This is a genomic window from Cytobacillus kochii (assembly GCF_020171845.1).
In the GTDB taxonomy this organism is placed as follows: Bacteria; Bacillota; Bacilli; order Bacillales; family Cytobacillaceae; genus Cytobacillus; species Cytobacillus kochii.
The window spans coordinates 402,870-460,540 of record NZ_JAIVAM010000002.1 but is presented as its reverse complement, the minus strand read 5'-3'; the positions used below and the strand labels follow the sequence as shown (position 1 = coordinate 460,540).

General features: G+C 33.8%; 42 protein-coding genes (1 of these 42 only partly in view). 13 read left to right on the top strand and 29 right to left on the bottom strand.

Annotated elements, in window-relative coordinates; genetic code table 11:
• The 3 genes in view from LCM23_RS03125 to LCM23_RS03115 are tightly spaced (at most 9 nt apart) and all read right to left on the bottom strand, a layout consistent with a single transcriptional unit that may run on beyond the window.
• Nucleotides 1–490: the 5' portion of a LutC/YkgG family protein gene (locus tag LCM23_RS03125; RefSeq protein WP_224935608.1), read on the bottom strand. 221 nt of this gene lie to the left of the window's left edge; 490 of the gene's 711 nt are visible here — the first part of the coding sequence; the start codon lies at nucleotides 488–490; the stop codon falls past the left edge of the window.
• The gene (locus LCM23_RS03120) at nucleotides 480–1,916 is read right to left on the bottom strand and encodes a LutB/LldF family L-lactate oxidation iron-sulfur protein (RefSeq protein ID WP_095370056.1); all 1,437 of its coding nucleotides are present in this window, start codon (nucleotides 1,914–1,916) and stop codon (nucleotides 480–482) included. The genes LCM23_RS03125 and LCM23_RS03120 overlap by 11 nt, the downstream gene beginning before the upstream one ends.
• Before the next feature lie 9 nt (nucleotides 1,917–1,925).
• Nucleotides 1,926–2,651 (bottom strand): (Fe-S)-binding protein, encoded by a 726-nt coding sequence (locus LCM23_RS03115; RefSeq protein WP_224935606.1) that lies wholly within the window; start codon nucleotides 2,649–2,651, stop codon nucleotides 1,926–1,928.
• Nucleotides 2,652–2,985: 334 nt separating this feature from the next.
• Between LCM23_RS03115 and LCM23_RS03110 the strand changes: the two genes are divergently transcribed.
• The 4 genes from LCM23_RS03110 (at nucleotide 2,986) to LCM23_RS03095 (ending at nucleotide 6,258) form a co-directional block, all read left to right on the top strand.
• Entirely contained in the window at nucleotides 2,986–3,453 is a 468-nt protein-coding gene (locus LCM23_RS03110; protein WP_224935604.1) for an RNA polymerase sigma factor, read from the top strand.
• Between the two features lie 2 nt (nucleotides 3,454–3,455).
• Nucleotides 3,456–4,646, top strand: coding sequence for a hypothetical protein (locus LCM23_RS03105; protein WP_224935601.1), 1,191 nt, complete (start codon nucleotides 3,456–3,458; stop codon nucleotides 4,644–4,646).
• A gap of 3 nt (nucleotides 4,647–4,649) precedes the next feature.
• The gene (locus LCM23_RS03100) at nucleotides 4,650–5,999 is read left to right on the top strand and encodes an MFS transporter (RefSeq protein ID WP_224935599.1); all 1,350 of its coding nucleotides are present in this window, start codon (nucleotides 4,650–4,652) and stop codon (nucleotides 5,997–5,999) included.
• Nucleotides 6,000–6,099: 100 nt separating this feature from the next.
• A complete protein-coding gene (locus LCM23_RS03095) occupies nucleotides 6,100–6,258 on the top strand; it encodes a hypothetical protein (RefSeq protein ID WP_224935597.1) in 159 nt (52 codons plus the stop codon).
• Between the two features lie 86 nt (nucleotides 6,259–6,344).
• On the opposite strand, the gene LCM23_RS03090 is transcribed toward LCM23_RS03095, so the two are convergent.
• The 6 genes from LCM23_RS03090 to LCM23_RS03065 form a co-directional block, all read right to left on the bottom strand.
• A complete protein-coding gene (locus tag LCM23_RS03090) occupies nucleotides 6,345–7,637 on the bottom strand; it encodes a globin-coupled sensor protein (RefSeq protein ID WP_224935595.1) in 1,293 nt (430 codons plus the stop codon).
• A gap of 279 nt (nucleotides 7,638–7,916) precedes the next feature.
• Nucleotides 7,917–8,618 (bottom strand): ABC transporter ATP-binding protein, encoded by a 702-nt coding sequence (locus tag LCM23_RS03085; protein WP_224935592.1) that lies wholly within the window; start codon nucleotides 8,616–8,618, stop codon nucleotides 7,917–7,919.
• Complete coding sequence (locus tag LCM23_RS03080; protein ID WP_224935590.1) at nucleotides 8,611–9,366, bottom strand: ABC transporter ATP-binding protein; 756 nt, start codon at nucleotides 9,364–9,366, stop codon at nucleotides 8,611–8,613. The genes LCM23_RS03085 and LCM23_RS03080 overlap by 8 nt, the downstream gene beginning before the upstream one ends.
• Nucleotides 9,366–10,355 (bottom strand): branched-chain amino acid ABC transporter permease, encoded by a 990-nt coding sequence (locus LCM23_RS03075; protein ID WP_224935588.1) that lies wholly within the window; start codon nucleotides 10,353–10,355, stop codon nucleotides 9,366–9,368. The genes LCM23_RS03080 and LCM23_RS03075 overlap by 1 nt, the downstream gene beginning before the upstream one ends.
• A complete protein-coding gene (locus LCM23_RS03070; RefSeq protein ID WP_224935586.1) occupies nucleotides 10,352–11,212 on the bottom strand; it encodes a branched-chain amino acid ABC transporter permease in 861 nt (286 codons plus the stop codon). The genes LCM23_RS03075 and LCM23_RS03070 overlap by 4 nt, the downstream gene beginning before the upstream one ends.
• A 112-nt stretch (nucleotides 11,213–11,324) precedes the next feature.
• Complete coding sequence (locus tag LCM23_RS03065) at nucleotides 11,325–12,548, bottom strand: ABC transporter substrate-binding protein (RefSeq protein WP_224935584.1); 1,224 nt, start codon at nucleotides 12,546–12,548, stop codon at nucleotides 11,325–11,327.
• Between the two features lie 799 nt (nucleotides 12,549–13,347).
• Between LCM23_RS03065 and LCM23_RS03060 the strand changes: the two genes are divergently transcribed.
• The gene (locus LCM23_RS03060; protein ID WP_404826572.1) at nucleotides 13,348–14,445 is read left to right on the top strand and encodes a CotS family spore coat protein; all 1,098 of its coding nucleotides are present in this window, start codon (nucleotides 13,348–13,350) and stop codon (nucleotides 14,443–14,445) included.
• Nucleotides 14,442–15,800, top strand: coding sequence for a glycosyltransferase family 4 protein (locus tag LCM23_RS03055; RefSeq protein ID WP_224935580.1), 1,359 nt, complete (start codon nucleotides 14,442–14,444; stop codon nucleotides 15,798–15,800). The genes LCM23_RS03060 and LCM23_RS03055 overlap by 4 nt, the downstream gene beginning before the upstream one ends.
• A 427-nt stretch (nucleotides 15,801–16,227) precedes the next feature.
• Here the strand turns inward: LCM23_RS03055 and LCM23_RS03050 are convergent, their stop codons facing one another.
• Genes LCM23_RS03050 through LCM23_RS03040 form a run of 3 tightly spaced genes read right to left on the bottom strand, consistent with a single transcriptional unit; the run spans nucleotide 16,228 to nucleotide 19,648 of the window.
• Nucleotides 16,228–17,418: a glycosyltransferase family 4 protein gene (locus LCM23_RS03050; protein WP_224935578.1), complete on the bottom strand. Its 1,191-nt coding sequence runs from the start codon at nucleotides 17,416–17,418 to the stop codon at nucleotides 16,228–16,230.
• Nucleotides 17,418–18,371 (bottom strand): NAD-dependent epimerase/dehydratase family protein, encoded by a 954-nt coding sequence (locus LCM23_RS03045; protein ID WP_224935576.1) that lies wholly within the window; start codon nucleotides 18,369–18,371, stop codon nucleotides 17,418–17,420. The genes LCM23_RS03050 and LCM23_RS03045 overlap by 1 nt, the downstream gene beginning before the upstream one ends.
• Nucleotides 18,368–19,648, bottom strand: a complete 1,281-nt coding sequence (locus LCM23_RS03040) for a UDP-glucose dehydrogenase family protein (protein ID WP_224935574.1) — start codon at nucleotides 19,646–19,648, stop codon at nucleotides 18,368–18,370. Before LCM23_RS03040 ends, LCM23_RS03045 begins: the two co-directional genes overlap by 4 nt.
• 208 nt (nucleotides 19,649–19,856) lie before the next feature.
• Here LCM23_RS03040 and LCM23_RS03035 point away from each other — a divergent pair, with 208 nt between their 5' ends.
• Complete coding sequence (locus LCM23_RS03035) at nucleotides 19,857–20,684, top strand: UTP--glucose-1-phosphate uridylyltransferase (protein WP_224935572.1); 828 nt, start codon at nucleotides 19,857–19,859, stop codon at nucleotides 20,682–20,684.
• A gap of 328 nt (nucleotides 20,685–21,012) precedes the next feature.
• Here the strand turns inward: LCM23_RS03035 and LCM23_RS03030 are convergent, their stop codons facing one another.
• Entirely contained in the window at nucleotides 21,013–22,098 is a 1,086-nt protein-coding gene (locus LCM23_RS03030; protein ID WP_224935570.1) for a CotH kinase family protein, read from the bottom strand.
• Nucleotides 22,099–22,255: 157 nt separating this feature from the next.
• On the opposite strand from LCM23_RS03030, the gene LCM23_RS03025 reads away from it, so the two are divergent.
• Both LCM23_RS03025 and LCM23_RS03020 read left to right on the top strand, forming a co-directional pair.
• Nucleotides 22,256–22,495, top strand: a complete 240-nt coding sequence (locus LCM23_RS03025; protein WP_224935568.1) for a hypothetical protein — start codon at nucleotides 22,256–22,258, stop codon at nucleotides 22,493–22,495.
• A gap of 390 nt (nucleotides 22,496–22,885) precedes the next feature.
• Entirely contained in the window at nucleotides 22,886–23,119 is a 234-nt protein-coding gene (locus tag LCM23_RS03020) for a hypothetical protein (protein WP_102415817.1), read from the top strand.
• 371 nt (nucleotides 23,120–23,490) lie between these two features.
• Here the strand turns inward: LCM23_RS03020 and LCM23_RS03015 are convergent, their stop codons facing one another.
• From LCM23_RS03015 to LCM23_RS02985, 7 genes are all read right to left on the bottom strand, one after another.
• A complete protein-coding gene (locus LCM23_RS03015) occupies nucleotides 23,491–25,029 on the bottom strand; it encodes an LA2681 family HEPN domain-containing protein (RefSeq protein WP_102415819.1) in 1,539 nt (512 codons plus the stop codon).
• A 141-nt stretch (nucleotides 25,030–25,170) separates the two neighbouring features.
• Nucleotides 25,171–29,292 carry an NACHT domain-containing protein gene (locus LCM23_RS03010; RefSeq protein ID WP_224935565.1) on the bottom strand — a complete coding sequence of 1,374 codons (4,122 nt, stop codon included), beginning with the start codon at nucleotides 29,290–29,292 and terminating at the stop codon, nucleotides 25,171–25,173.
• Between the two features lie 176 nt (nucleotides 29,293–29,468).
• The gene (locus tag LCM23_RS03005; protein ID WP_102415821.1) at nucleotides 29,469–30,989 is read right to left on the bottom strand and encodes a TnsD family Tn7-like transposition protein; all 1,521 of its coding nucleotides are present in this window, start codon (nucleotides 30,987–30,989) and stop codon (nucleotides 29,469–29,471) included.
• Nucleotides 30,986–32,467, bottom strand: a complete 1,482-nt coding sequence (locus tag LCM23_RS03000) for an AAA family ATPase (protein WP_224935563.1) — start codon at nucleotides 32,465–32,467, stop codon at nucleotides 30,986–30,988. The genes LCM23_RS03005 and LCM23_RS03000 overlap by 4 nt, the downstream gene beginning before the upstream one ends.
• Nucleotides 32,460–34,607 (bottom strand): Mu transposase C-terminal domain-containing protein, encoded by a 2,148-nt coding sequence (locus LCM23_RS02995; protein WP_224935561.1) that lies wholly within the window; start codon nucleotides 34,605–34,607, stop codon nucleotides 32,460–32,462. Before LCM23_RS02995 ends, LCM23_RS03000 begins: the two co-directional genes overlap by 8 nt.
• Before the next feature lie 11 nt (nucleotides 34,608–34,618).
• On the bottom strand, nucleotides 34,619–35,416 hold the full coding sequence (locus LCM23_RS02990) for a TnsA endonuclease N-terminal domain-containing protein (protein WP_102415825.1): 798 nt from the start codon (nucleotides 35,414–35,416) through the stop codon (nucleotides 34,619–34,621).
• Nucleotides 35,417–35,535: 119 nt separating this feature from the next.
• Complete coding sequence (locus tag LCM23_RS02985; protein WP_102415826.1) at nucleotides 35,536–36,105, bottom strand: site-specific integrase; 570 nt, start codon at nucleotides 36,103–36,105, stop codon at nucleotides 35,536–35,538.
• Between the two features lie 172 nt (nucleotides 36,106–36,277).
• Here LCM23_RS02985 and LCM23_RS02980 point away from each other — a divergent pair, with 172 nt between their 5' ends.
• Both LCM23_RS02980 and LCM23_RS02975 read left to right on the top strand, forming a co-directional pair.
• Nucleotides 36,278–37,807, top strand: a complete 1,530-nt coding sequence (locus tag LCM23_RS02980) for a TerB N-terminal domain-containing protein (protein WP_214613763.1) — start codon at nucleotides 36,278–36,280, stop codon at nucleotides 37,805–37,807.
• Nucleotides 37,808–38,324: 517 nt separating this feature from the next.
• Nucleotides 38,325–40,571, top strand: coding sequence for a dynamin family protein (locus tag LCM23_RS02975; RefSeq protein ID WP_214613764.1), 2,247 nt, complete (start codon nucleotides 38,325–38,327; stop codon nucleotides 40,569–40,571).
• 151 nt (nucleotides 40,572–40,722) lie between these two features.
• Here the strand turns inward: LCM23_RS02975 and LCM23_RS02970 are convergent, their stop codons facing one another.
• The 4 genes from LCM23_RS02970 to LCM23_RS02955 all read right to left on the bottom strand — a co-directional run bounded on the left by LCM23_RS02970 (nucleotide 40,723) and on the right by LCM23_RS02955 (nucleotide 44,319).
• Nucleotides 40,723–41,574 carry a hypothetical protein gene (locus LCM23_RS02970; protein ID WP_224935558.1) on the bottom strand — a complete coding sequence of 284 codons (852 nt, stop codon included), beginning with the start codon at nucleotides 41,572–41,574 and terminating at the stop codon, nucleotides 40,723–40,725.
• 371 nt (nucleotides 41,575–41,945) lie between these two features.
• Nucleotides 41,946–42,404, bottom strand: a complete 459-nt coding sequence (locus LCM23_RS02965) for a hypothetical protein (protein WP_102415830.1) — start codon at nucleotides 42,402–42,404, stop codon at nucleotides 41,946–41,948.
• Nucleotides 42,405–42,462: 58 nt separating this feature from the next.
• Entirely contained in the window at nucleotides 42,463–42,846 is a 384-nt protein-coding gene (locus LCM23_RS02960) for a hypothetical protein (RefSeq protein ID WP_224935556.1), read from the bottom strand.
• 405 nt (nucleotides 42,847–43,251) lie between these two features.
• Nucleotides 43,252–44,319: a four helix bundle protein gene (locus tag LCM23_RS02955; RefSeq protein ID WP_224935554.1), complete on the bottom strand. Its 1,068-nt coding sequence runs from the start codon at nucleotides 44,317–44,319 to the stop codon at nucleotides 43,252–43,254.
• 239 nt (nucleotides 44,320–44,558) lie between these two features.
• On the opposite strand from LCM23_RS02955, the gene LCM23_RS02950 reads away from it, so the two are divergent.
• Together LCM23_RS02950 and LCM23_RS02945 are read left to right on the top strand one after the other, a co-directional pair.
• Nucleotides 44,559–45,533, top strand: a complete 975-nt coding sequence (locus LCM23_RS02950) for a ParM/StbA family protein (protein WP_224935552.1) — start codon at nucleotides 44,559–44,561, stop codon at nucleotides 45,531–45,533.
• Complete coding sequence (locus LCM23_RS02945; RefSeq protein ID WP_224935550.1) at nucleotides 45,526–45,804, top strand: hypothetical protein; 279 nt, start codon at nucleotides 45,526–45,528, stop codon at nucleotides 45,802–45,804. The genes LCM23_RS02950 and LCM23_RS02945 overlap by 8 nt, the downstream gene beginning before the upstream one ends.
• A gap of 70 nt (nucleotides 45,805–45,874) precedes the next feature.
• Here LCM23_RS02945 and LCM23_RS02940 read toward each other — a convergent pair whose 3' ends face one another.
• From LCM23_RS02940 to LCM23_RS02920, 5 genes are all read right to left on the bottom strand, one after another.
• Nucleotides 45,875–48,871, bottom strand: coding sequence for a type I restriction endonuclease subunit R (locus LCM23_RS02940; protein WP_224935548.1), 2,997 nt, complete (start codon nucleotides 48,869–48,871; stop codon nucleotides 45,875–45,877).
• 18 nt (nucleotides 48,872–48,889) lie between these two features.
• Nucleotides 48,890–50,722, bottom strand: coding sequence for a DUF262 domain-containing protein (locus tag LCM23_RS02935; RefSeq protein ID WP_224935546.1), 1,833 nt, complete (start codon nucleotides 50,720–50,722; stop codon nucleotides 48,890–48,892).
• A 4-nt stretch (nucleotides 50,723–50,726) separates the two neighbouring features.
• A complete protein-coding gene (locus tag LCM23_RS02930) occupies nucleotides 50,727–52,091 on the bottom strand; it encodes a restriction endonuclease subunit S (RefSeq protein WP_224935544.1) in 1,365 nt (454 codons plus the stop codon).
• A complete protein-coding gene (locus LCM23_RS02925; RefSeq protein ID WP_224935542.1) occupies nucleotides 52,091–54,100 on the bottom strand; it encodes a type I restriction-modification system subunit M in 2,010 nt (669 codons plus the stop codon). Before LCM23_RS02925 ends, LCM23_RS02930 begins: the two co-directional genes overlap by 1 nt.
• 294 nt (nucleotides 54,101–54,394) lie before the next feature.
• Nucleotides 54,395–57,490 carry a DEAD/DEAH box helicase family protein gene (locus LCM23_RS02920; protein ID WP_224935540.1) on the bottom strand — a complete coding sequence of 1,032 codons (3,096 nt, stop codon included), beginning with the start codon at nucleotides 57,488–57,490 and terminating at the stop codon, nucleotides 54,395–54,397.
• Between the last annotated feature and the right edge of the window lie 181 nt (nucleotides 57,491–57,671).

Sequence of the window (57,671 nt, the reverse complement as noted above, 5' to 3'; positions counted from 1 at the left end):
AGAAGCTGACTGTCCTGCCTTTGTGTTTATCACTAAATAATACGACAGTCCCCGATTCTGCAAGGGTAATCTCACTAATCGTTAATCCGATGTTTGCTTTTTCAGCTATTGCGATATTTTCTACTTCAACTTCATGATTCCATTCATAGTACGCTACCCCTTGCTTATGCAATTCTTCAAGCTTGGCTGTAACTCCCCATGCTTTTAATCTACTATCACGCCAAGTTACGATGGATTCACCGCCGTAATCTGACACTCGGTCCTCTAATGTTTGCGGTAAGTTTGATAGATTTGTTTCAATCAAGTCCGTGTGAATTAATTTGCATTGGTTTTTTAAGACCGAAATTAAATCGGACTGCGATGCCCCCTTTAACACCCGCTTTTGCGGGGCATATTTCCACTCGGGTTTTTCTATCCTCTTCCTTACTTCTTCTTTTCCTAATCGTGCTGCAATTTTCTTAAGAAATATTTCTCTATTTTCAATCGCCATGATTCTTTTCCTCCTTGCCCCTTTGTTTAAACCAGTCACGGAATCTTTCCTTTTGCGGAGCAGGAAAATCACGGATTTCCGTCCACGCCTTTAATGGACCGACACCTTTTGTGAGCTTTGTCCCATCAGAAAATGGCCCAACAGCCTTTGAGGCAAATTTCCCACCCATTTTATATAAAGCAGGAGAAGCTGCTCCGAGACCAAAAGCTTTCATCGCTAACTTTTCAGATATGGGGGCTTTTCCTTCTTTTTCAACAATGACTTGCCTATGTTTATGAAGAAGGTCATGCAATGGTATTTTCACCGGACAAACCTCAGTACACGCCCCGCATAATGTGGAAGCATAAGGAAGCTCTTTATATTCTTCATAACCACCGAGTAATGGAGACAATACTGCACCAACTGGACCTGAGTAGATAGAACCGTATGAATGTCCGCCTACATGACGGTAAACGGGACAGACATTTACACAAGCGGCACAGCGTATACATTGTAGAATCGATTGGAATTCTCCACCTAAAATATTTGAACGACCATTATCAACAATAACTAAATGAAACTCTTCTGGGCCATCCACTGCTCCCTCTTCTTTTGGGCCACTTAAAACGGTAACATAGCTGGGTAATTTCTGTCCGACTGCACTACGAGAAAGCATTCCTACTAATACTTCTAATTCTGTAAACGAGGGCACAAGTCTCTCCATTCCCATTACAGTGATTTGTGTATCGGGCAAAGAAGTTGATAAGTCGGCATTTCCTTCATTCGTTACGAGACAAATTGAACCTGTTTCAGCGACGGCAAAATTACACCCAGTTATACCTATATCTGCTGTTAAATATTCATTTCTTAGCATTTTCCTAGCATGTTGTGTTAATTCTTCCGGTCTATCTGTTCCCTGGTAACCTAGTTTCCTTGTAAACACATCTCTTACTTGCTCTTTATTTTTGTGTAGTGCTGGAGCAACAATATGTGATGGAAGGTCATGATCATCAATTTGCAAAATATATTCACCTAAATCTGTTTCAATGACCTCACACCCAACCGATTCTAAATGATGGTTGAGATCGATTTCTTCTGTCACCATTGACTTCGACTTTACTACTTTCTTGGCATTTTTCTTCTTAATTACACCTTTAATGTAATCATTAGCCTCTTCTGGTGTTTGCGCGAAAAAAACATGTCCGCCTAACTTTTCTACATTTTCACTTAGTTGAAACAGATAATAATCTAGATTTTCTAATACATGTTGTCTAATTTCTTCCCCATGTGCTCGCCATTCTTCCCAATCACCCAATTCATTTGCTGCATCCTGTCTACGCACTTCTAAGCGATCTTGCGCCCCTGAAACCGCCCCTCTCATAAAGCGATTTTCTAAACCAGACGCTACTCGATCAGTAAATTGCTCATTTCCAATCCTCATTGGCATATCAATCACCTATCTTTCTGTTCTACTATTTAATACTTCAGCAATATGCATCACTTTCACTGGTTCACCCACTCTATCCATTCGACCACCAATATTCATTAAACAGCCACCGTCAGCGCCAATTAAAAGCTCTGCTCCTGTTTCATTAATATGGGCAACTTTTTCATCTACCATTTGTTCTGAGATGGCCCCCATCTTTACAGAAAATGTTCCACCAAATCCACAGCATTGACTTTTATTTGGCAATTCAGTAAACTCTAATCCCTTTACATGTGATAATAATTTCATCGGCGCTTCTTTTACACCTAACAATCGTGTCATATGACAGGAAGTGTGATAAGTAGCTTTCGCCTGATAGCTTGCGCCTACATCCTCAACTTTTAACACATCAACGATAAACTCTGTTAATTCATACGTTTTTTTAGCTAATTTTTTTGCTTGCGGCCCCCAATGTGGATCGTCTTTAAATATATGCTCATATTCATGAAACATATAGGCACATGAACCAGATGGACAAACTACATATTCAGAATGACTAAAGGTTTCTATCATCCTTTTCATTGCATCCCTTGATTCTTTTACGTAACCACTATTGTAAGATGGTTGACCACAACATACTTGATTTTCAGGGAAATCCACCTCACAGCCAAGCCTTTCTAATAATTCTACAGTTGCTACCCCCGCTTTACTGTTAAACATATCGACTAGACAGGTAGCAAAAAGTGAAACCTTCATCTCAAAAACCCCCTTATCGCGCTAAGAAATAATCAGATAACTACTATCTATCGTACCATTGTTTGTATATTTATTAAATTCTAAATATTAATACGTTCTATTCATAAGACGAATAAAAGATGTATGCTTTAAGGGAAGGAAAAGTTTCCAGACAAGCAGTCATTGTAAAGGTGAAGAGAATTGATGTATATCATTCATTATTTAGGAATGTACAAAATGAAGGGTTCAAAATTGCACTTTTCTCAAATTTTTTTATTTTCCACCAACATTTGCAGCATCTATTTCGTTATCTATATGAAGCTAAGAAGAAAAACTACTTTTCCATGGAATAAAGGTGATTGTATTGCAATCTATTTATTTATCATTGCGCGATGATTTATATAAATTTGCTTCGTCTATTGCTTATGATGAGCATGAAGCACAGGATTTGATCCAACAAGCTTTAGAAAAGGCCATGCATTTAGATGATTTGTCTTCTTGGCCAAAATATAAGCAAAAAGCTTGGTTTTACCGTGTCATGAAAAATCAATTGATTGATCAGCGGAGAAAATTCAAACGAGAAATGAATATTGATCAAAATGAAGAAGTGATTTTACCTACCTTTATGAAAACCTCAATTGAAATGGTAGAGTTACTTAGTCAATTATCAGCTATTGAAAGTGATATCATTTTCAAAAAATACTGGATTGGTTTAAAAAGTGATGAAATTGCTATAAAGCTTGGTTTATCAGCTTCAACTGTTAGGTATCATTTAGCAAAAGCAATGAAAAAACTACGAAAGATCTTAGAGGAGGAACAATAATAATGGGAAAGAAATATAGTAATGTCGGGGTTTTAAATCTTATTCAAGCGACTGAAGAAAGCATTCAAGAAATAGAAAAGATTAATAATGTAGGGTTACTCGTCTATTCACAAAAGAATGCATACCTCGTGCCAAAATTAAATATAAAAAATATTGGCCAAACCATTATGGTAGAGAAGAATGTGAAAATGGCTAACGGTGTCTACAAGGTGGATTCTGCTTATTTAAAAATTGTAGATGACAATGAAACGGTGCTTATCAATGGAGCAGTCATTGTGAATGTAGATGTTACACTGGAAGAACTTCAGCAAAAAAACATCACATTTATTGTCAACGGTATCATCTACTCTCCTTTTCACTTGAACGGCGCTATTCAATCCAAATTATTAACAACAAATGGTACATTAGTCAGTTATGAAGGGCCAGAACCTAAATTAGAAAATGGAAACCTTCATTTAACAACAGGATATTTAGAAGGGCTAGGTGAAGGCACAAATCTATTAGTAAATGGAGTAATAACAATTGATGAGCATGTTGATTTAACATTATTAAAGGAAAAGATCGCGAGGTTAGATATTAACGGGACGATTCGTTATTATGATTTTCAACAACCTTTAATCTCAGGAAAATTAAGTATTAACGGTAACCAAAACATGATCCCAAAAGGGTATCAAGTACTCTCAACTCAAACCCATTTAAATAAACATAATATTAAGAGATATAAACAACAATCGATTTATACAACCAAACCTATATTTATTGATTCAACTGTAACTAGAGAAGGATTGAATGAAGCATTCTCTTCTATTCATTCTTTATCTTATATCTTGTGCCCAGAAGGTACAGAAGATATTTTATTTGAAAAATTAGCCAATCTCGAAAATGAAGTTTTTGTTTATGTTAAAAACTATATAGCAGTAAAAGAGGAGACATGGTTTTCGACTAACTTTAAACAGTTAGATCCACAAACAACGATAATCATCCAAGATCAACTAACAATAAATGACACGTTAACTCATGCAGATATGGACCATATCTCAGAAATTATTTTAGCAGGGGATATTTTAGTTGTAGATGAAACAACAAAAGTGATATTAAAGAAAAAGATCAGTCAATCTTTTAAAGGTGAAATACATGTTTTACAAGATCATGATGAGCAAAAAGTAACTAATATTGGCGAACTTGTTTTATAACCCATGGATCATTATACTTTTGAAATAGCGAAAATCAAAATAGAAGAATTGCTGAGTACAGTGGAAACTCGCACTCAGCAGTTCCCTTCATCATGGCAACCACAAGAAGTTGCGCGTTCCATTTGGGAAATCAAAGGATACAGTAGGTTATTTATCTCTTATTGCCTATCAATGATTGGTCAATGGTTTGACATGGTAGCGATTATGGTCCTATTCGGATATGTATGGCAAACGAGTTCTTTTCTACTTGCTTTCATACCCATTGCTTATGCTTTACCACAAGTTTTATTTTCGCAATTTTCCGGCATCTTTGTACAAAAGCGCAATAAAATTATCCTTATGGGATGTGCTGACTTAGTAACGGTTTTCTTTACAATTTTGCTATTCTTTGCAAACACTCCATGGTTAGCACTCATTTTATTGGCACTCCGATCTTTTGTTGGTACTGTTCACTTTCCCGCTCAACAAGGTTTAGTTCATGAGCTCATTCCAGCTCATCTAAAACTAAAGGCTGTTTCCTGGAATGGAGGTGTGAATCAAGCAGCAAAAATCATTGCACCATTAATAGGTGGCGCATTACTCACCTTATTACCTGCAAAACATTTACTACTATTTAACGCATTCGCTTTTATGATTTCTGCTTGTTTATTATTTTCTTTAAGAAAAATCATACAAACAAAAGCAAAGTTTTCACAATCATCGCGTGAAAATGTTGACAATACTTTTTTAAATCAATGGAAAGCCAGTTGGAAAAGTTTATATCGTGCTCCAACTTTAATGATTGTCTTGTCACTAAATATAGTAGGAATGTTCATTATCCAATTAGTTGACGCACAATTCCCTGCGCTATTTCAACTAGTTGCACCAACAAAACCTGCATATATGACACTATTGATTGCAAGCATTGGGTGCGGTTCAGTCTTAACAATCTATATCATTAGTAAAAAAGAAAGGTTTGTGCGCTTAGAGAGATGGCTTAGTTTTGCCCTTCTTAGTCTTGGCTTAGGGTTTACTGGCCTTAGCTTTTTAGAAAAAGACTTTTCCCTTAGCTATATTCTCCTTCTTGGTGTCCTGTGCGGGATAGGAACTGGCATATCTATTATTATTACTAACTATTGTATACAAACAATTCCACAGGAAGACGAAGTGAGTTCCATTGCAGGTATTTATCAATCATTAACAAGTTCAACGATTTTCATCTCCCCTCTTGGGGGAGCCTATCTTATTCACCTTTTCGGGATTCAAAATATATTCTTAGTAAGTGGCTTATCTCTAATTATATTAACTTTTTTACCTTTTCTCATGAATAAAAAGACAGCTATTTACACATTTGTTAAAAGTAATAAAAGCTAGGTACAACCATGTGTACCTAGCTTTTACTTAAATAAATTTTGTTTGATTTTTACACAAATGGGTAAATAAGTAGGGACAGAAATAAATAGGAGTGTTGATCATGTTAACAACAGCGGAACAATTTCTTTTTCTTCGTGATTTATACTATTTAAAAAAACTCCTACAAAAAACACCCAAACATCAAAGAAAAACAAAGGACCAAATAGCTGAGCAGATTCTATTAATAGAAAGTGTTGTACAGTTTAAGATAAAAAGCTAGACTGGATTGAACAACACTTCTGTCCTCATTTTAATAAAGGATTTAGCATACCTTTTCATTTACCCATGTAATATTCTTTCTAATCGTCACATATCTTGTGCAATTGAGGTTAAATTCTCTGCTGTAAACGCGACCTCTTCAAACCCTTTTCCTAAAAGATGGACTACGTTAACAATTCCATCGATTTCTTCCATAATCTTATGATTCTGATGCATCGTATCTTTCATTGTACCAACAATATATTCAAAATGTTCTTCTGTCGCTTTCATATGAGATTGACCGTTTTGGACTGTATTACTTACTTCTTGAAGTGATTCACTTAATTTATCAATTTGTCCATTTGTATTAGCGATTAACTGTGAGACATTTTCTACAGACGATCTTGTTTGATCCGAAAGTTTTCTCACTTCCTCTGCCACTACCGAAAACCCACGTCCATGTTCCCCTGCTCTAGCGGCCTCAATAGCAGCATTGAGGGATAATAAATTCGTCTGACTCGATATATCCGTTACAATTGTAGTGATTTCATGCATTTCATCCATCACATACAATAAACTTTTAACATCTTGTTTAATTTCTGCAACAGAGTCGACAATCGTCAACATTAACTCACCTTGTTCATTGATAAATTGCTTGCCGTTTTCCGCATACTCCTTTGCTTTTAGAGAAAAATCTTGCCCCTTTTCAGCATGCTCGACTACTTCTTCTGCTTGAGCGATTAATTCTTGGAAAGATGCGTTAGTTTCCTCAGAAATGGCTGCAAGGGTTTCTGTTTCTGTTGCTACATTTCCCCTTATTTCTTGTTTCTTTTCTTCTTCTCTTGCTTTTAATGTCTCTATTTCTGTATCATAAGCCTCTAAAACCAGTTGTTGTTCAAAGCTAAAAATTTTCGTTACGGCAGCAATTAGGTGACAGCAATCACGCGAAGTAAGCTCCATCTTTTCTACAAGCTGGATAATCGATAATAATAATCCTTGGAAGGCAGACATATACCATTTCGTTTGTAAGCCTATTTTCACATGCACGTGAGCAATCCGTAACCGTTTCGCCACATACTCTTCATTTATTATACCGGCAAACATTTCTTCAATATGTACCCTCAATGTTCCTTTTAAACGCTCTACCGTACTATAATCTTCAATAATTTCAATAAGTGATTGCTCTTTGTAAATATTATCATAGAATTGATTAACTAATTGTTCACTGTTCTTTTGAATGATTGGCTGCATCTTGTTTATGAGACATAAATCAGTTTCACTTAACTGAATTAATTCCATTTGTTGTGTGAACTTAGATGCGTCACCAAGGTCCAATACACCCTTTCCTTCTTCAACCTCTTCATTTAACTTTTTACTTGTTCTTTTTTTAAACAAACTCATGAATGCTTCCCCCGAATGATTTAATAGGTAAATTATACTATTAATATCGGTTGTTTTTGAAATAATTCCATATTCTTTCATAAATATAGATACCCATCAAATTCATCTTTCTATTCAAAGGTCCTTTTAAAATGAGAGAACATTTTCGACTGTAAAAAGTTCAAATAATGTAGGCGGTAATTTGAAACAATATAAAAATAATCACGAAGCAGTTCAAAAAACATCAACTGTTCGTGATTGATTTGATACACTTAATCGATTTCATGATACATCGTTACTTTATACACCTAAATGGACTTTTAATAATTCATCATTATGCAATAGCTCAGCAGGAAACCCTTGCCAAACGACTTCTCCCTTGTTTAAAATAATCACTTCATCTGCCACACAACAGGCTAAATCAATATTTTGTTCTACGATTAGCATCGATAACCCTGTTTTCTTGACATCTAAAATGATATTTTTGATTTGTTCAATAATAACAGGTGCAAGTCCTTCAGATGGTTCGTCCATTAATAAGAAGTCTGGATTAAGTAAGAGCGCACGGCCAATGGCTAGCATTTGTTGTTGGCCACCTGATAATTCATTGCCCATATTCTCTTCACGTTCTTTTAATATCGGAAATAATTGATAAACTTCTTCAATTGTCCATTGTTTTTCACTAGATATACTTTTTCTTTCAGCTATTAATAAATTTTCTTTCACCGTTAAAGAGGGAAAAACCCGTCTCCCTTGAGGGACAAGACCAACACCAGCTTTAGAAATATGGTTTGGTGTTCTACCAACAAGCTCTTTGTCCTTAAACTGGATGGTACCTTCTTTAGGAACAACTAGCCCAGCGATAGAATGAATCGTTGTGGTTTTGCCAGCACCATTTCTACCAAGAAGTGCAACACACTGACCCTTATTCACCTTTAAATTAACACCGTGTAATATATGGCTATGACCATAATAAGAATGTACTTCCTTTAGCTCAATCATGACTCAACGCTCCTCCACCAAAGTAAATTTCTTGGATCATTTGATTTCCTCGAATTTCTTCAGGGCTAGCCGTCATCATCGCTGTCCCATGGTGGAGGACAGTAATTTTATTAGCCAAACTAAACACAACTTCCATATCATGTTCAATAATAACCAAAGTAATATGATCAGGTATTTTTTTGATTAGCTTAACAAATCTACTTGTTTCTGTTGGCGACATACCTGAGGTCGGTTCATCCAAGAGAATAATTTCCGGATTTGTGCTCAAGGACAAGATAATCTCTAATAAACGTTGTTCACCATAGGAAAGTTCTTTGACCAATACAGTACGTCGCTCTGTCATTTCCCATTCTTCTAGTAACCTATGACATTCTTCTGCTAAATCATTATAATTCTGCATAGGCTTTATCATATTGAGGCGATATTTCTTTTTCCCCATAATCGCTAAACGCACATTTTCTTCAACTGTTAATTCCTCAAAAAGATTATTCTTCTGAAAAGTTCTCCCCATCCCCTTCTCGGTTCTTTTAAAGGATGGAATATGATCAATACGTTTGCCTGCTAAATAAACTTTTCCTGAAGATAATGGCAATGTACCATAAATACAATTAAATAAAGTTGTTTTACCAGCTCCATTGGGGCCGATAATCACATGACGTTCTCCCTTATTTACTTCAATATTGACACCTTTTAAGATATGCAATGCTTTAAATGATTTATTTAAGTCTTCAATTTTCAATAATGTCATCAGCTTGCTTGCTCCTTTCCTTTAACTTGTTTATCTACAGGAGCATTCCGAGATGATTTAAATAACTTTAAGCCAAATGTCGAAACAAACTGGATGAGATGCAATATCCCTCCTCTTTTTAGAAGAACAATTGCTATGAATAATAATCCTAAGATGAGCGGCCAGCGATCCGTCATCGTACTAATATAGTTTTGCAGGAAAACAAATGCCCCAGCACCTAATGCCGGACCAAAAATCGTACCCATACCACCAATAAAAACCATGATCATTACTTCTGCCCCCATATGCACACTGAAGAGTGCTGGAGAAACAAATTGAGTTTTATAAATGTATAAACCTCCAGCTAAACCTGCCATACTACCGGCAATTAAATAAGCAAACATTTTATAAGTCTTCGGGTTATAGCCTAGAGCAATCATTCTGCCTTCATTCTCCATCATCCCTTTTAGCACTTTGCCTGCAGGGGCATTAACAAAAAGTTTCAAGAGAAAATAAGTAAGAACAAAGAAAAATCCCATCATGTAAAAAAGACCGATATTAGAAGTAATCTCCCCAAAACCAAAATTAGCTGTCACACTTGCACTATAACCATCATTTCCACCCCAGAACTTCATTCTTGAAGTAATTAAAAATAAGACTTGAGTAAAAGCTAATGTAATCATTAAGAAGAATACTCCTTTATTACGAATAGCAATATAACCTGTAACGAGTGAGAAACAGAGTGAAATTAGTATAGCTGCACCTAATAGTAAATAGATATTTGCTGTATATTCACTCAAAATAGCAACGGTGTAGGCACCTAAACCGAATTGTGCACAATGGCCTAATGATGGCATTCCTCCAAAACCCATAATCAGACCCAAACTCATGGCAAAAATGGCGAAAACAAGAATTTCTGTTGATAAATACACCATAAATGGAGAAATGATGTGAGGCAGAATTAAGACAGTCATGAGCAAAAGAATAGTTGATAATAATGCTTTTTTCATGATTCCACCCTTCCGAATAAACCTGTTGGTTTAACCATTAGAATTGCGACCATTAATATGAAGATAAAGGCCATCGCAAACGTAGGCATATAAATTCTTCCGAAAATATCGACAAACCCAACAATCATTGAAGCAATAAAAGCACCTTTCCAACTGCCTAAACCACCAATGATGACGACAATCATTGAATTAACAAGAATCTCCCATTCCATCATCGGGTACATTCCAAGTATAGGTCCACTTAGCACACCCCCGAAAGCAGCCAAAGCAGCACCAAAGATAAACACCCCTGAAAAAATAATTTTCACATTAAATCCAAGTGCTGATACCATTTCCATATCATCTACACCTGCTCGAACAATCATTCCTACTCTTGTCTTTGCCTCAAAATACCAAAGAACGAAAGCAAACAGAATACCCATAGCAATGACAAACAGACGATAAGCAGGAAATGTCATTCCCACAAAATCTAGTGAATAGTCAAAGAGTGCTGGAACTGGAATAGAGAGAAAGTTACCTCCCCAAATCCATAATGCCAAATCACCGAGTACAAAAACGAGACCAACAGTTAGCAACACCTGATCGGTTTCACTTCCATGCACTCTCGATATAAGCAATTTTTCAATAATAAGAGCAAAAATGGAAATTACAATAACTGCTAAAACCATTGATAACCAAAAATTCATTCCGCTCCTAGAAAACGAATAAGCAACATATCCTGCGAGTATAAAAAAAGATCCATGGGCAAGGTTCATAATCTTCATTAAACCAAAGATAATGGAGAGACCTGCAGCCATTAAAAATAACAACATGGCATACGCCAATCCTGAAACGGTGTTAGCAATAAAAAATTCCACTTGTTCGACTCCCTTCAGAATAAATACCTTAGAAGAAATAACTTCCTCTGTATATTTTTTGAAAAGGCATGGATGGAGTATCATGCCTTTCCCTTGCAACTCTTTTACAATCTTATTTTGCTTTCTCGTATCCAGGATCTTCTGCCGGCATTTGCACTTTTTCATACGTACGAACGAGTTCAAAGACGATTTCTCCATCTTTCTCGGCACCTTTTAAAATATAGTGATTTTGGATTGGGTGATTCGTTTTTGGATCCAACTCAATTGGTCCACGAGGGCTATCAAATGACAAACCAGCTTTTAGAGTTTCAATAATATCCCCAACTTCTGTACTACCAGCTTTTTGAATTGATTCTGACATAACCTTGGCCGTATCATAGCCGTTAATAACATAGTTGTCGGGCACTTTATCATACTTCTCGGTATAATCTTCAACGAACTTTTTGTTTAACTCATTTTCTAAACCCACATGATAATGAGACAGTGTATAACCATTAACTACTGCATCACCAACTGCTTCAACTGTTGAAGGGGCATTCAAAACAGAACCACCATCGACAAGAGCGTAATTCTTAGCTAATCCAAATTCCTTAAATTGTTGCACAAATCTCGGACCGTCCGCACCTGGTATAAACATAAATACAGCATCAGCATCATGCTGTTTGATTTGATTAATATAAGAAGAAAAATCACTTGTACCTGAAGGTGCCCAAAGAATATCTAATACTTCTCCCCCGTGTTCTTTAAAATTAGCAGAAAAGTCAGTCGCCTGTTCGTGCCCAGCCACATAATCAGAAGCGATAACGACTGCTTTTTTACCAATATTCTCAGCCATATCAACACCTAATGTGCCTGCATAATTGAGAGAGGAAAAACCAATTCGCCAAACATAATCACTTTTGTCTCCCCATGATAAGCTATTACCTGAACCGACTACATTAATGATTGGTACACGTTTATCCTTTTCAGCAGCTTCTGTGAGAGCATATGAAATACTACCAATTGTACCTCCTCCAAGGTAACCCACTTCCTGGTTCAGGGTTAACTGTTGATAATTCTTCAAGGCTTTTTGAGGATCTCCAGCATCATCCTCGAAAAAAAGTTCTACTGGTCTATCACCAATTTTGTAATCATTCTCTTCGAAGAAAAGCTCTACCCCCTCTTTCACCCCTTCACCCATAAAAGCAAAATTGCCTGTTAAAGCAAGTGTAAAGCCTAATTTAATTGGTTCACCTTCACCATCTCCTGACGCTTGTCCACCACCACTCCCACAAGCTACTAGAAACATACTTAGCACTAACATAATAGCCAGTAACGCCCTTTTGTTTTTCTTCATTTACCCTTCCCCCTTATTTTCAATTTTCAGACCATTTAAACCAAATCAACTATAGAGCTTTTGTTTCTAATAGAAAACACTGTTGTCTCAGTGTTTTCTTGTCATTTATTATAGTGGATAAGAAATTGTATGAAAAGACTAATTTTTTTATAAATTAAATATATTCAGAATAAAGTTTTATTAGTAAATCTTTATACTCATTAATTTTTAATAAATATCTGTTTTTCCATCACTTTTTATTATTTAACAAAAGAGAATGACAGTATATTTTTTATAAATTTCATATTAAGCCATCTTACATAACTATCAATATACTGATAGATATGTAAAAATAATGACAAATATAAAAAAACAAAAGGACATCAATGTTTTAAATAAAAAACACTGATGCTCTTTTGTTACATAATTTTAAAAGTAAGATGTGCTATCATCCCCCGTCTGACATATCCCTGACAACTCTTAATTTACTAAAGCATTTAACGTTAATGAATGGTGTTTTATCACATCTCACACAAAGAAATTCTGTTCTTAGTGCCACTTATCATCAAATTTCTCCATATTACTTATTACATAATCCCTCTTTTACTTCACTCGTTACACTTTTTTAAAGATTTATTCTAATTGAACAAGTTAAATGGAAAGGAATTCAAACTTTAAAATAAATGCCTTCTTGATTCACCTTTTATTACATGGGCTTATACACATTATTTTTCATTTTCATATGGACAAATGTCCAACCTATTTTTACCAAAGTGAATAGGATGTAAAGACAAATTACCCAAGGAAAGGAATGACTAGTTTGGAGCAGCTTATTACACCATGGGATTTAGATGAGACATTAGCTGATTTATATGTGCCACCATTTATTGAAGAAATGGCTCAACAAGTGATTAAACAATACAATTTTAATGTGAGTAGCATGGAAGTTATTACAACAAAGGCAGATAAGGGTGGACTAATATGGAAGATCAATACGAGCATAGGACCCAAAAGTTTAAAAATACTCCATCGGAAACCCTCCAGGAGTTTATTTAGCATTGGTGCACAGGAATATTTAGTTAATGAAAAAAAGGCTAGAATACCACCGATTGTAAAGACAAAATCGGGTAGCAATATAGTGGAAATGGGAGGGAAAATCTGGTTTGTTGCCGATTGGATTGAACCTCTATATCAAGTATCTGCCGATATTGAAGGAGCAAAGCTATTGAGTAACGCTATTGGAGAGTTCCATCAACTTTCCAAAGGATATGTTCCTCCTAAAGGAGCAGAGAATGCTTCAAGACTTTTACGATGGCCTAATGCATATAAAAAAGTAGTGAGAAAAATATCTTGGTTTAAAAATGTAGCCAACTTATATTCAGAAATGCTCACGAGTAAGACGATTTTAAGTACAGTTGATATGTTTGAGGAGCAAGCAAAAAAAGCATTGACTATGCTGGAGCAATCCTCTTATCAACAGTTGGTCGCAAAGGGAAATAAAGAATGGGGATTAGTCCATCAGGATTATGGATGGTCGAATGGACAAATGGGACCTGGAGGTATGTGGATCATCGACCTTGATGGTGTAGCCTATGATTTGCCTATTCGTGATTTACGCAAACTCATATCTGGTTCTATGGATGATCTAGGAAGATGGGATATTGATTGGATTGTAGGCATGCTAGAAGCGTACAATGAAGCTAACCCTATCACTGACGAGTTGTTTGAGATTCTCTTGATCGATTTCTCATTACCAAATTTATATTATAAAAATGTAAAAGATATGTTATTCGAACCAACCATAGCATTAAATAGTGATTTGGATGCTATTGTCCAGCGAATCGTTGAAATAGATAAGACCAAATGGCCAATTCTTGAGCAATTACGTAAAGAATGGAGAGGGGGAAAAAGGAAATGAAAGTGCTAATAGTCTGTACGGAAAAACTCCCAGTTCCACCAGTAAAAGGAGGAGCAATACAAACATTCATCGCTGGAGCTATTCCAAACTTAAGTAAAAACCATTCTATTACAATAATCGGAAGGAACGATGACACATTACCGGATAAAGAAATAAAAGGTGGTGTTCATTATGTAAGGGTTCCAGGAGGATTATTGGAGACTTACAGGGAAGGTGTCGTAGATTATCTTAAAAACAATACTTTTGACTTAATTCACATTTTTAACCGCCCCCGTTTAGTATTACCAATACGGGAAGTGGCACCAAACTCACGACTCATATTAAGCATGCACAATGATATGTTCAAGAGGGAAAAAATAGATACTGAAGAAGCCCAGAAAGCAATTGATCAATTAGATAAGATTATTACCATTAGTAATTATATTGGTAATGAAATAGTAAAGCTTTACCCCGATGCCCAACCTAAAATTCAAACGATTTATTCAGGAGTGGATTTAGAGCGATTTGTTCCAACGTATTCTGTCAAGGGTCAAAGGATTAGAGCTTCCATGCGTCAAAAACACAAACTAGAATCGAAAAAGGTAATTTTATTTGCTGGACGACTTTCAGTGAACAAGGGAGCAGATATACTTTTACGATCCATGCTAGATTTGGCTAAAAAGCATCCTAATGCGGCCTTGGTTTTAATGGGAAGTAAAGGCTTTAGTGATAATAGAATGACTGATTACATTGCTTATATTAAAGCGATTGCAGAACGCCTTCCTATACCTGTTATAACTACTGGCTTTGTTCATCCTGATGAAATTCAAGACTGGTTTGCTACTGCAGATATATTCGTCTGTCCTTCTCAATGGGAAGAGCCGTTAGCACGGGTACATTATGAAGCAATGGCGGCTGGGTTACCTATTGTGACAACTGCTCGTGGAGGAAACCCTGAAATAATCGAGATTGGAAAAAATGGGTTTATCGTTGAACAAGCAGATGATCCTCGAGAATTTGTAGCTCATTTATCCAAATTACTTTCTAGTCCTTCTCTTTGTAGAGAAATGGGTCAATATGGTCGTAGCTTTGTAGAAAAAAATCATAATTGGAATCGAGTCATCGACGATATTTCCCAAGTTTGGAGCGGGATTGATTATAAAATTAAAAATAACGTTGACATTAGTAGTACTTCAAACATGAATGGCGAGAAAGAAGAACAACTGTTAACCAAAAAAGCTGTAGCTGAGAAGATTTCGCCTATAGAGAAAAAACCTATCCGACCAAAACAAAAGCAGCCAATTAAGAGGATTACTACTGCTTCAATACCATGGATTAATAAAGAAATATTAGCTAATAAAGCAAGCAACTATTGAATCTTAGACTGAATCAACGATGGGGTGCAGAAAATGACGAAGCCGTTGAAATTTTACAATCATAAAATTTCAACGGCTTTATTTAAATAGAGATAAGGAAAACTTCTGATATGGTAAAGTGACTGTAACAAGATAAAATTAGGAATAAGGCTCACTGTTTAAAGATTAAACACAATGAAAAGTCAGTTTGCCTTTAGATTTAGAAATGATATTCTTTAAAAGTTATTGCTTATGTACAAGAAGGCTTGTTAGTATATCACCGACGAATGATGCTTAAAATCACCTGATCACCTACACACCAATAGTTTTTATCGGTCGCAAAATCTTGCTTTTTAACTGTCATTATTCACATCATGTTTACTTACAATAAAAAAGGTGAGCAAAAGGTTAGCTAGCAACCTTACTCACCCTCATTTTTGTTAATCGATTAGAATCGAAAGAGTGGCGACCGAAACATTTTACGATAATTATCTTTGTTTTGTTTTGGAATCAACTCAGAATAAACGTTGGTTAACCGGCTAGCAACATGATGAAATTGGAAATTTGATTCCACTAATTCTCTTGCATTTCGGGTAATGCTATTAATAGTATCCGGGTTCTTTAAATAGAAATTAATTCCTTTTGCAAATTCACTAGCTTGATCATACTTTTCAATCAAATAACCCGTTTCTTTATGAGAAACTACCTCTGCATTTCCTCCCCTATTTGTTGATATTATAGGGATACCAGCAGCAAAAGCTTCATAGTGAACCCGAGCTAAGGGTTCTTGCCATTGGGAAGAACAACAGAAAATATCACTCATTAAAAAGATGTTAGAAATTTCACTTGCAGGAATAAAATTCGTGAAAATAACTTTGTCACCTAACGGTTCGGCTAGTTTCTTCAAATAACGAATATAGTTATTTATTCCATCATCACTAAACCACTTTCCCCCAGCAATCACAAGTACAGTATGAGGGTATCTTTTAGCAATAGCTTTAAAGGCGGATATTAGAAGATGAGGTCCTTTATTTTTAGTGAGCCTTCCAACAAATAATATGACCTTTTTATCTCCAATATTGTACTTTTGTCGATATTCTTCTCTAATTTGTTTTCCTTGCTCTGACCAGACAGGAGGATATTCTACTAAATCTACTCCTGAGTAAACTACTTTTGTTTTTGATTCTGCTTCTGGAAACCTCTCCACCACAGTTTGTTTTATATATTCACTAACCGTAACAATCCTATCAACAGAGTTTACAATTTCCTTTCCATTCTCCAGTGATACCTTTTTTTCAGAAAGCATATCATTATGAAGTCCTAAAACAAACTGACTTGAAGAGGAAGCTTTTTTATAGAGAGGAATATTTAATGGACGGTTAAAAACATGAATAACGTCAAACCTTTTTTCAGTAAGTATTTTAGCAATATCAATTTCATAACTTTCAGATGGTAACCGAATGTATTGCACTTCGTTACGCACTTCATAATTAGGTAGAGATGGATCGGTGACAGAGAAAATAGTTAAGTTATTTTCTTTACTAAGAAAAGGAACTACACCGTCAATCATCATTTGAATTGCACCTCCCTTTATAGCAGGAGAAGGGAGTTTTTCTGTACAAATTAAAGCAAGCCTCATTACTCTTCCTCCTTATAAATAATCTTTAAATCATTTATTTCTCGGAGAAGCCCTTCTTTTAACGGCACAGCTGGCTTATATTGCAGAATCTTCAATGCCTTTGAAATATCTGCCCAAGTATGTCGCGGTTCCCCGCGCGGTTCTCCAATAAATTCTACGTTTGCTTTCTTCCCTGTTAACTCTTCTAATATTTCAATGACATCCAAGATAGATTTCCGTTCTTTACCACCAATATTAATTGTCTCTCCAAGGGTACCCTCTGCATAAAGAGCAGCAAAAGTTCCTTCTACACAATCTTCTACAAACGTAAAATCACGTGTTTGTTTGCCATCACCGTATATTGGAATAGGTTTATTCGTTAAAATGCATTCGATAAATCGATGAAATGCCATATCAGATCGTTGTCTAGGTCCATAAACAGTAAAGTACCGAAGAATAGTTATTGGAAGACCATCATTTTCACTGTATACCTTACATAAATACTCTCCTGTTAGCTTCGTTACACCATAAGGAGAAAGTGGTGAAAGTGGGCAATCTTCTGAAACCATACCAACCTTTTCTCCATATACAGAAGAGGTGGAAGCGTAAATAAACTTCTTTAAAGAAACATTCTTACAAGCCTCTAATAGCCGTTGGGTGACAAGAATATTATTTTCCTCATACAACTTGAAGTTGTTACCCCAGCTTGAACGAACACCAGGCACAGCAGCTAAATGATATATCACATCATCTTTGGCAAGAATTTCTCTCCAATCAATGCCTAGTAAATTCTTATTTATAAATTGAAAACGTGGATGAATCAACAGATTTTCTATATTTCTTAGTTTAGTTGACTTCTTGGATGGGTCTATAAAACCATCAATGCCAATAACCACATTCTCTTCTTCCTTTAATAACCTCTCACATAAATGAGAACCGATAAACCCAGCGGCTCCTGTTACGATAATCCTCATTGTCTAGCCACCCCAATATATTGAAGTTGATGTTTTCTTATGATTTTAGGGTCAATGATATTCCGTCCATCCACTAAAATATTTCCCTTCATTAACTCATTTACCTTTTTCCAGTCTACGGTTTTAAACTGGTTCCATTCTGTTGCAATAATTAATGCATCTGCTCCTTTAATAGCTTCATACATATCTTGATGAATGGTAATGGCAGGTTCAAAAGAATTGACAATAGGATCATAGGCGTGGACCTCTGTCCCTCTTTCCAATAATTTCTCAATTAATAATAATGACCTTGATTCACGTATATCATCTGTGTCGGGCTTAAAAGCTAAGCCCCAAACGGTTATTTTTTTCCCATCCAAGTTTGTTAATTTATTTGTTAATTTATCAATATACAAATCAATTTGAGAGTCATTCACATTTTGAACGGCCCTTAACATCTCAGGATTGACATTTCTTCGTTTGGCAGCGTATTCTAATGCCCGAATATCCTTTGGAAAACAAGACCCACCATAACCTAATCCTGCATTCAAAAAATAGGGACCAATTCTATTGTCTGTTCCTAGCGCTTTTGCAATATGCGTTACTTCCACATTATAGGCGTCACAAATACGGGCGATTTCATTAATGAATGAGATTTTTGTTGCCAACAAGGCATTATTGGCATATTTAATCATCTCTGCTCCTGTTAATGAAGTAATAATATAAGGTGCTTGTAACTTCTCATACAGAGTTTGAATTATTTTAATAGATTGAGTGCTTTTTCCACCCACAACAATTTTATCCGGGTTCATCATATCAAATACAGCATTTCCTTCTCTAAGAAACTCTGGATTGGATACAACGTCGAACATACGCGAGTCGATCCCTTTTTCTATTAATGTTTGATGAATCCATTCATTGGTACCTGGTAGTACCGTACTTTTAATAATGATTGTTTTATGAGAGGTTATCGTCTGCACCAAGGTGTCAATGACTTCGTTAATCGCTGTTAGATTTTGACTCCCATCTTCTTTTGTAGGAGTACCAACTGTGATGTAAAGAATTGGGCATTCCTTTATCATACGCTGGATATCCGTTGAAAAATGAAGAAGACCTCTTTTTTTATTTCGAACAATTAGTTCCTTTAATCCTGGTTCATAAATAGGGATTTCTCCCTCAATTAATTTATCTATTATCAATTTATTCTTATCAACACAGTAAAGCTCATGACCTAAATCCGCCAACACAGCACCAGTAGTTAAACCAACATACCCTGTACCAATGACACATATTTTCACCATTATCATCCTTACTTGCTCATGTTAAAAACATTCAATTTATCATTATCTTATTTAGCTTCAAACAAAACGTGAAAGGGGGATTAATATTTAAGGTAAAAGTGGTAAAAAAACAAAAACTATATGGTTATGTACCTTTTCTTATTGGACAAATTACCAAGTAAAATATATTAGATTAATATATAGAAAGTGAAGAGGAGAGGTTATGATGAAGACAGTAAAAAAAGCAATCATTCCTGCTGCAGGTTTCGGTACAAGAAATTTGCCAATAACAAAGGTGCTTCCAAAAGAAATGTTCCCGATCGCAGGTAAACCAGCCATACAATATATTATTGAAGAAGCCATTGAATCAGGAATTGAAGAAATCTTAATAGTGGTATCCCGTAATAAAAATATGATTTTAGACTATTTTGACCGATCTCTAGAATATGAAGCCTTTTTAGAAAAGACCGGAAAACAACATTTATTGAATAAAATTGTCGGACCTGCTATTTCTATTCAATATGTACGCCAACCCTTTGCAGATGGACTAGGTACAGCAATACTCTTAGGTAAAAGATTTGCAAGTAAAGATCCCTTTGCTGTTCTTCTTCCTGATGATATATTTCTACAAAGGGGCCAGCCCGCTTTACGAGAGCTTTTAGACGTATACGAAAATTATCAATCTACAGTAATTGCTCTGGAAAAATTGAATGAAGAGTTATTAAAAAACTACGGCGTAGTGAAAGCGATTGATTTACAAGATAATACCTATAAAATATCTGATATTGTAGAAAAGCCTCGCTCCACTCCCCCATCTAATTTAGCCGTAAGTGGGAGATACATTTTTGAACCATCTATTTTTTCATATTTAGAAAAAGGAAGTAAAGGAGTTGGAGGTGAAGTTCAACTAACCGATGCAATACAAAAATTATTAAAGTTAGAAAAGTGCTACGGTGTGGAAGTATCTGCAAAACGCTATGACATTGGTACAGATAAAGGATATTTCAACCTTATTCAAAAATTGATGAGTAATTCTAAAAAAGAGGATGAATAGTCCTTGTTTGCCTTGCTTGATTTATCCTGCAATTAAATATCCATTCATTCCTTATTGGTGTACTACAAAACGAATGAACTTAACAAAATATAGAGAGATTCCGCAGCCCGATCTCGACCTTGTTTTGCTTTTGCAAACTAGTCCAATAATTTACCTCTTATCTCAGACAGAGGTTTTGTCTAGGGCTGCGTTCAAATTCTGCATAACCGAGACATGCTCGACTTTGTCTCCATGGGAACTTTCATACCCTGTTTATAAACTACCTTTGCACACTAATATGACTCCCATCTAAAATACTGAGAGTCTAGGCATGAAATATTATTTCCCTTTATTCCAGATCATTAAGATGATCTCTAAGATACTGATTGCGATTTAAAATAAATTGCAGGATATATTCTTGTTCTTTATCAAATAAATCAATAGCATCCTTTTTATATGGATCTAATGCTATATGGGGACGCAATAAATTATGAAGGTTGATAATTCTTGGTTCAAATTCCGAAACTGTGAAATAATTCTCTAATATCTCTTCTAGAAGAATGCGGTATTGAACACGAAATTCCTTTACATCAAGAAGTCTTGCCGTGAGTGTATTAAAACCTTCGATAGGAACTCGATTAAACTTCATAACCCCTCCATTCCAATCCCTTCCAAATGTTGCATCAAAATCCCATGGGATCATTTCATACAATCCTGATTCTCCATTTCGATAAAGGGCATAATTTTGAATGAAAGCATCGTAGTTTTGTGTGCAAATCACACCACACAGCCAAATTAAATATTTTTTGACATCCAAGTACTTTACAATTTCTTTGCCAAACTCATTACGTGGTATCGTATTGATTTTTATTATTAGCTTTTCTAAATCAGAATCGTCCTCAGCATTCCCTATTTTTCTCACATACCCTGAAATTAATGAAGATTTGGGCTCACCTTTGGTGGTTAACAAAGAAAAATTAGTTTGATGATTCGTTGCATAATAAATAGGCCCATATGAAAGTTGTCTTTTTTGTAAAAAGTGATCATCAACAGATTCAAGCTGTAAGTAAGTTCCTGAGGGCCTTCCATTTATCTCAATTAAAACATACCTGCAATCAGGTGAATTGATTCCAATCTGCTTAAAAAAATCAAAAGATAGCTTATTTCGAATGAAAGAAGGATCGCAATACTCTGCATTAATGTGAATTTCACGTCCAAGAAACTCCTCATTATATGTTCCAAAATCAACTTTGTAAGATTTTTTTCTTAATTTACGTGTATGATTTCCTCTATAAGTAATACCGATATCAAATGAATGATTGTTTATAACTAATTTAGAAGGAATTAATTCATCATGCCAAATATTTTTTTCTAAAAATTCTATCAGTTCTGGTTGCGTAGAAATACTTAATGTAGGTACAGTATTCTTCTGCATCTTATATCATCGCCTCCCTCACTTTACCCATTATCATATGAAAAAAATAATGCAAATGATCATTAATTAATTGGAAGTTTAGAACCAATGAAAAATTTTTTCATAAAATAAACTACCTTAAATATTAAGGATTATTATTAAAAGGTGGTTTTTATAGATGGGAAAAGAAGACGTAAAAAAGCTTCTAAATGAAGCAAAAGACGCTGGGAATGAGGAATTTCTAAGTAGAAACCCAGGATCAAAAGCTAATGATAACCGCTCTGGCTCTGGCTCTGGTTCTGGCTCTGGTTCTGGTTCTGGTTCTGGTTCTGGCTCTGGTTCTGGTTCTGGCTCTGGTTCTGGCTCTGGTTCTGGCTCTGGTTCTGGCTCTGGTTCTGGCTCTGGTTCTCGTATATGAACATTAGACATTTTAAATCATAATTACTCATGACATGCAGGTAAGAATTGCACAGTTTGATGAAGTATTAAAATTGTAATAAGTTAATATACGGTCGCTACACACTAAAAAAGCAAGAAGTTGATGTGGTCATTCTGACGTAGTTAAAACGCGATTAATCACATCAATTCCTTGCCAATCACTCTGTTATATTGTGACATTAAAATAAACATCTCTCAAATCACCCCACTCCAACCCCCATTCCACCGTTCGAGTTAAAATAAAGATTTCCGACCGAACCCCCATTTTGAAGGATTTTTGGTTCAAAAACACTCCATTTTCCCCTCTTTTCCGCCTGTTTTTTCATCTTTTTTTCTGTTTTAAAATAAAGTTCTCCGAGAATGTTGCGTAATGGAAACACGAGAAAACCGATACAAGACAAGGGATGAGCATGAAAAAGACCCGGAAATCGGAAATGTTTATTTTCACGAAATCGGGGTCTTAATCGGAAATGTTTATTTTGATTCGGAAGTTTACTTTTTAATTAGACATAGTAGATTTGAAGAGTTAGAGAGAAAGGAAAATGAAGCTACTTCTATTACATTCCATAATTTTAATATGAAACTAGGACTGTATAAGGGCTAAATTTCTGCAAGTTCTCCATCAATATATAAGGTATCAATGTCTATAACTTGCTTCTTACTCTCCTTACCTAGGTAATCCCATTTTTCATTTTTATCCCTTTCATACCTGATGTAACTCTCAGCAAATGTCCATTTATCGTTATTAAGATGGAAGTACATCAATCTATCATAAAAATTTCCACCAACCACATGCTTAATATAAGAACCCTAGACTATATAGAAATCACCTATTCTTCATAAATTACATAACACTTTTGATTTGTTCTATCTGCTAGTATTTCCCCAAGTCTTTTCTTAATTTTAATCACTCCGCAAATCTCTATGGCAATCTTTTATCTATACAGTTTTTAATTCCTATCAAGGACAATTAACTTAATTCTTCCATTCATCATCATAAGTATGAAGATAAAGTGGTACGAATATTCCTTCACTCTTATCCCCATAATAGATCCTGTTGTATTCAATATTAAAACCGTTTGCCATATAGAAAATAGCATTCCTAACAAGTCGCAGTGTTTCATAAGTAACATTTAATAAATTTGAATAACTTACTGTATACTCATATTTTTTATCATCTGCCAACTCTTCATCAAGAGGTATATCATATAAATCCAGAACTCTAACGAATCTATGTTCAATACAATTACGTAGCAGACGAATCACTTTCATGTTACCAGCTTTACGATCTAAATCCTTACTCAACCAATAAAGAGCGTTAAAAGGACTTGCTAAAGCTACCTCCAACTCTATTTCTTTATACCACTTGTGGAAATCTATCCTATATGTAGGAATCTGTTGGTTATGGAATTTACAGCAAAATAAACCTATCTTATCTAATACACTAAATGCTGTCTTTAGAGATACTTTTAGTAATTCTGTCCGGTAACCTAATGCAGGATAATCTAATGTATTAATAAGAACATTATAACGTTGTGATTCATGAACATTAGCTTCCTCTCTTAGAGTATCTATCTGATAAAGAAAATATCTGGCCATATTATATTCTTGTTTAATGGTGTTAAACCATGAATAATATTCCATATTATTCTCTTTTCTAAAATAACCTAACCCCATATCTATCATCTGAACATCATCTACATTGCCATAGTTATAGATTATATTAAGATAATTAAGTGTCAAATTTCTACTTGCTGACCAAGCCTTATAATCATCATCAACATCCTGCTGTACTGACCAAGAATCGACATCCGATAAACTTGTATCAACAACTTCTTCCATATATCTTTTCCACTTTTTAAATTGTCCTAATGTGTCAATTGGCATACCATCAGGTGTTACATTATTACATACATCATCCAATTCAGATATTCCCATTTCAATCAAATATCGCATTACCGAGCGATTAGTAACTTTCTCTGATAGCGATAAATGTTTAATAGCTAAATTTGCTCTAGCCATTGGAAAACGATCAACTAGATTTTCAACCTTTTTTAGCTCTTCAATAGATTCAACTGTTCTACCCATTTCATTATAAACATTTGCTAAATTAACATAAATTTGCGAAGCATATACCGGACTTAATTTATCATTCTCTTTCGATAAACTAATTGCCTCTCGGTAATCCTTTATTCTTAATGCGAAGTTTTGAAAAGCAAAATCATCATAACCTTCAGATTGCCTTATTAACTTAGAAACTTCCTGTAATTGTTCAAATTCCGTATAAGAGATATGTTGCAAAATAGCTCTATAATTAGCTTTAGTATACAAATAAACAATTTTTTGAATTGTATCAAGTTGTTCAACATCAATTAGCTCAAATTTTTCTTCTATTGTAGTAACATACATTAAAACATCCTCGGCATTACTTGATTTACTCTCAATTAGGGATGTATCCAACTCATCAACTATACTTCCTATATCCATTAATTCACCCATAAAATCTCTTTCCATTTATGCCACCCTTATAAACTTGATTCTAAAGACACTCAATAAAATAAACATTAATTGAACAAGACGAAAAAACATTGAATCTAGTTCTGAAATTGGAAATGTTTATTTTGATTACATAGAAAAAAAAACAAAAAAGAAAAGCTAGTATACGAACAAGTTGACATCATTTAGCAAACTTTTAAACAAGTTTAGACACATGTCTTTGTCTCCTAATACTTCATATACTTTCATCAACTCGTAATAGCTATCATGTCCCCCACCTTCATTATTAAGATAATTGACCATTTGTTGCTTTGAATTTGCATTATCTAAAGCAGCAGTTATCCCAAAATATAAGTATTCACTGTTATTCTTTAAGTAGGTCATATCGGGGTATCTATTTTCACGCATATGTTTAATTAATATATCAATGTTGCCAAATAAATCTACACACTTTTCAATCAAACATTCATACTGTTCAAGAGCATCCAGACAATACTTAGAATCAAGATTCTTGAAAAACTGCTCTAGTTTTTCTTTTGAATTCAATCCTTTGATAATTTTAGACAGGTCTACTTTTTCTGATTTAGTTATGCTCGCTCCCGTATAATATTCAGATTCCTTTTTTTCATCTACATCTACGTTTTTTGAAAATCGTTCACATAATCTTATATAACTCTGAAACTCAGATGAATATAACTCTCTGTCCCAACCAGCATAGTCAAGTGCATCTATCTCTTGTTGAATTTTCTCTAAAACCAACTCATGTTCTTTATTACTGTATAAATCTGATAGACCTATAGCAAGGTATACTTCTATTTTTCCATAATAATAAGACCAATTTGTTCTTTGATGATAATTATCGAAATAGGGATTAAAATTCATAATAGATTTTTCAACTTCTGTTAAAGGGATTCCCAAATCCACCATTGTACATGCAACGTCACGATGTAATTTATTATCTAATTCCACAAACCTTATCGACTTTTCATAACAATAGAATGCTATTTCAAAGTTAGTCCTAATCAATACCTCAATTAACATTTCTAATACTCTATTGTCTACATGGTTATTGTTTAATGTAAGTGCAATATCTATTAGTTTATCAACATAAATATACGCTTGTTCTTTTGTAATCCAATGATTTTTGAGGAGAATTTCAAATGATCCGACCAGTATTTCATCAGCTATTGTATCTTTTCTGGAATTCATCCTCATTATTCCATTATCGACACCACTTATTAAAAATTGATAACTTACGTTTTCAACAAAATCGGCCAATAAAAAGGAAATAATAAACATGGATTCACTTGTACTAGAATAATCTATATCCTTATAATTCACTTCCGACGTTAGCCTTAGTAACTCATCGGCACTAAATAATTCCCTATATTTCTCACCATCAGCTTTCTTTATTTGGAAGTACACCATTTGCATATTTTCTATTTCTTTATGGTTTAGGTAATTAATACTACCTTTTACTGTTTTTATATTCTCCCCAGTAAACACAAACGCATAACCAAGTAGTAAACGAACATAGAATCCTACAGTTGATTTTTTTAGAATAGTAGAAGTAGAGAATAATTTTACTATTTTAGCTAAAGAGCACGTTCCATCTAATAATAAGACATACATTTCATAAAACTTATTATATGTCATTATGCTACTGTATAATTTAATTTGCATTCTTTTATTATTTTTATCTGGCAATGACAAAAATGCAATTACATTATGGTGGTTTTTCCAAAATACAGAAGTTTCTATTCTCCCTAATTTAGTTATATATTTTTCTATACATTCTGTTTCCTCATCAGTTAAAATTTCACCAGAATATTTTTTAAACCCATATATTAAGGCTTGATGTAACCCTTCAGATGGATTTAAAGAACTAATTCTCTTTAAAATTTCACTTTTTAATACTGGAAATTGGTGAATTGAGGCTAAACAATCAAGTTCGCAAATTGAAATTAGATAGGCTCCCAACTGGTATTCGTTAAAGTCTTTTATAAATGATACAAATTCATTAGGACGTTCCATAGTTAAAATATATGTTAATGATTTCATAACAGTTAACTTAGTTGGTGTATAATCTTCCATAAATTCCTCTGCTGACAAATCAAGTTTATGTTCAGTAACCATTTCTTTATATTCAGATACGTTTTTTTGTCTAATAACTATATCAATATAAAACTTGTTTCTCCAAAATTCATTTGTAGCTTTTTCTTCTGTGTAGTTATTAATATATTTTACATCTACAAGTAATTCCATTATTTGTTCATATTTCACAAGGAAAAGTTTTACAGTTTCTTTTTTATTATGTTTATAGAGCTCTACTAAACTTCTAAAAAATATTTTCAATAAGTAATCTATTTCTGTATCTTTGGATCGATCTTTCATTGCTAAACTTTGTAATTTTTCTATAATCTCATTTGGTAACTCCAAAAGATAATCTTTAAAAACAAGATTATCATCATTTATAATGATCTCAAAAATGTCATTTTTCTGGCTCGTTAATGCGTACGTTAAGTAGTCTGACCATTTATAATAAGGTTCATCAGCCCCCCAATTTCTGTTGTTTCCTAAATAAACATCATATAATCCCAAACTTTGAGTTAGAGCTATGTCATTTGTTGTAATGGCTTTATTTTTCAAATATGGAATTAACATTTTATAGAAAAAGTCCATATTAGTAAGCAAATGTTTTTCACGGATAAATTTACTATCTATCTCCATTTTTTCAACAATACTAAGCATTAGAAAGTATTCTGAATATCTCCTATGCTTATAGGTATATGATTGGACTGTGTTAGTCCCATAGACATCAAAGTAATTCTCTGCCAAAAAATCAATTATTCTATTAATCGCTTGATAGTCACATCTTGGTAATAAATCTAAAAGTAGTGAATAAATTTCCTCGTATTTAATACTTACAATTTGATGTTCAAAACTATATAAAGATATTTGCTTATTCAGTTCTATAATAGACGCTATCTTGGGGTTTGGTATATTTAATTCATTTAGATATTTTGAATGAGAAATATCATTTAAAGTCTCATTAACATGAATCTCTATCAAATCGGTTATATAACTATCTCTGTTGATTTTTTCAATTTGCTTCCATAATATTGACAATGTTAATGTGTCTTGAATATTTTCAAAAAACGTCGGATTAGATTTTTCAAGGTTATTTAGTAGTTCCTGTTTTTTTCTTACTCCTTTACTTAAAAAATAACTTTGTATTTGTTTCTTTGATAATTCAACTATTTGATGTTCAACTATATTTTTATAGCCTATTTTCAATTTGATTTTATTGGGACTTGCTATTCTTGATGAAATAACTATTAATTTAGTTGATACTTTATCAGCCAGTTCAAAGATATATGATAATGTTGTGTCTATCCTAAGATCTGATACTTCGTCTAAACCATCAAACAAGTAGATAACCTTTGTATTTTGATTTCTTATTCCATATTCACTCCGTCGATTATGTATTATGTTTTCTAAATTATCTAGGGAAACAGTATTCAAATTTACGTACATCGTTAAAGCCTCTATTTCCTCTATAACTGCTAATTGTTCCGCATTACTACTTTTTTCAGTACCTGTGTATAGTTGAAATAATTTATTCATACATACACTTTTCCCAGAACCAGGACTTCCTGATAATAAGTGTATTTTATTTTTACTGCTTAGAATTTCTTTAGAGTAATCCGTGATTGATTTTCTTTTCTCATCCCCTAATAGCTCTAATTCTATATATTCCTTCGATAAAAGAAGAGTATTTAATCTAATATTCTTGCTATCTAAAATAAATCCTAGTTCGTCGGCTTCACCAAAAAAAAGTTGAGCCAAATCCAAGTTCTTAGGTTGATTAAGAACTGATTCGAAATGATTTGTAACAAACCACTCAACTGTAACCCCTTTTTTTTCGCATTTTTCTACTATTTGCTTAGCACTCTTACTACTAACTTGGATATTACAATTCAAGAAAATAATAATATGATCTAATTGGTTTCCATTATCAGCAGTAAATGTTTTAAGTGCTTTATCAATTGATTTCTTTATACTGCTATAATTTACTTTGTCAAAAAACTTTGCTTGGAATCCATAGTATTTTTTACCAGATAGCCAGGGCATTGTTTCAAGACCCACCTGATTAAAGTCTGCAATTATACCATCTGTTTGACCATATCTTCTACAAAAAATATGGTAGCACAACAACTCAAAGTCAGTTGTATAATCTTTATTTTTCACCTTAAAATAATCCCAGTTAATTTTAATCAAAAAAATGCCTCCTTAATAAGATAATCTGCGTTATTGCTGCAGATAAAAGATAAAAAGCCGAACAATCTCATATCAATATCTTACTAGAATATAAGGCTAGTATATATGAACATTATAAGGTAACCAATATTAGAAATCTTAAAATAGAATAAAAAGCCACTGTTTTTACCAGTAGCTTACTTTTTTATCCAAACTAATTCTTTCAGAATTAGTTTTCTCACTTCTTTATTACTCCCACCAAATCCTGCATAAAGCTGGACTTTATATGGAGTTATTCTATCACCCTTATATACCATTTCATTTAGTGCCCACTTAATCTTTCTAATCCTAAAATCATTTATATCCTCTTTCACTTCGTGCAAATATCGTTGCGTTCCTACTAGCTTTACATTGTGAAACCACGGGCCAAACCCTAAAATATTTCTTATACTCGAAGGTGTTACCCTTATCGGTTTACCTTTTCTCTGGAGAATAAATTCAACAGCCTCCATAGCAAGACTCAAACATTCTTCATCCCTCTTCTCCCAATCAATGGTTCCAGCCTTTTCTTTCCCTAATTGTGCCTTTGGGGTTACTTTGTCATACCAATCCCAATCGTACTTGTATACCCACGTATGTAGACCTTTCCCCTTATCCTTTAATTGACTTCTGTTGGCACCAGGATTTTCAGTTATCAATTTTAACCACTTTTCTCTCCTTTGATTAAGATCAAAACTTGGATTATGAACAATTGAATCCTTTTTCTTACCCACAACTTTTTCACTTAATAATAAATCAGGTGGATCAATGCTAAGAAATTGTAAGAATAACAAATGCCTCACAGGACTTCTATTCCCTTTATTATGTCTAACAAATAATCGAAGCCAATTAGACGGACTATCAGGATTAATGCTGCTCTGCATTAATTCTAAGTACTGTTTAGGGTAGAAATGCAAAAATCGTTCTTGAACATCCTTCATATAAAGGTTTCCATTCTTGGAGGCTAACCTTTTCTCCCTTAATCTATCAATATAGAAATCAATAATATAGTTCAAATCCTTCCTTGAAAAGTTTCTGTTCAATATTAATTCGGCATTATGTATGTATTCAAGATTTAATAATTTAATCGTGTCCGAATAATTATCTTCTAATAGTTCTTCGTTACAGATCTGTTCATCTGCACATATAAATTCAATTCCATTTCCAGTACTTAATACAGAGCTTTCCTTTAAAAGGACATGATGTTTAGAACAATAATATGCTCCGATTATCTGGTGATTAATACGCCAATAACTCTCGCCTAATGTATCAATGTCTTCTTTAAAACACAACGGGCAATACCTTAAATAACTTGGTTTACGAACTTTGCTTCCACCAAATCCAATTTGCTGTTCAACATTTAATCTTGATCCATTTGAACCTTTTCCCATCGTTTCGTATATGTGATCCGCTTTTTCCTCGTTGAGAAATGATGTATAAAAATTAAATAGAGTATGCTTTTCAATAATCTCCTTGGTTGTTACTTTTGAAGTTGGAGGAAGGTTTCCAATAAAGTTTCGTATATACTGTGGAAAATTGGACGATGTGATAACAACAAATTCACCAAATAAATCCCTTATAAACGCCCTCCCACTAACCATTCCACACATTCTCCTATAACGTGCAATAACTGAATAAAATAGCTCGTTATCATACAATTGTGGAAGGAAATTGATCATATTCCCTCCACCTCAATCCATTTTGAAGTATCCTCAATAAACTCCTTTTCTAGGAGTACTTGATATGGTGACTTTTCTTCTTCATTTCCCCGCTGAAGTAAATAGCGTAAATCATCTTCCTTATATTCCTTACGCTTTCCTTTCTTCTTAGGTTCCTCAATGTTTTCGGTTGCTTTTACCTTATCTTCCTTCTTCTTTTTTACTGGTTCTTCTTTTTTCAATTCTTTACTTTTCCTTATATCCGACTCTTCTAACTCAATCTTCCTAATATCTTCATATTTTGCTATTTTATGAGGGTTCCCCGAACGAATGGCATTTAACATCGGTTGAAGTAATCTAAACTTTTCCTTTGCTACTTTCTTTATTAGATCAATGGAAAGCTCTTCTTTTCCATTTTCTATAGCCTGTTGTTGCGAGTATACAAATAGTTTTATAACCAAATCCGATATACCTTGAGTTTCTTCATAAATTACCTTTCCGAACTCTTCATTGTAGGGGACAAAATTTCGAGTCCATTGATATTTCCATACAGACTCTAGCAAAAGGGTAAATTCATTTCCATATTGCATATTGTTATAAATGATTTCAGCGTTTCCAGTTAAACGTCTCGTCATACGCAATTCCTTACCAAATAAATCATATGCTCCTGGGGTTCCAATTAAACAAAGATTAATTCCTGTATTTATCAAGTAGACAAAGAAGTTCATGATTTGCTCAGCACCCCGTTTTTTTATATTTTGTGTTTCATCAATTACAAGGAGACCGAGTCCTATATTGTGTGCAACCTGACTGATTAAAGGTAACATACTGTCTACAGACATATTTCTCGAAACATATTTCTTATAATTATTAGTTCCTAGCAATTCATCGACCTTCATGAAAAATTGTAAGCACAATGCTTTCAGACTTGAATTACTTGGTGCTTCCAACTTCAACCATACAAGTTGGATTTGGTTGAAATGGATTCCTTTATACTCATTATGAATAATCACTTGTGGAATATCGCTTAGAACTCTATTAATTGTTGTTGTCTTACCCATGCCAGAAAAACCGATAAATGTCCCGCAAGAAGAAGTGGTTCTGAAATTTTGTCTACTATTTATTTCATATGAACGATTAATAATTTCTTTTCCAGAGTCATTAATATACTTTTTATAGTTCTTATCAAAAGGGTTCCTAGCCAAATAACCTTGCAGAATCAATGTATGAATCATATTCCACACATCTATGTGCACCGGAAGAGGAGTATATAGCTGAAACAATCGGTTTATCATGTGTATTCGATAAATACTTTCAGCATGTTTTTCTTCATCATTATAGATTGGTTTAACCATGAGCTTTCTAATGATTGTTGCTTTATCCAATAATGGTGGTAGTGCTTGAATCAACGGGTTTTGATTAAACTCTTCCAACGGGAATTCCTTATACTCTGCCTGAATAGCCTCCATTCCATTTGGTAGAAATATAGAGTTACTCAATATCATCATCCCAATCTAGCTCTTGTATAGCTCTAAACAAATCAAGTTCATCCTCTGTATATCCCTGTTTTTCAACTGATTCCATCAATGTTTCCCCTGCCTCTACCTTCTGTATATTCAATTCCCGTTGTAGTTCCCTTTCTTCCCGTTGGTTCTCCCTTATACCTCTCAAACGTTGGGTTTTGCTTAAATAATCATCTTTTTCTGCTTCTGTATTCCTTTTTCCTTGTCCAACAATTGTTTGAATATCGTCATACAACTTCATCTTTTCCTGCAATTCTTGTTCCTTACTTTTGTTATCCATAGTTTGTTCATGCTTTATTATCTGTTTTATTTCATCAATTCCTTTATTTTCATACTTAGTCAAATGTTCAAGTAGATTCAACTTGTGAAACTCCCCATCCTCATTAATTGTATAAACATATGAAAGGTCCCTCGGATCATACCAAATCTTTACTTTTTTGCTACCATTAATTCTTGCTGTCTGAAACCAATTATTTTTCAATGAGTAATCCGAAGCGTACAACATCTTCTTAAATCTAACCCCCCGTGAAGTAATGGTTCCTATATCAGTCGGAAGTAAGTGCATCTTTACTGTTTGTTCAGGTAATACTCGTAATTGCCCTTTCATATCGTTCACACCGTATTCCCATATCTTAACGGGTATTTTTTCAACTTCTTCACTAATCATCATTTCATCCAATACATATTCACTCAAGACATGATGATTGTTATGGAATAGCACACATTTGATAACAATTCGTGTGAATTCGTCTATTGTCAGATTAGCTTTAAGTCTATAATCTTCGTCTCCCCTCTTTAGTGTGTTCTTCCCATTCTTTACAACCCCATCAGCAAATGGTTTAACCTTTATGTTTAATTGTGCAAATGCCTGTTCAATAATTCCTTTGTAGTCAGCTCTGTACGGAGGGGCATTCTGTATCGAAATACCTAATCCTCCAATAGCATCTTCAATCTGTTTACCGTTTAATTCACCCCTGTCAGCAAAAATCCTTTGCGGCACACAAGCCACATCCCACTCATCTTTATCCAGTGTGATACCAAACTGTTTACAAAATTCACTCTTGGGTAACATGCTATTTGCAAGAGCAACCATAGTGCCTGTGTACGAATTAAATGACTCAAAAGTGACATTAACCCCAACTATCATCCTGGAAAATACATCAATTACGCATACTAAAGTTGGTCTGCCAACAATCAAGTTACGATCTATGGATGAAACCAGATAAATATCAAACTGTGTAGAGTCTATTTGCCAAAGTGTTCCTGGACCTAATCCAGCATCTTGTGTTGAATTTCCAATGATAGTACGATGATTTTGGAAATAGTTTCTTGCTCCTTTTCTATTAATTAATTCCTTTTTTGGATTATTTAACTTCTTAAACCAATAAAAGAATTGATGGTAGGTAGGAATACTTGAAGGCTCCTTAATAACGGGGACTTTATTACCATTTATATCAACCTTCGTTTCTGTGAAAAAATCCTTTAATATCAGTTCATAAGTCACTTTTAGCGAGTTCTGCCTACCACTATAGTAATAGCGATTTAAACCTGTTTGGAAATATCTCTTAATTTTGTCATCAATATTTATCCCTTGTTTACTTCCAGATTTTCTAGGTCTTCCCCGCTTTTTGTCACCATTTTTTCTTTCCTTACCTATAGAGCCACATAAGTTAAATGCAGGAAGTAATCCATTTCGAATCTTACCACCTTTCCAATACCGTACAAGGTAACTTTTTACGGTTGAATAATTGATTTTATATTGTGCTACTGCTAGTTTAATGGCTTTTTCTCGATACCTGCTTTTGAATATCAAAACCTCTGTATCTACTTGTTCAAGTACAAATTTCACTATTTCCCACGCTTTCCCCCTTCTTTCCTTCTCTGCATTGCTTAGTTCTTCTTCAACAACATAACGTGTGTATGGGTCATTTTCTAAAATAGTTATTTCTTCGTTATTATAATCAGAAATTAATTCATCTTCTCTAATGAGAAATGGCCACCTAACTTTATCCATATCAATTGCATATATAATAGTAGAAATCCTATCACAATACACAATCCGTATTGTTTTCCCATCATGATATCGTAGTAACAAATTCTCGTTAAACTCCAACAAAATCAACCACCTTATAGAAGCAAGTCTTTAACTTTTGATAATAAATCTATTCTTTTTGTCATATCAACTGCAAGCTCCTTCTTTGCTATCAAATAGCGAAAAAGGAACAAACCCGCCCCCTTTTTCAATCCTTCTGTCTGTTCAAATAATTTTAAGGCCTCTCTTAAAGGAAGTTCATCGTTTTCTAAAAGAAATCTAAGCATCAATATCGATTGCTCACTTTTATTCAGCTCCCCCTCACTCCATTCCAACAATGTTTCCCTTACCCATTCAATATTTTTGGCTAATTGTCTAGGTAGTTGTTTTTCCGTCATTACTTTCCAATCAATTCCCTTTTGGTTCCAATATCTTCTTTCAATCTCCAGCTTTTCAAAAGTTATTTTCCTTTTGAGTTCTGTTGTATTTTTTACGGTTCTTGCCAGTCCCTTCTGCTCACCATTAACGTCTTTAACAGTTAGCAAAAAGTTTGTGGTTAACACATAGGGTTCTTTAGTCTCTCTATCAATGAACTTATCAAACCGCAAATCCTCTTTATCATCAATTACTTCTTCGACATCTAATAGTGGGAAAGATTCTCTTATGTCAGCAACATTTGAATTAAATTCGAATAATAGAAAAGCTCTATATTGATTATCAGAATGAAGGTGATGTATACGTCTGGTTTTAAGTCCGGAAATTCTGGAAACTCTACCTTTGGAACTGTAATTGTAGGTATAGTTCCATGGAAGATAATCTTTTCCAACTCCCTGACCTCTCCCTTCTTTTAGATACCTATTTAGTTTTTCCTTTGACCAATTATTTGCACCCATAAAATCCCTCCTGTTTATTTGAAAATAAAAATGACTATTGGCAATCGAGTTCGTTTTTTTTTGAACTGATTATCAATAGTCAAATACTTTATCTTTTATTAAATGTAGTTTGAACACTTTTATAAGTTCACCTCTAGGTATAGATTGTCGAGATCCTCTTGTAATATCCCAAGGTATCTTTTTGTTTCTGCTACAGAACTATGATTTAGAGCTATACATATATAATCGAGCGATATACCTTTTTGAAATGCCCAGTATCCCCAAGTTTTTCTCATTCCGTGTGTAGAAAATCTTTCATTAATACCCACCATGTCACAAGCAATATTTAGCATGGATGCTGCATATTGCCTTGAAATCGGTTGATTTATTCCCTTTCTACTTGTAAAAAGGTAATCATCCTGATTTTTATTAAAATACTCTTTCATGTATTCATTGATAGCTTTTGTAAGGTTCTTTGTTATAGGGAACCTTTTGTATTTTCCAGTTTTCTTTTCATTTATTTCTATAAATTCATTAGCTTTTTTCCCATTCCAAACATGTTTTACCTTTAGTGTTAAAATATCACTTATTCTTAAAGCTGATGATATTCCTACCATAAAGAGTAAATAATCCCTTTTATTTTTCCCACGTAGATATCCTTTTACAGCTTCAAGTTGTTTCAAATCTCTTATTGGCTGAACTACTTTCAATGTTTCACCTCCTATATTACCTTACAAAAACATTCTATACGGTGAATGAAGAAACCTCAAGAGCCTGGAGGCAAAATAGGTTCTTTAACTTATTTTGCAATTTATCCTAGGGTTTTATGATAAGATAAATACAACACTTATAATTTATATTTTATGGAAAGGTGTTATATTGATGGGATTATTTGATATCTTTAAGAAAAACAAAAAGCCAAAAATAAGAGAGTCAAATGGAAATAGATTAGTTCCTACGAAATCTAATCAATTGAGCCATCCCACCGATTATTTCTCTATTCATGCTGATATAAAGAATTTAATCTGGATTGAAAATGGTGCGAAAAGGAATTTTGTTCCTGATAAAGGCCAAAAGGAAACCTATAAATTTGGTGGCATTGTTGTCACACTTTCGCTTAGCGGTGGAGAAGAACCTAGTCTTATTGACATGCAACAGGAGATAAAAGAACCTCTAAGTTCAGAAGAAGTACCTTCACCACCTTACTACCCTAATTACAAGAGCCTTAGTCCTGAACAAAAATACAAATATTGGCAATTCCTCTCAAATCCTTATCACTGTCAAAGGGATATAAGTTATGTATTCATTCTTTATTACGGATTAGAACGGCATCTATTCACGCATGATTTTGAAAATGCTGTTAAAACAGTTATTAAGTTAAGAGAAATTCACAAAAACAGCTCGTTTCAATCTTATTCTGGGAATGCAATTGTCCTATCTTGTTTACTTCATCAACGAGCTGATATGATGCAAGTTTTCATAGAATCTTTAAATCAAGACTATAAAAGAGGTTTTTCAGATAATCTATATTTGTTTGCATTGCATAGTTTTGATGTACCCTTACTAGCCAAAGACATTATGAGGCTTGCAAAAACATTCGGTTTCACTAACACCAATTATATAAAAGGATATCCAGACGTATTTGAACAAACTATGGAAAAATTGATCTTCGATAAATATACAACTAAAAATATAATTCTTAAAGACATTACTCCTAGGATCCAAACACTTCCAAAAACAGAAATGAGACTTTTTGCAAATATTTCATTGATGGACGAAGTAGTCATAGTACCTGATATGATTTCATCGAACGAATTATGGAAGGTTATGAATGATTTACTTGTTAACACACATGAATCAGTTAAAAAGCATTTAGCTGAAATGAGAAAAAATAAAGTTGTCCTAAAGAAAAAAGAGACAAAAAAGCCCCCGCAAAAAATAAAGTTCGATGCTACTAAGGAAAGCGACTTATTAGGTGAATTAAAGAGTAATTATAATGACTTAGTCACAAAGCATTTCATTTATATTCAACTTCAAGATTTTTATTATAAATACAGGGATTTGGATCCTGAGTACCTAGAAGCATGCATCAGATATTGTTACGAGGATATTGAGATACTCGATGAATTAAATAAAGTCTATGTTAACCAAGAAATAGATCGTCATAAAAAACTTGGTTCATTTTATTCAAATGAGGATTTAGATAAAGACATACAAAGAATTAAAAAAGAGAAATTTCGAGGAAGAATTCCAGCCTTTAGTCGGTTAGCAATAATCTACGAAAAAAGAAAAGAATATAATTATGCAATCAAGATCTCAAAACAAGCAATCACCTATTATAATAATCAAGGAATGGAAACGTCTGAATTTGAAAAAAGAATTGATAGACTTCAAAAGAAATTAGAGACTTAACAACGATCTGTATATGAATATTACACTATCCGTTCTCACCAAAGATTATGTAAGGTTCACTTCGATGTAGTAAATATGTAAAGAGAGGAATGCTGATATTGCGGCATTCCTCTCTTTACTCCCCTGGCTTTTGTAAGATTCAAATCTTATTTAATCGTTAAACGTCTGAAACCAAACCAAATGCATGGTCAAAAACAAACCTCTTTATTCTTTCATATAAATCTCTAAAATCTCCATGTAGTTCGTCTCCTTAATATCCACGTGCTTCTAACAAAGTTTAAATCAACTACTTCTATTTATATCGGATAATTTTGTAAACACATAAAATTCACCCAAAACCTTGACAATAATTTGATAAATGGAATTCCATATTCAGTAGATCAATGTGAAGTCAAATGAACAACCTAATAATAAATGTGCGAATTTCACACACTTATATATAATTTTTAGTTGTTTTACACCTTTGAACATGATATTATATATTTATAAAGAAAATTTATTCAAGGGGATGAAAAATATGGCATTAGATTTAAAAAATTTTAGACAAGACATTTTAGGTAAATCACAAGCTGAATTAGCAACTATGCTAGAAGTTAGTAGGGATAAAGTTGTAAGAATGGAAAATGAACCCGGGAAAATAGAATTAGACATGATAATAAAACTTGCCCAAGTGACGGGACAGACTCTTGAAGAACTAACCGGGTACAGTAAAAAGTTACCTAATACATTCTCAGTCCTAAACAAATGGGAAAAGGTAGAGGAATTTAAAAATCTTGTTAACGATAAGTTACTCAGTTTAATTAATGACAAGAATGCAGGCCCAATAAATGAAGTATGTGATAATTTCAAGAAAATTTATAACCCAGCCAAACCTAAAATTGCCGTATTAGGAATGTCAGATGCCGGTAAAAGTACTTTCATTAATTCACTATTAGGATCTAATGAACTCCCTGCATATTGGACACCTGCAACATCAACAAACGTACATATAAAGCATGTGTCAGATCGTCCGGAATATCTAAAAGAAGACGTAATAATACTAGACAACGAAAATAACTCAATATTAATTGAAAATTTGACAGACCCTGAGTATTATGAAAAACATAAAGTATCTTCTGGCAACTTAGACCTACTTAAAGAATTTTGCACTCGAAAAGGTATGTATTATGAAGAAGATAAAAATCTCCTGATAATTACCTATTTAGATAAAGAGATTCTCAAAGTATGCGACCTTATTGATGTACCTGGATTTGGTACAGGAGATCGCACCCTTGATAACACAATGGCTAATTCAACTCAAAAAATTGCTGATATTGTCATTTATTTATCACCTTCTAATGCCTTTTTACGTGGAGAAGAACTCCAGTTTGTACGGAACACATTGAATATTTTAGAACCGTTAGAAAGAAAAGATAACAATATTATCTCTCCACTAGGAAATTTCTATGTTGTTGCATCTCAAGCAATGGCAGTTGACCAAGGAAATTTAGTTTCACTTAAAACGGTACTTGATGAGGGTGCCAATAGATTGTATACAGATATCAACCCTGACATATGGGAAAAGAAACAAAATATCTCTGGTTATGAATATTCTCTTGATATTTTACGTGGGAGATTTTTTACCTTTGCGACAGACAAGCATGTCTTACGAGATGAATTGGAGATTGATTTAAAAAGGTTATTAGAAAATATTCCTAGTATAGTTATTAAGAACTTTCAACAACAACTGAATGGTTTTTTTTCCAAATTGAGAGTAGAGTATCAATCCAAGATTGATTTCAATAAGATGTTGTTAAATAAAAGAGATGAGTATGTAAAAATACTTGAAGAAACAATTACGAATATGCCACAAGAAGAAAGAATAAACGAATCTTTAAGAAAAGAAGTTCTAAATAAAATCAGGGCACTTAAATCAGAAAGTTTAAGTGAATACAAAAATCGGTTTAATAGGATTATAAACGAAGAACACATTTTAGGAGTAATTAAAACCAATAAGTACTCTAAAAAGAAACAAGATTTACAAAGGCTATCAGGATATATTTCAGGTGAATTAGAGTCTAAATTAGAAAATGTATTAGTTAAAAAATCTGAAGAACTATCGGATATAATTGATACTTATCTTAAAAATGTTAACAATAATATTAACAATACAAGCAATAATTTTTATAGTGTGAATGTCTACAATAATATAGCTTTCGATGTTAAAAATGCATTCGCCAGCGGACTCACAGGACTAGCGGCCTTTGGCGGATTAGCCATTTGGGCTTCCACACTTGGAAATTTAGGGGGCTATATTTTAGTTACTCAATCCGTAGGTTTGTTATCCTCTATTGGCATTTCTGTTGGAGGTACTGCGGCTGCTGTTTCTGCTGTTGCATCCATTGGTGGACCAGTGACTTTAGGAATTGCTTTAGCAGTAATTGCTAGCCTATCAACTTTTGCAATAACTTCGGGGACATGGAAAAAGAGCATTTCAAAAAAGATTGTAAAAGAATATAATAAACAAAATGCATTATCGAAGTATGAAACTGTGATTAATTCATTCTGGAAAGATACTGAAAGAGCATTCGAAAAAGCCGACGATGAAATGAAATTAGCTGCAAGGAAACGGATTCAATCTTTAAATAATGATATAAATACCTTAGATGATGCCTATTTGTCTAATAAAGTTAAGATGTATAATAAACTTGTTCAAGATATAGAACAGATGATTGTTTTCTTAGATGATTTGATTAGTAATACCGTAGATGCCTCACATGCATAAATATAAAAGGCTTTTATCCTTATTATTAAAGGGTAAGAGCCTTTTATATAATAGAACGCTTATCTTAACATTCCCCTGCTTTACTCCCCAAGGTTTTGTAAAGTAAAAATTCAAAAGTACAATTCAGCGAAAAATTGAATCATAAATACTTTTAGATTCCAAAACTTTTCTCATTAATAACATAAAAGATTTCATCTTCAACAATTAACTTGAAGGAAGAATCAATTTGCTTGAATCCATTTTGTGAAAGTAAAGATGACAAATTCTTGGTGTTTTCTCTGATATTAGCTTCCATATTCCTTAATACTCGAAAAACACCATCTGTTTTTATAGTATGATTAATATTGGTTCGGGCAGTCGTTATTCCTCCACCAATTAATCCATAAACTTCACCATCAATTTCTACTAATGAAAGGCTGCCGGCTTTTCTCATTTCTGAATAGTCCTTATCTGTCATTTTTCTATCTAATGAAAAGGCACCTTGATATTTATATGGATCGAGCAAATAAGGCCAATTTCTCTTTATTATCAGCAGTAATTCTTGCTGTGAAAACTCCGTTCCATCTGGTAATTTATGTTTTGTTACATCTATAAAATAGGCATTATTATCGTTAATCATGAGAAATAATAGATAGTCTGATCTTTCTACAAATTGTTTTCCCTTTTCTGGCATACTTAAATGCAAATGATGAATGCCCCAATTATATAAAAGTAAATCTTTTTGTGAAGGCTTGATACTTTTTTTACTTAGAAAAATACTTACATCTTTGCCATTCTTAAATCTGTTTTTAATATGATGCAAACATTGTTTGTAATCGTCCTCTAATATTTTCCCTCTAAGTTCTTTGGATACTTTAACGTTTCTTATCCTAGGAACAATTATTTTATCCTTTAAATTGAAATACCGGGATAATAAAGTATGAGTATCGCCATTAGGAGGATTTATCCCTTTTTCTTTATAAGCCTGCACCATTATTTCTGACAGATCCTTAATGAAATCCACATTCCTCACACCCCTTCAATTAGATATTACAACAATTCTTTCAACTTATGAATTGATTTATATGCAGAGCAAATAAAGAGCAAAAGGATAAAGAGAAAACTGTCTCCTTATCCTTTAGATATGTTAACTTGCTTTCTCATCATTTGCAGATCCAATTGCTTTACTTCTGTGACACCTACTTTAATAGATTTATCTTGCAAAGTATTCATTAATAAATGAACTAAAAAACATCCCCACACCTGTGAGGACATTTGACCTTATATATTAACAGAAGTGGAATTCCTTACATAAAACATGACATAAATAGAGGGTGACAATAATCCGATATCCTTTCTATTTAGAAAAAATCCCCAATTGCATTTGATTTCTTTCTATTTTCTTCCCGGTAATATTGCATCTATTGATATGAAAATGACAACCTTTTTTGCAACCAGGGGAGCATCATTAACGAATAAGACATCATATCCAAAATCAGTATTCTCCAAATCGTTCAAAGACCCAAGTCCACAAGATTCCAAATCATTTTCAGTAATATCCCCGAATAATGAACATCCTGCAGTTACCAATCTGAATTCAGTATTAGAAACTACTTCAATCACTGGATAATTATTAGCAATTACTCCATAGGATTCATCTACCTTTCCTAGAAATTCTATTCCCTCAAAGTCCATTGGTGATAACAATGTTGGGGCTAAGACATTATTAGTTATTGATTTAAGGCTTCCACCATCAGCTTTATATTCAAAAATAAAATGGATATTTACTTCATCCTCTTCATGCTCCTCCATGATTACTGATTTCGCTAATTTGCATTTGTAGTTTTGCTTCATTTCAATTCCCCTTTCTCAAATGGATAAAATCCAATGAACCACTTGTTTATCAACTATTTTAAGTTTTTGTATGTGTCCAGAATTTTTTAAGATAATCGACATCACTATCCAAAAGGTCAACATAAATTGGAAATATATCTGATAAAGGATTATTATGTAGAATGGCTTTTCTAAAAAACAATAATCTGCTGTCCTCTACATCTTTTTTATCCTTTACTTTGTAACAAGCTAGTTCAGAACACGTATCACCAAACGAATATTCTGTGTTCTTTACCTTCAATAATTGAGGCATTTCTTTTTCATCGCACTCTGCATAGCCAAACACATTTTCTATCACCTTTTCAAAGGACAGCCCTTGTATTCCCACATTTATAGAAATGGGCACTTTTTTAAGTTTATATGAGCCGTTTTCATATCGAATAAAAACTCTGATACGTGTCACCTAATTCCTCACCTCCTTTTTTGGGAATAAAAAAAATACCATTGATTATATTCACCGGAGACTACCGAGTTTTTTTTACTCAGTACCTCCGACTGTAATCAATGGTATTTTTAAGTTAGATTATATTAATAATAGTTTATTATAGAGTGATATGTGCAAAATGGCAAGATTCTAGCTGTCTAAATATTCCCAAATCATATCTCTAAGTTAAGCTGACAGAAGAAGATTTTCATAAACACAAGAATGCGGACTCCCTTAATTTCACTGTTAAATAAGCAACACAAAACTATATACATAACTTTTTAAGCCTCTATTGGGAATAATTACAATGACATTGCTCGTTTAACAAAATAGTTAAACGAGCAATTTTCCTTCGCAAGGATAGTCACTACCTATTTCAAAAGATTAACCTGCTTTCTCGTTACTAATGTTGCCCATGTTCGCAGAAAGCACATTCCGTATAGAAATCCTTAACTCACTAATTCCTTTTAAAGACTCTTTTGAAATAATACCTTTACTCACCGATGTCTCCAACGAACTTTCAAGCCCTCCTAATGCCTTCAAAGAATCATTAAAGAAACGAAATTTCTTTTTTCTATATAATTGATGTGCTTCGGCAATATTAGCAACACATGAAGTTGCTTGCTTTCTCATATCACTTACAAGGTTCTTTTCCTTCCAAAACTCTCTTTTTCTTGTAACTTCATATATCTTTTCCACCAACAGCAAAGCATTATCATATGCTCCAAATTTTTTTACATTTGGTGTGTATGGGCTTGGCAGATCTAATCCCTTTCCCTCTTTTTCTTTGATATTGGATAAGTTTCTTGTAAGAATACCTATCACATGATCAACCATGGTATCTAATTCCTCGAATTGGTTTTGAGTGATATACTTTTGACCCAATGAGACCTGGAGCCATGCAGAAGTTTCTTTTGCAGATCCTATGGCAATACTGTATTGGTTAAACTTTTCTCGAATATAGATTTGTTCCCCTATTTGTATTCTTTTTTTAATCGACTTTGCACTCCTCATAATTTGAACAACAATATGGTCAACCTCGTATGAAGGAAAGTTCTTACATAGTTCGATGATTTGCTTTTCTAATTTCTTTGCCTTCTTATATCCAAAAAATTGTTTTGAATCTCTTACTTTTAGTGTATGCTGCTTGTTTTGTAGAGAAGTGTCTTTTTTTGAGGATTTTGATGGAGTAATTGCACACTGACTATTTGAAGGGGAGATTGGGGAGAGGTGCTGGAGATTATCGTAAATTTGAACAGCTCTATACTTGTCCAAATAATAATTAATTACAATTCTCTCAGATTCGGTGGTATCTTTTAGATCTTTGAGAACCCAAATTAATCCTTTCTCCGCTAGGTTCTTTAGTTTTTCACCAATGTCCATGATGCTATAGTTAAATACTTCTCTTTCATTTCGGTACCAGTTTTGTATTTCTTCTACTTTTTTATTCAATTTTCTTTCACTCCATTTCTTTATAAAGTATTGATTTTTTCTTTCTTTATACTTCTATTGTACTGCCTCGCTTCTTTAATAAATAGTTTCTTAGGTTCAACCATGTTCTAGTATTATTTATGAGAATTATGAAATTATCACACATACTAGAACTATACTAATATGAGTTTTTCTTATATTTATGATTAAGGTGCATAGTATAAATTGTTAAATCTAATAAACAAAGGAAGTGGTTTCACATGAAAGAACAAATTTTAATTGCCGTAGATTGCGGCAAAGGAAATACCAAGGCTTTAGCAAAATGGAAAGGTAGAACTTACACAACAACTTTTCCAACGAGAATGCAACAAGTTAAAAGATTCGGAGTAGAAATTCAACCCAACTCCTATCTAGCCGAGTACAACGGAGATGAATTTCTTCTGGGAGAAATGGTCTCAGAGAGTTACTCTGATTTCAACTTAACCAAAAACTCACTCATCCATAAAGTAGCCATTTACACAGCTATTACCCGTCTCCTCCAAAAGGCGAATGCTCCAAGTAATGTTGATATTCGCTTAGCTGTCAATGTACCAATTTCCGCCTACAAAGATAAGATTCAAAAAGAGAATTTTAAATCTATGATTGAAAATGAAAATCGAACAATCCACTTAATCGTAAATGGAAAAGCATTCTCATTTGACTTATCGGATATTACCATCGCATTTGAAGGTATGGGTGAAGTGTACGCCAAACCTGAAAAATACAGAAAAGGATATACAACAGTGATAGATGTAGGTGGCTTAAACTGCACATATTGCCAGTTTAAAGGCGTGCAACCTATGGTTAACACAATGATTTCATCAGATTTAGGTGGTGTCAAAATCCTTCTCGGCAAAATCGGAAAATCTATTAATGAACGTTATGGACTTTCTGTTTCTTCTGATGACCTCGAACACGTATTGCGATCTGGATACTTTGCAAGTAACGGAGAAATTTTTGAAGATAGTAAGGTTTTTATTGAAGAACTAAAGTATGATCACCTTCAGCAAATCGTTCAATTTGCAAAGAGTCGTGGATATACTTTCAATATGTCAGACATTCATTTTGTGGGAGGTGGATCCATCACTCTAAGAAGATACATTAAGCAGCTATTTCCCCATGCACTCATTAGCGACAATCCCCTCTACAGCAATTGCCTCTCTTTCCTCAAAATTCTCGAGGTCAAATATGCCTAATGCCAGATATACCATCAGCATCCTCTCTAAAGACTCTGAATTAATCCATTACATTGAGAACAAAAGAAAGTCAATTGGATTAAGTGCCTATATTCGGGAATTGATTCGAAAAGACATGGAAAATCAGGATATTTCAGATTTAGAGCAAATATATGAGTATGTAGCAAAAAGAATGAAAGAAGACGGATTACATATTGATGATATAGGTGCTCAAGAAGCTACAAAATCTATTGATGAGCAAGATAAGGAGATCATTATGGATCTCTTCTAATTCTTCACACAAACATAAAGGACCCAAACGCAGGGTCCTTTTTTATTATGTGATTCATCACTGTATTAACTTATGAAACTGTCCGCTCATTTAAGCCATCGTAAACTTCTTCAAACATATCATCCATAATAAGTGATCTAAATTCACCGTTTTCTAACATCTTCATAAAGAATTTTTCATTTTGCGACATTCTTGAAATAACAAAATCCAAAAATGCTCTCTCATAGGAAAACTTAAAATTCTCCCTTGTATTACTCTGTGCCTTTTGAGCTAAGTCCTCATTATTTATCATATCCTCTTTTATCTGATCTCGGGATAATTTATCTGTTTCCGAAAACTCAGTACCAAATCGTTCATTCAATCTGTCAATAATTGAAGAAAGCCTTTCTTTCTCCTCTTCTACTGATTGCCCTTTTCCATGACTTGCAGGCTTTAATTTAGTTTCTCCATCAGGATTAAGTGATATGTTACCTTCAAATACTTTTTCATTTCGATAGTATTGCAGTGCAACATCATCAGCCAGATACACACCGTCAGAAACGTTTTTAGGTAGCTTTCTTAATAGATAATTTAGATAGACATATAGCTTGTGAAGATCAATGTCTGCAAATGGACCTATCTGTAAGATAAAAGAATATGTCCGAACAAATTTGGTAGTAGCTCCTTTAAAATCTTCTTGCTGCTCTTTTGATAGTTCTTTATTATAACGATTCACAGCTTTGTCCAGGATAGAATTCAACTTCTCCTGTGTCTTACTTGTTTTCCTCTTTTCACTAAATTCTAATTTACAAACCTCTTCGATTTCTTCCTTTGTGTACACCTGACAAGCATCTAATTCTCTTTCCAAATCATATAGCAAGTTAGGATCTGTTGTACTTTCTAATCCCGTGACTTCGTAATATGGTTGAAATGCCTTTTGTATATCTTCTGCCTCATTTACAAAATCAAGTACGAAGGTATCATTCTTACCCTTACAAGTTCTGTTTAGCCTAGAAAGTGTCTGTACCGCCTTTATCCCGTCTAATGGCTTATCAACATACATAGAGTGAAGTAACGGTTCATCAAAACCAGTTTGATATTTCTCTGCAACCAATAGAACTTGATAATCATCCGTATGAAACTTATCTGGTAATTCTTTTTCTCCAAAACCGTTCATCTCCGGTTCCGTAAATGGTACACCTTTATCCTCAACGGTTCCTGAAAATGCTACTAAAGTGTTTAAATCGCCATAGCCTTTTGCTTTGATATACTTATCAAATGCTTGCTTATATCTTACTGCGTGAAGACGGCTCCCTGTAACTACCATGGCCTTAGCACGACCGCCAATCTTATGTCTAGTCACTTGACGAAAATGTTCCACAATAATTTCAGTTTTCTGAGCTATGTTGTGTGGATGTAAAGATACATACTTCGCTATTTGCTTTGTTGCTTTTTCACTAGAAACTTCAGGATCATCTTCAATACTTTTAGCCACTTTATAGAAGGTTTTATAAGTTGTATAATTCTTTAATACATCCAAAATGAAACCCTCTTCAATTGCTTGTCGCATAGAGTAGACGTGGAAAGCATGTGGCATTCCCTCTTTATCATAGGTTCCAAACCTTTCAATCGTTTTCGGTTTTGGTGTTGCAGTAAAAGCAAAGAAAGAGATATTGTCTTGTTTCCCACTCTTAGCAATTGTCTCTGCAATTTTCTCATCTACATCTTCCATATTTTCTTCTGCTAATCTATCAGCCTCAAAAGCATCTTCTAACGATTTATCTGATAAGATGTTAGTCATTGCTGTCGAGGCCTTTCCACCCTGGGATGAATGAGCCTCATCTATTACGATTCCATATTGACCAGCAGAAAACTCTTCTAGCTTTTCTATAATAAATGGGAACTTCTGTAACGTAGTGATAATCACCCTGGTTCCTCCAGCAATAGCGTTAGCCAATTGTGCAGAATCTTTATCTATTTTCTCTACCATTCCCGCTTTATGCTCTAATTGATAAACAGCATCTTGTAGCTGCTTATCTAACACTCTTCGGTCTGTAATGACGATAACGCTAGTAAACATTGCATTATTTTCTTCATCATGGAGTTTAGCAAGACGATGTGCTAGCCAAGAAATACTGTTAGTCTTACCGCTACCTGCACTATGTTGAATCAAGTAGTTTTGACCAACCTTTTTTTCTATTACATCTAGCTCTATCTTTCTAACTGCATCTAACTGATGGTATCGAGGGAAAATAACTGTTTCTTTTTTATCAATAATCTCCCCTGTAGAGTCTAAAACATCTTCTTGATTTACATAGACGAACCGAAAAAGAATATCTAGTAAGCTATCTTTTTGAAGAATATCATTCCATAGGTACGATGTACGATAGTCATTGTAGACTACAGGATTACCCTTACCTCCATCATTTCCTCTATTGAAAGGCAGAAAGAATGTCTTTTCTCGATTAAGCTGTGTTGTCATGAAAACTTCATCCGTATCAACAGCAAAATAAACAACTGCTCGTTTCTTAAACTGAAATAACAACTCTCTAGGGTCACGATCTTTTCTAAACTGATTCTTGGAATCATCTACTGTTTGATTGGTTAGTTGATTCTTTAACTCCATAACAACTATGGGTAAGCCATTAAGAGAGAGCATCATATCAATGCTATTATTATTTTTACTACTGTAGAATACTTGTCTACTTACAGTGAATATGTTTTTCTCATAGAGATCTATTAGCATTTGATTCATGTCACTAACAGGCTTATTATATGCTAATTTTAAGGTTACCCCATAGTCCTTTACACCATGACGCAAACAATCAATCATTCCACGTTTATCAAGTTCCTTGTGTACACGATCTAAGATTTTCTTTTTGTATTGGTCTTTATAGGCTTTTCGTAATCGTTCGAGTGACTTCGGTTGTGTGTTCTCCAGAAACTCGAAAAAAGTCTCCACATCAATTGCATATTTTCTAAAATCATCCAATGCTTGACCAGAAATAATTCTTTGAATATAACCTGAATTAATCAGATTAGCTTCTATATTAGCTTCAAAACCTTTTTCAGAGTAGTCAATGCTCACCTTCTCACCCCTTTTCTTTTACATATTTACAATCTGCTCTATACGGGTAACATCCCAAATTCTTTTACAAATCTCTTTATATAATTGCTGTCTTTCTAATAGTTGACCCTTATTAAATTCATCATAAGGCTTAAATTCTAAATTACTCTCCTGCATAAACCGTAAAAATAGTGGATTATTAGTATAGGAATTTTGGTTTAGGGTCCTCGCCAATAGGTTCTCACTGTCGTACTTCACGACTTTTTTATCATAACTCATTGCTTGAAAACTTCTGTTCTTATCCTTAGATAAAATTAATAAACCACTAAAGCTATTCCTATAGTCCCTAAATTCATCTTCTGTACTGAACTCAAACTGATGCTTCCCTTGTGTATAATCATCCGCCCAAATATGCTCTATGTCATAAGGGTTCTTTTGTTGACGATTTACATAATCACTGAATCTACTATTTATCCCACTCTGCTGTTCAATATAATAAGTCATTCTGGATAAAATGTGTAACATATACCTTCTGGTAAACTGATTCAAATAGAAATCATCAATTCCATCTAAAGTTTGTTCCATATTTCCAATATAATCTATAAGTATTTGAGCAAGCTCCTCTTCCGTCTTCCTTCGAATTGCTTTTGTCAAATTAAAAATTGTGTATCGAATAGAAGAATAATCAACTGTTTTGAAATTAAAAACACGCTGAGCAATATATTGATCTATAAAACAAGATACCATTTTTATTTTCTTATCTATTATCTGTGTACTGTCACTTGGAGAAATAGATGCTAGGATTAATTGATATTGTAGAGTGAAACCTCTATCTGCGTTATAGAACACGCAGTCATAATCATTGTGAAATTCTCTTGAATATTTCTTCAACCGTATATAAATATCTGAGAACGTCTGAAATTCGTTCATAATAATTTTTTCAAAATCTTGGCTATTACTAAGGCCAATCACAGACTTATTTTCCCTTACCCACTTATGGAAAGTAGTCCCTATAATCTCAAAATCCTTATTTTCAGCATCCTTTTTACCTTCTCTAATTGTTTCAGCGTACTGGGACCTTAACCAATTTTTTATAAAATCAGCGTCTCCATCTTTTTCAATATCTTTTAATTTAAGGATTTTATCTTTCCATAGATCATTAGCTTCATTTCTGACACTATTGTGATTTATTTCAGATAATAAATATCCCTTTAACATTTCAGTCGGAGTCAATCTAAGTCCACGGTCGTTCATGCTAACGAATATTTTATGAGCATCCTGTTCTGAATCTGTCTTTATCTCAATGAATACAACTTTCTCTATTAACCATTCAATAAATACTGGAAGTGCATCGCCTTTTAAATCATCGGGAAACAAAGCCTCTATATCCTGATAACGATTAAATAGATTAATAACACTTTCCGACATTTCATTTGTTAAATCATAGTACCCATTATCATATAAGCCCTCTAAACATTTTTCCCTCTCTTCCACATTAATACAAAAGGTCTTCTCTCCATATTTTTCAGAATAAATTAGATTATCAATGTTTACCTTCTGTGTACCTAATTGATGTTGCAAATTGTTTAGGTATATAAGAAAGAGAGTTGTTGATGATAATCGTTGTTGGCCATCAATAATCGCATTATCGTTTGTGAGAATAATAGGACCCAAGAAATAATCACCGTATTGTTCTACATCTCTTTGTTTTTGACCATCTTGATAAAATTCAAAGAATTCATTCGTTAAATCTTCTATTAACTCCTCTATTTGCTTTTTCTCCCAACCATATTCTCGTTGATAGTATTGAACTGTATATCGGTTATTAAAGAGAGTTCTTACATTCGTTGCATTACCTGTAATCTTGTTCATGCAATTACACCTCTTTACCTTTATGGTTCCTCACATCTATTTTCCCTGTGACCGCTTCATAGATGAGGGATTGGCGGTATTCTTTTAGTTTCTCAATTTGAATTACTACAGAGGATTTAAGGTTATCTAACTCATTTAACTTTTTATTTAAGAATGCTAGGATCTTTTGTTGTTCCGTGATAGGCGGTAATATTATATTTAATGACTTAATAATAGTAGAATTTAGTCCTGACATTATAGAACCTTTGCTGCTAATCTTAAATTGTTCCTCTACATAATTAGAGCTACCGATTAATAAACTTATAAATTCTGGAAAGACAACATCCTCTTTAAATGATAACCTTATTAAATGGGAATCCATAACTCCTTTTTTTATATTACTTGGAACCACCATACATTTACCTATCGTACCCATCATCGAAATAAGTACATCCCCAGTATTAATTTCATATGCACTGAGTTCTTCAAACTTTTCTTTTGTTATATATCTTTTGCCTATATCAAAATCTCTTTTAATAAGGTTTTCCTGTCCATATACCTTATAACCTTCGTTTACCATAGTATCAAGTTTTAGACTACTTCCAAAAGGCCCTATTTTCACCCCAAGACTTCCATCCTTTAGGCAATATTTCAGTTTAACTATATTCCAGTGCTCAGGTATCTCCCCAATCCATTCCACACCTGAATCCTTCATTTTCACATCAGGATTCAGTCCCTTTGTCACCTCTTCGTTGATAATTACTTGACGTTTTTCCGCAAGTAATTCAATGAGTTTTTCTTTGTCGGATATGAGTAAGTCAATTTCTGCCGTTTTGATTTCAAGGTACTTAGAAATAGCCTTCTGTTCTACTAATGGTGGAACACAAATTTTTAACGAAGAAAATTTATCCTTTGTAAAATGTGCTATAGTTGCTTTATTAACAAGGATATTTATATATCCGCTTCCTCTTACCGCATTTAAAAGATAATGGAGGTACAAGTTCATGCCTTTATTTGTGCTTCTTACTCTGTGTAGAGAATTTTGAAATATATAACCTTCATAATTCGAATTTGCAATCGCTGACCTTGCCACTTCTCCTCCTTCACAGACTAGTAGATCACCTTTGTCTATCGACATTTGCTCAATTTCGGTATTATTTGAGTACATTTCATCTACATTGCTTGTATCAATATATCCATCCTGTATATTCATAGCCTTGAGATATGGTACCAGTAAATCATTGCTAGTTCTTGGTTTTGGCTGAAGCATTTTCCCTAGTGTTATTTCATATAAGTTACCAACTTTAGTCTTTTTCCAATGTTCAGGTATTTCACCAATCCACTTTAAGCCACTATCTTTATAAGATGGGTATTTCATAACTTCTTCCATTATCCCATCACCTTCTTCAACTTCTCCAAAATACTCTCTTCTAACTCTTTTATCTCTTCTTTTATTTCTTCCGAACTTCTCAATTCCGTATATTCATAAAAGTGACGTGTAAAAGGAATTTCGTAACCTACTTTTGTCTTAGATTCATCAATCCAAGCATCTGGAACATGTGGTTTTACATCTCTTTCAAAATAATCATGAATAGATTCTTTCAATGGTACAATCTCCGTATCACGTAAGTCCGCATCTGGTTCAGGGTTTCCTTTACTATCTACGCAAATATCAGCTGTATCGTCTTTCTCAGACAACGCAGCTAGAATAGCTTTAAATAAAGGGGCACCAACCTTGATATCGTTTTCTTTAAACTTCTTCTTCAGCTTCTTCGTGAACTCTTCTCTATTTTTATATGTCTCATCAGATTTCATTGCTAGCAAAGCATCCACTATAGCTCTTTGCTGTTGTTTACCTAACCCTATAGCCTCTAAACCAGCCTCGCCTTTTTTCTTAGACTTTGCTAAGTTTGCGAAAGCAGTCTGATTATTTAATTCTTCTACTCTTTCTTCGTTAATCTTGAAGTTTAATCGCAACGGTCTTTCTACTGTAATCTTTTGATAACCAAAGTCTTCATTATCAAAAATCTTTACCTGTTTACCTTCTTTAAAATCTCCATACAATCTAATTATTTCAGCAATGTGCTCCTCCGATAGTTCCTTTCGTTTGCTACCTAAACTCTTTCTCATCTTTTGATAGAACTCTACGGCATTTACAAGTTGAATTTTCCCTTTACGAAATGGACTCTGGTTATTAGTTAGTATCCATACATAAGTTGAAATCCCAGTATTGTAGAAAAGGTCCGTTGGCATAGCAACAATTCCTTCAACCAGATCGTTCTCGATTAAATATCTACGTATGTCAGACTCTCCACTTCCCGCATCTCCAGTAAATAAAGGAGACCCATTCATGATAATGGCAAGACGGGATCCCTTTGAATTATCTTCTGTTACGGGTTTCATTTTGGATACAAGATGTTGTAGGAAAAGGAGTTGTCCATCACTAATACGTGGTAATCCTGCTCCAAACCTTCCGTTATAACCCTTTTCCTCATATTCAGCCTTCACCGCTTTCTCAGCTGGCTTCCATTCCACTCCATAAGGCGGATTAGTTATTAGATAGTCAAAAGTCATTTCAGAAAAGGCATCATTTGATAAAGTATTCCCAAACCGAATATTCTTGGCTTCCTCACCCTTTATCAAAACATCTGCCTTACTAATCGCATATGATTCCTCGTTAAATTCTTGAGCAAAAAATTCTAATTCTGCTGTTGAGTTTAGTTCTTTTAAATATTCTTGAGCAACGGATCCCATACCACCTGTACCTGCACATGAATCATATAATGTTTGTGTTATCCCTTGCTTCGTTAAAATATCTTCATCATCTAAAAATAATAGATTTACCATCAAACGCACGACTTCTCTCGGTGTAAAGTGGTCCCCGGCCTCTGCATGCTCACTAAAACGACGAATTAATTCTTCAAATATGTATCCCATTTCTACATTAGATACGACACTTGGATGTAAGTCTATCTCACTAAAACGTTTTACAACAAGATATAGCAAATCGTTACGCTCCATCTTATCTATTTGCTTGTCAAAGTCAAAATACTCGATGATGTCTCTTGCTGTCTTTGAAAACCCGTTTATATAATCTCGTAAGTTATCAGCTATGTTATCTGCATCACTTAGTAACTTAGAGAAGTCATATTTACTCACATTACTAAATCTTTGTTTTGCCACTCTGTTAAGTATTTCATCTCTCGACTCTTCTGGCATATCTTTAAATTGCTTATACTTGTCTAGTACTTCTTCTTTTGTCTTATCCAACACACTGTCTAAACGTCTTAATACAGCCATCGGTAAAACAACTTTCCCGTAATCTTCAGGTTTATATGGGCCTCTAAGCAGCTCTGCTATGGACCAAATAAAAGAAACTTTGTCTTGAAAATTTATCATTTGTGTACTCCCCTACATGAAATCTATTGTATATATTTACTACTTTTATACTATCAAATTATTGTATTAATTATAAGACATAAGCTAGACTACTACATTAGTAAATTCAAACCATTTATTAAGAGTTGATGTAATGGACAGATTATTGGAGCTTTATTCTATATAAACAATTCAAAAATCCTGCCCTAATGTAAGCAAGAATTTTACTATGGTTGGCTATGTATATTAGCCTATATGAAAAGAAAAAGAGGAAGTTGTCTATTTACAACGTCCTCCACAACACAATTAGATTCATCATTGAATCTTTTCTATACCATATTTGCCCTTAATGTACCTTTCATCAATGAATCCCTCAATTGTATATGCTCTTATATTCCCTGATTTACTCTCCTTTATGTTTAATAGGTTTTTGAAAGACCCAACCTTGTTAGGTATGACACTAAAACCCTCATCCATTAGCTCTTCTCTTGCAACAGCTTGAAGAAAAGAATCAATTTCCTTTTTCCTACTGAACTCAACCAAGTTCTTTGTTTCCATTGATAGTTTCAAGTGTTTCGAAATCACCTTATACATTCTTCCCGATAAGGTGTTTCCATTACCTCTCTTTATATCCTTCAACCAAGCCAGAGCCTCTTTGTCTCTAGTATATGATAGAGTTTCAGCCTTTTTAGCATTCAAATGTGCCTGCAAGACGAGCTTTGCGAATCCATATTCGATAGAATTTTCGAAGAAGTACTGTAAGTCTTTCACAGTAGATAGCTTCATATATCTCTTCATTTTAGATGTGAATTGGCTTCTTCCGTAAATGAAATAATCGTTTTTCAGTTGATTGTAGAAAGCCTGCTCTTCAACTATTCTTCGTAACATATCTTGAGATGCAACCTTCCTCCTCTTGACTACTTCTTCCTTTTCGTCTATCTCTACTTTCCCATTCATTTCAAGAAACTTACACTTAAACTTATTCTCTAATTCTCGTACCAACACATCTGGATTCTTGTAATTATGGTATGTTTTTGGAAAAACAATCTCGCTTTGAATTAGTGGCGTACACACATGCAAAGTCCCCTCTTCATCAGCATATAGACTATTTTCCATCTCTAACTTATCCAGTGTTGTTCTACCCTCTATCTGGTTTTCACGCAACATCTCAATTGCCTGTTTAAAATTCTCTGCTTTTTTGACCTCTTCATTCAAAATGCTATGATACGGAAATACCTTCTTCTTCACTTGAGGTTTTGCCTTTTGAATAAATAATTTCAAAGCATGATAAGATTTTCGAAAACGATGAGACATTTGAACAATCCTTGTCATTTCATGGTTCAATGATCTATGAGAGCAAAGTACCCATACTTCATCACTTACATTGTTGTTTAAAATGGAGACTCCTGCAGAAAGAGAAGTTGTAGCTAAAATGATCTGCACATTATTTGGAATCAGCCCGCCACTTACAATCAATTTTTCTTCTTGCGACTTCAATTCTTCTTTATTCGATACCACTTCCATTGTCCTGATTCCCTCTTTGTTTAGCTTTCTACTGAAGTCATTAATGATTTCCTTTCTTTCAACAAATACCAAAAGCCGTCTGTTAGGATCTTTCCTTGCTGCCATTTTGATAATTTCTAACATTTTTAATTCTACTTGCCTAGATGATCCATCCAAAAACAAATATCCTGTGTTTACAAATGGATTCTCTCGATCTATTTGGTTAATCTTTATGATGAAATCATAGTCCTCTGAACGGAGATTTTCTGGTGTAGCTGTTGCATGGAGGGAAATTCCTTGTGCTTCTAGCAAAGAAGTTTCAGCAATACAGAATTCTCTGACGGCATCTGGCTTAAAGTTAGCATCAAGAGATAACATATGGCATTCATCAAACACCATTATTTTTGGAGGCTCATTTTGCATTATTTGTTTTTCTAGTCGAACTGTTGTCTCATCACAGTGTTCTTGTTCTAATTTTAATTTTAAGACATAAGGGAAATGATCAAGGGTGGTTAAAATATTCCTTGAGTTTCTAATTATTTCTTCTCGTTTGCCATTCGTATAGCTATCGCTACCTGTTACAGTTTTTGAACGTGTTATTCGTTCAAACTGATTCCTTAAATTATTCACGAGATTCCGACGTGGGATGATTAGTGTGGAAAAGCCTTCAGTTGAGCAAGAGGACACTTGGGGATTTTCTGTTCTTTTCGTCATGTTTTCGAGGATTTTTAAAATAGCATAACTTTTTCCTGTTCCTGTATCACTGGTCAGTAAAATACGTTTGCCTCTGTATTGTTCACTGTATAGAATTTCTTCAATCTTACGGAAAACTTCAGGATTTTCTGCTATCTTCCCTTGAATATCCATGGATAAATCAGCTCTCAATTGAAAATTCTCAGACACAGTGAAGATTTTACTTGTTGAGATGCCATATTGCTGCAATTTATAAATTAATGTTCCAATGGTAACTTCATCATACCTCTCTATCTTCTTCATTTCGGTATCATAACTTTTATTTCCATCGTCAATTGCTTCCGCTAACACTATCTTTTGCTCACCTGTGATAAGACCTTCTTTTTCCATATTATTGAAAGCCATCAAGATTCTAATCCACTCACCATGATCCGAGATTAATGGTAGTTTCTTTAACGCATTAAGGAGTACATCAAAGTTTATTGCTGATGTCACATATTCTTTGTTATATTCTTTTGTTATAATGTGATCTACAACCTCACCATTTGATAATTCCTTACTTTTATTGCTTAATTTCATCTTCTCAGTGCTAAAGTTTTCCAAGAACGGTTTTAGGTCAAATTTTCTCAAATTCTTATTCACTTTCACTTCTTTTCCAGATGCAAATATCGTCTTTACAGGATAGATGCTTTCATCAAAAGAAACCCCAATTTTGGCACTTAATTGATCTCTTACTTGCTTATAAATTAGAGCAATCACCTCATAATCCACCTGTAATGTTGTAACTACTAAATAGCAGTGAAACCTTTTTTGCTGCAACTTTTTTCCGCTTGAGAAACTTTCTTGAACGTAATGAAAGTATTCATACAACCGATCGATGATTTTCCGTATTACAATGTCCGGAAAATTTTCAAAATGATCTATATCAAAGCAGAAAATATTTGTCCGGTAATCTTGGATTTCTCTCGGGTTTCTTTTGGAAGCAATCCATGATCCTGTTACATGTGGTTGTCCATTTTTAAGTATTTGAAGAAACTGACTTTCCACCACAGAGTTCAATTTAGAATTGTTCCATACATTCGCATTATCTAAGTCTATTGTGATATTCCTTACATGGTGCATTGCTTCGTCCTTAGTTTTAAATCCTCGTTTGTATGGTTGGATCAGCATCTTTCTTTCTTTGGTTTGAATATTGTTTTGCACGGTGTTTCTCACTATAAGCATCCTTTCTATATTTAGATGCTTTATAGTAGATGTAGTGTAAGACAGATATATCGTTAAGTGTGTTCTACCTTTATTGATACTTATTTAAGTCAGCTGAGGGCAGGAAAAATGAGTTTAATACTATATAAATAAATCAAAAATTCTGCCCTATTATGGAGTTATCTAAAATAAA

What these genes read in the sequence shown, in the direction of transcription:
- LCM23_RS03120 (WP_095370056.1), bottom strand. Translation starts at nt 1,916, where the DNA reads ATGCCAATGAGGATTGGAAATGAGCAATTTACTGATCGAGTAGCGTCT.
- LCM23_RS03115 (WP_224935606.1), bottom strand. Translation starts at nt 2,651, where the DNA reads ATGAAGGTTTCACTTTTTGCTACCTGTCTAGTCGATATGTTTAACAGT.
- LCM23_RS03105 (WP_224935601.1), top strand. Translation starts at nt 3,456, where the DNA reads ATGGGAAAGAAATATAGTAATGTCGGGGTTTTAAATCTTATTCAAGCG.
- LCM23_RS03100 (WP_224935599.1), top strand. Translation starts at nt 4,650, where the DNA reads ATGGATCATTATACTTTTGAAATAGCGAAAATCAAAATAGAAGAATTG.
- LCM23_RS03095 (WP_224935597.1), top strand. Translation starts at nt 6,100, where the DNA reads ATGTTAACAACAGCGGAACAATTTCTTTTTCTTCGTGATTTATACTAT.
- LCM23_RS03090 (WP_224935595.1), bottom strand. Translation starts at nt 7,637, where the DNA reads ATGAGTTTGTTTAAAAAAAGAACAAGTAAAAAGTTAAATGAAGAGGTT.
- LCM23_RS03085 (WP_224935592.1), bottom strand. Translation starts at nt 8,618, where the DNA reads ATGATTGAGCTAAAGGAAGTACATTCTTATTATGGTCATAGCCATATA.
- LCM23_RS03080 (WP_224935590.1), bottom strand. Translation starts at nt 9,366, where the DNA reads ATGACATTATTGAAAATTGAAGACTTAAATAAATCATTTAAAGCATTG.
- LCM23_RS03075 (WP_224935588.1), bottom strand. Translation starts at nt 10,355, where the DNA reads ATGAAAAAAGCATTATTATCAACTATTCTTTTGCTCATGACTGTCTTA.
- LCM23_RS03065 (WP_224935584.1), bottom strand. Translation starts at nt 12,548, where the DNA reads ATGAAGAAAAACAAAAGGGCGTTACTGGCTATTATGTTAGTGCTAAGT.
- LCM23_RS03055 (WP_224935580.1), top strand. Translation starts at nt 14,442, where the DNA reads ATGAAAGTGCTAATAGTCTGTACGGAAAAACTCCCAGTTCCACCAGTA.
- LCM23_RS03050 (WP_224935578.1), bottom strand. Translation starts at nt 17,418, where the DNA reads ATGAGGCTTGCTTTAATTTGTACAGAAAAACTCCCTTCTCCTGCTATA.
- LCM23_RS03045 (WP_224935576.1), bottom strand. Translation starts at nt 18,371, where the DNA reads ATGAGGATTATCGTAACAGGAGCCGCTGGGTTTATCGGTTCTCATTTA.
- LCM23_RS03035 (WP_224935572.1), top strand. Translation starts at nt 19,857, where the DNA reads ATGAAGACAGTAAAAAAAGCAATCATTCCTGCTGCAGGTTTCGGTACA.
- LCM23_RS03030 (WP_224935570.1), bottom strand. Translation starts at nt 22,098, where the DNA reads ATGCAGAAGAATACTGTACCTACATTAAGTATTTCTACGCAACCAGAA.
- LCM23_RS03025 (WP_224935568.1), top strand. Translation starts at nt 22,256, where the DNA reads ATGGGAAAAGAAGACGTAAAAAAGCTTCTAAATGAAGCAAAAGACGCT.
- LCM23_RS03020 (WP_102415817.1), top strand. Translation starts at nt 22,886, where the DNA reads ATGGAAACACGAGAAAACCGATACAAGACAAGGGATGAGCATGAAAAA.
- LCM23_RS03015 (WP_102415819.1), bottom strand. Translation starts at nt 25,029, where the DNA reads ATGGAAAGAGATTTTATGGGTGAATTAATGGATATAGGAAGTATAGTT.
- LCM23_RS03005 (WP_102415821.1), bottom strand. Translation starts at nt 30,989, where the DNA reads ATGATCAATTTCCTTCCACAATTGTATGATAACGAGCTATTTTATTCA.
- LCM23_RS02990 (WP_102415825.1), bottom strand. Translation starts at nt 35,416, where the DNA reads ATGGGTGCAAATAATTGGTCAAAGGAAAAACTAAATAGGTATCTAAAA.
- LCM23_RS02980 (WP_214613763.1), top strand. Translation starts at nt 36,278, where the DNA reads ATGGGATTATTTGATATCTTTAAGAAAAACAAAAAGCCAAAAATAAGA.
- LCM23_RS02975 (WP_214613764.1), top strand. Translation starts at nt 38,325, where the DNA reads ATGGCATTAGATTTAAAAAATTTTAGACAAGACATTTTAGGTAAATCA.
- LCM23_RS02965 (WP_102415830.1), bottom strand. Translation starts at nt 42,404, where the DNA reads ATGAAGCAAAACTACAAATGCAAATTAGCGAAATCAGTAATCATGGAG.
- LCM23_RS02950 (WP_224935552.1), top strand. Translation starts at nt 44,559, where the DNA reads ATGAAAGAACAAATTTTAATTGCCGTAGATTGCGGCAAAGGAAATACC.
- LCM23_RS02945 (WP_224935550.1), top strand. Translation starts at nt 45,526, where the DNA reads ATGCCTAATGCCAGATATACCATCAGCATCCTCTCTAAAGACTCTGAA.
- LCM23_RS02935 (WP_224935546.1), bottom strand. Translation starts at nt 50,722, where the DNA reads ATGAACAAGATTACAGGTAATGCAACGAATGTAAGAACTCTCTTTAAT.
- LCM23_RS02930 (WP_224935544.1), bottom strand. Translation starts at nt 52,091, where the DNA reads ATGGAAGAAGTTATGAAATACCCATCTTATAAAGATAGTGGCTTAAAG.
- LCM23_RS02925 (WP_224935542.1), bottom strand. Translation starts at nt 54,100, where the DNA reads ATGATAAATTTTCAAGACAAAGTTTCTTTTATTTGGTCCATAGCAGAG.